We start from the raw sequence: 57,671 nt of genomic DNA, 5'->3' as shown, positions 1-57,671 counted from the left end.
GAAATAATTGAACATCCATATAAGCAAGGGCGGTATCTAACGACTTCTGCTCAATTTCGCCCATTAGTTCAAAAAACCTTACAACTTGCGCTTGTTTAAATCGCTTTACCTCACTGCTTGTTAAAAAACCGTCGTATAACATTTGGGTAAGGGTGATTTGAGCAGTATGGCCCATGTATTCGCGGTCCAAACCGTAATTTCTATCAGTGTATGCGCTCGACGCCAATACATCGACCTGTGGGCGAAAACCGCCTCTCGCGATGTCAACATCTGACATCGCCACTTGAAGTTGACGCCAGCTGGCTTGTACTTCCGGATTTTCGTTTACTACCTTGCGAACATAATCTTCTAAACTAACTGACGAGTTGTTTACACCATTACTTTGAGCAATAGCAGCATGAGCAAGCACAGCGCCAGTTGCTCCAATAACAACCTTGGAAAGCACTGAATTAATCAACTTCATATATGCGTCTCACTATATAAAAACTAGGTGACATTTGTGTCGTTTCTTACATTTAAAAAGTAGACGCTATAAGCATTTCTGCAAACCTAGATTTCGATTAATAGACTAAATATTAATAAATTAGGGGTAACTACCTAGTCCTTATACCAAAGAACAAAGGCTCTCCGTACCACGGTCCGGTAACCGATTTAAAAACCTCTGCTACGCTTTTTTGTATAGCGTGATATTTATTGATTGAGAGGGAAATATGGCTGAAGTAATCATTGCAGAAGTAAATGGTGAGGCTTCTATTGTTCGTGGTGACACAGGTGAACAAGTTACTGCTACTGTCGGAATGACTGTTTATGAGGGTGATGTATTGGATGTCTCACCTGATGGTTTCGTCACCGTTAGTGTTGATGGCGAACTTCGCACACTTCCAGCTGGGCAAAGTGTCACTTTCCCGCTCCAATTAGATTTTACAGAAAACAATTCTGACGATGAATTTGCTGTCTTTGATGAGAGTGTCGATGAGTTTGCCGCATTACTTGACGGCGTTGATGGCGCGGAGAGTATCGAAGGTGAGAACCAAGCAGGCGATGCTGATTTTCTTGACGCGCTTGCTGGTGACGGCGACATCTTAGAGTCATTGGAAGCTACCGCTGCCGGTCTTGATGGCGGTGCTGGAACAGGCGGAGGGAGTAATTTTGTTCGCGTTGACCGCATAAATGAAGATGTTGACCCAGCCGGATTCCAGTTCGATCAAAATGCAAACGATAATGACGATGTTGCGCCCGTTGAATTTTCTGAAACAGGTGAACAAGCGCAAGACATTTCTCTTACTCTTGACGCAATCGGTTTAACAAGCGACACCACGCCCACCTTATCCGGTATTACTTCAGCTATTCCGGGTAGTACAGTCACACTAACTGTTACCGACAGTGCTGGAAATATCCAAACTGTTACCGCTATCGTACAAGGCGATGGCACATTTAACGTAGACGTACCAAACGCATTGGCCGATGGTGAATTTACTGTAGACGCCACCGTGCTAGAACCTACCGGCAACACAGCTGATAGCTCTACCACCGGCGAAATTGATGCTACTGCCCCAACAATCACCATTAATGCGCCCGGCTCTGACAACGACACCACGCCTACCCTTTCAGGTACCACTGATGCTGCGCCTGGCAGCACGGTTACGTTAACCATTACCGACAGCGCAGGTAACACACAAACTGTAACCGCCATTGTGCAGGCTGACGGCACCTATAGTGCGGACGTACCGGCTGAATTAGCCGAAGGTGAATTTACGGTTAACGCGAGCGTTAGTGATGAAGCTGGCAATACGGCAACCGCGGATACCACAGGGGAAATTGATACCACAGCGCCATCAATTACTATTGACGCGATAGCTACTGACAACGACACCACGCCTACCCTTTCAGGTACCACTGATGCTGCGCCTGGCAGCACAGTTACGTTAACCATTACCGACAGCGCAGGTAACACGCAAACCGTGACTGCCATTGTACAGGCTGACGGCACCTATAGTGCGGACGTACCGGCTGAATTAGCCGAAGGCGAATTTACGGTTAACGCCAGCGTTAGTGATGAAGCAGGCAATACGGCAACCGCTGATACTACAGGTGAAATTGATACTACTGCTCCGTCAATTACTATTGATGCTATAGCTACTGATAACGACACCACGCCTACTCTTTCAGGTACCACGGATGCCGCGCCTGGCAGCACGGTTACGTTGACCATTACCGATAGCGCGGGCAACACACAAACTGTAACCGCCATTGTGCAAGCGGACGGCACCTATAGCGCAGATGTACCTGCCGAATTAGCCGAAGGCGAATTTACGGTTAACGCCAGCGTGACCGACGAGGCTGGCAATACGGCAAGTGCTGACACCACGGGCGTGATTGATACTACAGCACCGTCGATCACTATCGATACGATAGCGACAGGTAACGACACTACGCCGACCCTTTCAGGTACTACTGATGCTGCGCCTGGCAGCACAGTTACGTTAACCATTACCGACAGCGCGGGTAACACACAAACTGTAACCGCCATTGTGCAGGCTGACGGCACCTATAGTGCGGACGTACCAGCTGAATTAGCCGAAGGCGAATTTACGGTTAACGCAAGCGTTACCGATGAAGCAGGCAATACCGCAACCACAGACACTACCGGCGAAATTGATACCACAGCGCCGTCGATCACTATCGACACCATAGCTACTGACAACGACACCACGCCTACCCTTTCAGGTACCACTGATGCAGCCCCAGGCAGCACGGTTACGTTAACCATTACCGATAGCGCGGGCAACACACAAACTGTAACCGCCATTGTGCAGGCTGACGGCACCTATAGCGCAGATGTACCTGCCGAATTAGCCGAAGGTGAATTTACGATTAACGCAAGCGTTACCGATGAAGCGGGTAATACGGCAACCACAGACACTACCGGCGAAATTGATACCACAGCGCCATCAATTACTATTGACGCTATAGCTACAGGTAACGACACTACGCCTACCCTGTCAGGCACCACTGATGCCGCGCCTGGCAGCACAGTTACGTTGACCATTACCGATAGCGCGGGCAACACCCAAACTGTCACTGCCATTGTGGAGGCTGACGGCACGTATAGCGCAGATGTACCTGCCGAATTAGCCGAAGGCGAATTTACGGTTAACGCAAGCGTGACCGATGAAGCAGGCAATACGGCAACCGCTGATACTACCGGCGAAATTGATACCACTTCTCCGTCGATTACTATTGACGCTATAGCTACAGGTAACGACACTACGCCTACCCTTTCAGGTACCACTGATGCTGCGCCTGGCAGCACAGTTACGTTGACCATTACAGATAGCGCGGGCAACACCCAAACTGTCACTGCCATTGTGCAAGCGGACGGCACCTATAGTGCGGACGTACCTGCCGAATTAGCCGAAGGCGAATTTACCGTTAATGCCAGCGTTACCGATGGAGCGGGCAATACGGCCAATGCTGACGCTCAGGGTGCTATCGACGTGACGGCGCCTACCATCGCATTAAACGACCCTGGTATAAATGGTGATGCTACACCCACACTTTCTGGTTTAACGGATGCCGTGCCCGGAAGCACCATAACGCTTACGGTTACCGATAGTGCAGGCGTTACTCAAACCTTTACCACCACTGTACTTGCCGATGGTACCTTTACCGTTGAAGTCCCAAATGCTGTGGCAGAGGGCACGTACAACGTAACGGCAGAAGTGACTGATGGCGCTGGTAATACAACGCAAGCTACAGCAAGCGGCGATTACGATTCTACAAGTCCTTCGACGACGGTAAACCAACCTGCGCCAACGAACGATACTACGCCAAACGTTTCTGGTGAAACCGATGCCCCTCCTGGCAGTGAAGTCGTGATTGTTGTTACAGATAGCGAGGGTAACGAACAAACAATCGTCACTACAGTAGGCGGAGACGGCACGTTCAACGAAGATGTGCCAGCAGAGCTTAGCGAAGGTGAGTACACGGTAGATGTCACTGTTACAACACCAGCGGGCAACAGTTCTACCACCACAGTGACTGGCGAAATTGACACCACGGCGCCAATAATCAACCTTGATCCTATTGGCTCAACCAATGATGACACGCCGGTGATAAATGGCGACACCGACGCAGAACCAGGTGCGGTGGTAACGCTAGATATCGTACATACAGATGGCACTACGCAAACCATTACTGCGACAGTGCAAGAAGACGGTAGCTTCAGTGCTGAAGTGCCGCAAGCACTCGCAAACGGCGACTTCACGGTAACCGCTACTGTGTCTGATGTGGCGGGCAATACCGCTTCAACGTCTATCGATGCGGTTATTAATACCCAAGGCCCTAATGTTGTTATTGAAACCGGTTCGCCTACCAACGGTAGTGAAGGCATAGGGGGGTCGTCAGACGCCCCTAACTCAGAGGTTGTGGTTGTTATCACCGATAGCGACGGCAACAGCCAGACAATAACGGGGACAACCGATGAGAATGGTAACTTCAACGTATCATTCCCTCCTGGCTCTGAAGAGGGTGAATATGACATTGAAGTGACGGTGACAGACGAAAATGGCAATAGCTCTACCGCCACGGCCACTACCGTACTTGATACTACTCCGCCGGTTGTAAATATCGATCCACAAACGGATACTAACGACACAACACCTACCATTTCAGGTAATACGGATTTGCCCGCAGGCAGCGAGGTTGATATTACCGTCACCGATAGTCAGGGTAATACGCAGACTGTTACCGCCCTTGTAGATGAAAACGGAAATTTCAGCGCCGATGTGGGTGAAGCTCTGGCACAAGGAAGTTACGAAGTTTCTGTCGAAGCAACTGATGCAGCGGGTAATACAACTACCGCTGTCGACAACAGTGGCAACATAGACATTACCGCTCCAACGCTTTCTTTAGACCCGCAAACTGACGGTAGCGACACCACGCCAACGATTTCAGGCTCTACCGATTTACCACCTGGTTCAACAGTAACCATTGCGGTGACCGACAGCGCGGGCAACACACAAACTATCGATGCCATCGTTGATGAGAACGGTGATTTTAGCGTCGACGCGCAAACGCCGCTTACTGAGGGAGAATATACCGTAGAGGCCAGTGCTACAGACGATGCAGGCAATACAACGACTGTCACCGAAAATGGCGGCAACATTGATACGCAAGCTCCCACCATTTCACTAGAGCCACTTGGTACAGGGAATGACACGACACCTTCAATTAGCGGCTCTACAAACTTGGAAGCGGGCAGCACGGTTACACTTACCGTTACCGATAGTGCTGGAAACAGCCAAACCTTTACTGCCACAGTAGACGCGAACGGCGAATTTAGCGCAGACGTGCCTGCTGAACTCGCTGATGGTGATTACACTGTTGAAGCAACAGCCACCGATGCTGCGGGAAATAGTGCTTCAACGTCACAAACTGGAACAGTGGACAGCAATGCGCCAAGCTTAACCCTTGACCCACTGGGTGACGATAACGACACCACGCCTACTATCTCAGGCACTACCGATTTACCCGCTGGCAGCACTGTTACACTGTCTGTTACCGATGCGCTTGGCAATACGCAAACATTTACGGCAACGGTAAATGGTTCAGGTAATTTCAGTGTCGATGTGCCCAATCCTTTAGCAGAAGGTGAATATAGCGTAACGGCTACAGCGACCGATGCGAACGGCAATACTGCAACAGCAACGGAAACTGGCGGTAATATCGATATTACATCGCCGCTGGTTAACTTGGATGCTCAAGGCAGTACTAATGATACTACGCCAACCATCTCAGGTAACACAGACCAGGCACCGGGTAGCAGTGTCGCAATCACAGTTACTGACAGTGCAGGCAATACACAAACCTTTGACGCTCTTGTCCAAAATGACGGTACTTTCTCTGTTGACGTGCCGGCAGAGCTTGCCGACGGTGACTTTACCGTTACCGCCACAGTCACTGACGATGCGGGTAACCAGGATTCTGCATCAACACAGGGCAATATTGATACCGCAGCACCAACGCTATCGCTTGACCCACAAGACATTGGCAACGACACCACACCACTTATTAGTGGCACGACAGATTTGCCACAAGGAAGCACGGTAACACTGGTCGTCACCGATAGCTTAGGTAATCAGCAAACTATTGAAGCCGTTGTTGGTGAAAACGGAAACTTTAGCGCTGAAGTACCTAGCGCATTAGCAGAAGGTAACTACTCCGTTACAGCAACCGCCGTCGATGAGAATGGAAATTCTGCAAGTGTAACTGAAAATGGTGGCAGCATTGATACGACGGCGCCATCGCTTTCCCTTGACGCCGCGGGTTCTGGCAACGATACCACACCAACTTTATCGGGCAGTACAGACCTGCCTGAAGGAAGTGTTGTCTCGCTAACAGTCGTTGATAGCGCTGGTAACACCCAAACTATCAATACCCTAGTTGATGCTAACGGCAACTTCTCTGTCGACGTACCGCAAGAACTTGCTGATGGAAACTTTACAGCTACTGCCACGGCAGAAGACGCTGCAGGCAATGAAGCGACTGACAGCACAACAGGTAACATCAATACGAATGCACCAACGTTAGTGCTAGATGGACAAAACGAAACTAACGACAACACGCCAACAATCTCGGGTTCAACTAGTTTACCTCAAGGCAGTGAAGTAACGTTAACCGTAACGGATAGCGCAGGTAACACCCAAACTATTACTGCGACAGTAGGAGCAGACGGAAGCTTCACTACAGATGTTGCGTCACCATTACCTGATGGTCCTTACACAGTAACCGCCAATGCGACCGACGGTGATGGCAATACGACAACGGTAACCGATAATGGCGGCACTATTGACACTACCGCGCCATCGCTAACCCTTGAAAACCCTGGCAGCACCGGTGATACCACACCCACCCTTTCAGGTACTACTGACCTTCCTGAAGGAAGCACGGTTACGCTTGTCGTAACAGATAGCGCTGGAAACACGCAAACTATCAATGCGTTAGTCGATGTAAATGGTAGCTTCAGTGTAGATGTGCCAAACGCACTAGTTGACGGCGACTTTACTGTTACTGCCACTGCAACCGACAGTGCAGGCAATACCGCGAATGCCAATACAACAGGTAATGTAGATAGCGAAGCGCCGCTGTTAACCCTTGATACACAAGGCGCTACCAGCGATGTTACCCCAACTATCACAGGTACTTCCGACGTGGCACCTGGCACACTGGTTACCATTACTGTGGTAGATGCCAATGGTAACTCGCAAAGTTTCCAAGCAGCCGTGCAAGCAGACGGCACATTCAGCGCCGATGTGCCTAACGCAATGGCCGAGGGCGACTTCACCGTTACGGCAACAGTAAGCGACGCACAAGGCAACACCGCGACGGCAAACGAAGCAAATGGAAGTATTGATACACAAGCACCTATTGTTACCGTTAACCCGTTAGATTCAGGTAATGACACTACGCCGGTTATTTCAGGTAATACAGATTTACCAGAGGGCGCTGTTGTTGCGATCACCGTGACTGACAGCAATGGCGACACGCAAACCATTAACGCATTGGTTGATGCTGACGGCAACTTTGCCACAGAGGTATTGTCTCCACTGCCTGAAGGCGACTACAGCGTCGAAGTTACAGCAACAGATGATGCAGGTAATTCAACAACCGCAACTGAGGACGGTGGCAATATTGACACTACCGCACCTGTTCTTACCCTGAATCCGCAAGGTACTGGTAACGATGAAACGCCAAACATATCGGGCAGCACTGATTTAGCACCGGGAAGCACGGTAACGTTAACCGTCACAGATAGCGCAGGCAATACACAAACCTTTGATGCTACAGTGAATGCAAACGGTGACTTCAGCGCGGATGTTCCAAACGCTATACCAGACGGCAGCTACACGGTAACAGCAAGTGCCTCAGACGATGCAGGTAATACAACTACCACCTCTGATACCGGTACGCTAGATACCAGCGCCCCTGCGTTGACACTAGATGCGCAAGTTACGGTTAGCGATACTACACCAAACATTTCGGGTACGACTGACCTACCTGCGGGTTCAACCGTGACGCTTTTTGTCACTGACAGTGCAGGCAACACACAAACCTTTACTGCACTTGTTGATGCAAGCGGTAACTTTAGTGCTGATGTCCCCGCACCTCTTGCCGAAGGTGATTACTCAGTAACCGCTACCGCTACAGACAGCAACGGAAATAGCGCCTCTGTCACCGACAATAACGGTATCGTCGATACTGTCGCCCCCGTTATTTCACTAGATGCGCTGGGTTCAAATAACGATACTACGCCGACCATGTCAGGCACTACGGACTTAGCAGCAGGTGAGAGCGTAACGCTGTCGATCACCGACAACGCTGGCAATAACCAAACTGTCACCGCAACGGTTGATGCAAACGGCAACTTTACTGTTGATGTACCAGCTGCGCTGGCCGAAGGTGACTATACGGTTACCGCTACGGCCACCGACGATGCTGGCAACAGTGCGTCAGCCAATGCAACAGGCACCATAGATACCACAGCGCCTACCCTAACCTTAGAGCCTCAAGGATTAGGCAATGATACAACGCCAACCATTTCAGGAAGTACAGATCTAGCCGAAGGTAGCGTGGTCTCCTTGGTTATCACAGATAGTGCTGGCAACATTCAAACAGTTACAGCCGCGGTCGATGCTGCCGGCAACTTTACGGTTGATGTGCTCGCGGCCCTTGCTGAAGGCTCTTACAGTGTTGAAGCTACTGCCACTGATGAAGCAGGCAACAGCACGTCGGTTCTCGATAATTCAGGCGTTATCGATATCACGCCACCTGAGCTAAATCTTGAAGAATTAGCGCCAGAGAATAACCTAACGCCAACCATTTCAGGCACCACAAACCTTCCTGCGGGCGCTATTGTTACATTAACGGTTGTCGACAGTGCGGGTAACACGCAAACCTTTGCCGCAACGGTACAAACCGACGGCAGTTTTGCCGCCAACGTACCTTCACCGCTAGCTGAAGGTGACTATACGGTTACCGCAACCGCTCAAGACGCGGCAGGTAACCAAGGCTCTGACTCTGAAACGGGTGGTAGCGTTGATACTACCGCGCCAGTGATTACCTTAGATCCATTTGGTACAGGAAACGATAACACACCAACTATTAGCGGTAGCACAGATTTGGATGCAGGCAGCACGGTGACTATTACAGTGACTGATAGCGCTGGCACTGAGCAGACGTTTACTGCAACTGTTGATACTAATGGCGACTTTAGTGCGGATGTGCCTAATCCTATGGCTGACGGAAACTTCGACGTTACTGCAACGGCCACTGATGCTGCAGGCAATACTGCTACAGATACAGTGAGCGGCGACATAAACTCTGCCGCGCCTACCCTATCCCTTGATCCTCTTGGTTCGGGCAACGACACCACGCCGACCATTTCAGGTGATACCGACTTAGCGCCAGGTAGCACTGTAACGCTAACTGTGACTGACAGTGCTGGAAACACGCAAACATTCAGCGCTATAGTGCAAGGTGACGGAAGCTTTACAGCTGATGTTCCTGTAAGCCTACCTGAAGGTGACTATTCTGTTACGGCAACCGCCACAGACGGCGCTGGCAACAGTGCATCAGTCACCGAAAATGGAGGTAACATCGATACCATAGCCCCATCGATAACCATCGATACACAAGAGCTTGGTAATGATGCAACGCCGTCTATCTCTGGCACTACCGACCTCAATGCTGGCGACACAGTTAGCATAAGCGTGACAGACAACGCTGGAAATACCCAAACGTTCACTGCAATCGTTCAAAACGATGGCACTTACAGTGCTGATGTTCCTGCCGATTTAGCTGAAGGCAGTTTCAGCGTGACCGTCACTGCGACTGACGAGGCGGGTAATTCAGCAACGGCAATAGATAATAACGGCATCATAGATACAGCAGCCCCCACCGTAACGTTAGACGCACAAAGCCTAACTAACGACGCTACACCGACTATATCGGGAACCACCGACTTGGCTGCGGGCAATACAGTAAGCATTAGCGTGACTGACAGCCAGGGTAATACGCAAACTTTCACTGCCACCGTTCAAGCGAACGGTAGCTTTAGCGCTGATGTGCCCTTTGACCTTGCAGAAGGCGATTACACAGTAGAAGTGACGGCGACTGATGATGCAGGTAATCAAAACACAGCGGTTGATAACAACGGCACAGTTGACACCACTCCACCTGTTATCAACTTAGATCCAGTGGCCAGCGGCAATGACGCAACGCCAGTATTAAGCGGTACCACCGACTTACCAGAGGGAGCAACCATTACACTGGTCGTCACCGATGCAGGCGGTAACGTACAAAATCTTACCGCTACGGTAAATGCGGATGGCACTTTCTCAGTTGAAGTACCCAGCACGCTTGTTGATGGCGATTACGATGTAACAGCCAGTGCGAGCGATGCTGCGGGGAATAGCACGACAGTGTCAGATAGCGGCAATATTAACACGAGCGCCCCGGACATTACGCTAGATGCCCTCGGCCAGACAAACGACACTACGCCTCTTATTTCTGGCACTACTAACGCGCCAGTTGGTGCCACTGTCACTTTAACAGTGACAGATAGTGCTGGAGCAGTTCAAACCTTCACTACAACTGTACAAGGGGATGGCACCTTCAGCGCTAGCGTACCGTCAAACTTGGCCGAAGGTAGCTACACAGTTGTCGCAGAGGTAACTGACGGCGCCGGTAATTCGGGCTCTGACTCTGAAACTGGCGGCGTGGTAGATACCACATCACCGGCTATTGATGTGGCAGAACCGGGTGTTGGCAATGATGCAACACCAACCATTAGCGGAACGACAGACCAGCCAGCGGGTAGCACGGTTTCCATTACCGTCACCGATAACGCTGGCAATATACAAAACTTATCAGCAACCGTGCAGAACGACGGCTCCTTTAGTGTAGAGATACCTGCCACTTTGGCTGAGGGTAACTACACGGTTGAGGCTACGGTTGTAGACGAAGCTGGCAATACAGCATCAGACGCTGAAAGCGGCGTCATTGACACAATTTCACCTGTTATTACGCTGGACGACCCAGGCACAATTAGCGACTCGACACCAACCATTAGCGGCACTGTAGATTTACCACAAGGTTCTACAGTGCAGATAACCGTTGTTGATAGTGCGGGTAATACCCAGGTGTTCTCTGCGTTGGTTGCCGCGGGCGGCGTATTCTCTGCTGACGTACCAGCAGCGATGGCTGAAGGAAGCTTCACCGTATCTGCAACCGCCACTGATACAGCAGGTAACAGTACAACCGATAACGAGGCAGGCGTAGTTGATACTCTAGTGCCTACACTTACTATAGATGTTGCCGATACCACTAACGACGCGACGCCACTCATTACCGGTACAACCGATGAACCTGCAGGCTCTGTGGTCACTATTTTGGTAACGGATAGCGCTGGTGCAACCCAGACATTAAGTGCAGTAGTACAGGGAGATGGGACTTTCTCTATATCCCCGGGTACCGATTTAGCTGAAGGCGACTTCACGATAAGTGCTAACATCAGTGATGAAGCAGGTAACACTGCAACAGCAGGTGATACAGGAAACGTAGATACTACAGCGCCATCTCTAACCTTAACACCACTTGAGGAAGGCAATGACACAACCCCTACTCTGTCTGGTGGCACTAATCTAGAGCAAGGCAGTGAAGTTACTCTTGTGGTAACTGACAGCGCAGGAAATGTTCAAACCATCACAGCTACAGTTGATGTAAATGGAAACTTTACAGTGGATGTGCCTGCGCCTTTAGCGGAAGGTGTATACAGTGTTGAAGCCACGGCGAGTGATGAAGCGGGTAATAGCACTACCGTCGTAGACAATACAGGCGTTATTGATACGACAGCCCCTACCCTATCGTTAGATACACTAGCCCCAGACAGTGACACAACGCCTACAATATCAGGGAATACTGACCTGCCTGCAGGCGCGACAGTAACGATTACGGTTACGGATAACGCAGGTGTAAGCCAAACCTTCGATGCAACCGTTCAGGGAGACGGCAGTTTCTCGGCCGATGTGCCTAACCCAATGGCTGAAGGTGGCTATACCGTCACAGCAGTTGCCCAAGACCCAGCAGGCAATGAGACTACCGCCACTGAAACAAACGGTAGCGTAGACACTACCGCGCCGACTATCAACTTAGATGCACAAGGCACAGGTAACGATACCACGCCAACAATTACTGGCAGCACCGACTTAAGCCCAGGTAGTTCAGTGACCATAACCGTCACCGACAGCGCGGGAGCAGAACAGACATTTACGGCTATTGTCGATAGTAACGGTGATTTCAGCGCCGACGTGCCCAATGCAATGGCAGACGGAAACTTCGATGTTACTGCTACCGCTACTGATGCTGCTGGAAACTCGGCCTCTGATACTACCAGCGGAAATATCAATACAGCCGTGCCAACCCTAACCTTGGACTCGCTTGGTACAGGAAACGACACAACACCGACCATTTCCGGTACTACAGATATTGCGCCAGGCAGCATTGTATCCATCAGCGTTACTGATAATGCTGGTGTTACACAAACCTTTGACGCCATTGTTCAAGCTAATGGCACCTTCTCTGTAGATGTGCCAGCGGCCTTATCTGAAGGTAATTATTCTGTCACTGCAACTGCCACTGATGCCTCGGGCAATACGGCAACCGCAAACGAAAATGGCGGTGTTATTGATACTACTGCGCCAGCTGCACCTACTGTTGATGCAGGCAACGGTACCGAAATTACCGGCACAGCCGAAGCAGGCGCTGTCGTAAACGTAGACGTTGACGGAGACGGCACTCCTGATTTCACCGTCACAGCAGATGGCGACGGCAATTGGACAGTCACGCCAGATACACCGCTAGCTGATGGCGTTGTGGTAACAGCAACAGCTACCGATGAAGCTGGCAATACGAGTAGCCCAGCGTCAGATACAGTAGACGCTGTAGCACCAATTGTTGACTTTAACGATCTAACGACTAACGACACCACGCCTGCACTTACCGGTTCGGTGGACGACCCAACCGCCATCGTGGTCGTTACCATTAACGGTACAGACTATACCGCTACAAACAATGGTGATGGCAGCTGGACACTGGCTGATGATATCGTTGCCGCGCTGGCTGAAGGTAGCTATACCGCTACGGTTACTGCTACTGATGCCGATGGTAACACCGGAACTAACTCTGGCACTGTGGTGATTGATATCACTGCACCAGCAGCGCCTACCGTCGATGCAGGTAACGGCAGTGAAATTACAGGTACTGCGGAAGCAGGGGCAACCGTAAATGTGGACGTGGATGGCGACGGCACGCCTGATTTCACCGTCATCGCTGATGGCGACGGTAATTGGTCAGTAACACCCACTACACCGCTGGCCGATGGCGTGGTTGTTACGGCAACAGCGGTTGATGAAGCTGGCAATGTCAGTGCACCAGCGTCAGATACAGTAGACGCGGTTGCACCAGTCGTTACGATCAACGACTTAACCACTAATGACGCTACACCAGAGCTAACCGGTACAGTTGACGATTCAAACGCTATCGTAGTAGTGACCATTGATGGTGTGGACTACACCGCAACCAACAATGGTGATGGAAGCTGGACGCTGGCTGACGATGCAGTGGCTTCACTTGCAGATGGTAGCTATGCCGCTACCGTTACTGCCACGGATGCCGATGGCAATGTGGGTTCAAATTCAGGAACGGTAGTGATTGATACTACACCACCTGCCATACCTACTGTGGATGCAGGCAACGGCACCGAAATTACCGGTACCGCTGAAGCAGGCGCAACCGTAAATGTGGACGTGGATGGCGACGGCACGCCTGATTTCACCGTCATCGCTGATGGCGACGGTAATTGGAGCATTACGCCTGATACACCGCTTGCCGATGGCGTAATTGTGACCGTAACGGCAACTGACGCAGCGGGTAACATTAGCAACCCAGCCTCAGACACGGTTGACGCGGCTGCACCAATTGTTGACTTCAACGACTTAACAACTAACGACACAACCCCTGAACTTAGTGGTTCGATTGACGACCCAACAGCCACGGTGGTTGTTACCATCAATGGAGCCGACTATACCGCCACCAATAACGGTGATGGCACGTGGACATTGGCTGACGATGCGGTGGCGGCACTTGCTGAAGGTAGCTATACCGCAACGGTTACTGCAACCGACCCAGAAGGTAATGTGGGTACGAATACTGGTACAGTGGTTATCGATACCACAGCACCAGCAGCGCCTACCGTTGAAGCGGGCAACGGCACTGAAATTACCGGCACAGCTGAAGCGGGCGCAACGGTAAATGTGGATGTAAACGGAGACGGCACGCCAGATTTCACCGTCATCGCTGATGGCGACGGCAATTGGAGCGTAACGCCAGATACACCATTAGCAGATGGAGTTGTAGTAACGGCAACGGCTACTGATGAAGCGGGCAACACAAGTGGGCCTGCATCTGACACGGTAGACGCCGTGGCACCTATTGTAACCATCAATGATGTAACGACCAACGACACTACGCCTGCACTAACGGGTACGGTTGATGACCCAACGGCTACTGTAGTAGTTACCATTGACGGCGTTGACTATACCGCTACCAATAACGGTGACGGTACGTGGACGCTGGCCGATGACGTAGTCGCTACACTCGCTGAAGGTAGTTACCCAACATCTGTTACTGCAACTGACGATGCGGGTAATACCGATACCGACACAGGTACTGTAGTAATTGATACCACCGCGCCTACGGTTGCAATAAACGATCTTACTACCAATGACACAACGCCTGAGCTTACCGGTACGGTGAACGACACCAACGCGGTTGTGGTGGTGACCATTGATGGCAGCGACTATACCGCCACCAATAACGGAGACGGCACATGGACACTGACTGATGACGTAGTCGCTACACTCGCTGAAGGCAGTTACCCAACATCTGTTACTGCAACAGACGCCGCGGGCAACACGGTAACCAACACTGGTACTGTGGTAATTGATACTACCGCACCTACCGTTGCGATTAACGATCTAACCACCAACGACAGCACGCCAGAACTTAACGGTGCGGTGAACGACCCGAATGCGGTTGTGGTGGTGACCATTGACGGCAACGATTACACCGCTACCAACAATGGTGATGGCACCTGGACGTTAGCTGATAACGTAGTCGCCACACTCGCTGAAGGTAGCTACCCGACTTCGGTAAGTGCAACAGACGCCGCGGGCAACACGGTAACCAATACCGGCACGGTAATAATTGATACCACCGCGCCTACCGTTGCGATTAACGATCTCACCACCAACGACACCACGCCTGAGCTAACTGGTACGGTGAACGACCCCAATGCGGTTGTGGTGGTGACCATTGACGGCAACGATTATACCGCTACCAACAATGGTGACGGCACGTGGACATTGGCTGATAACGTAGTCGCCACACTCGCTGAAGGCAGCTACCCAACTTCGGTAAGCGCGACAGACGCCGCGGGCAATACTGTCACCAACACAGGTACGGTAACAATTGATGTCACCGCGCCTACCGTTGCGATTAACGATCTAACCACCAACGACACCACGCCTGAGCTAACTGGTGCGGTGAACGACCCCAATGCGGTTGTGGTGGTAACGATTGACGGTAATGATTATACCGCTACCAACAACGGCAACGGCACGTGGACACTAGCCGATGACGTAGTCGCCACACTCGCTGAAGGCAGCTACCCAACATCTGTTACTGCAACTGACGCCGCGGGCAATACGGTGACCAATACAGGTACTGTGGTAATTGATACCACCGCGCCTACCGTTGCGATTAACGATCTCACCACCAACGACACCACGCCTGAGCTAACTGGTACGGTGAACGACCCCAATGCGGTTGTGGTGGTGACCATTGACGGCGTTGACTATACCGCTACCAATAACGGTGACGGTACATGGACACTGGCTGATAATATCGTCGCCCTGCTTGCTGAAGGCAATTACACGGCTGTGGTTACCGCCACAGATGCTGTAGGCAATGTTGCAACTGACACAAGTGCAGTTGTTATCGATACCACTATTGACGGAAACAATAACGGGCAGACGGTAACGTTCGACAGTATCTCAAACGACTCTGGGGTGGCTGGAGACTTTATTACTAGCGATAGCACGCTTATTTTCAATGGAACGGTTGACCTTGGTGACAATACTACCCTAACCGTTACCGTTGATGGCACGTCCTATACCTTTGGCACTGACCCTGAACTTACCATTGATGGCAGCGGTAATTGGAGCCTTGATTTAACAGGCACAACGCTACCAGCAGGTACCTACGCGGTGGTGGCAACAGTTACAGACGAAGCAGGTAACTCGGCGAGCACAGCAAGCCAAAATGTTGTTGTACAGGCTCTTGATGCTATAAACGACGGCAACACCGTCGATATGGGCGAACCTGTGGTCACGGTCAACCCACCAGAAACTACTAGCAACGTAGATGTTATCGGCTTAACCGAGGCTACAGGCGGTGTTGATGCGAGTGCATCCTTTACCGTTTCTCCTAACCATGTAGGTGAAGTGTTAGTAGAGGTTGACCAAATAGCACTGGTGGCTGTTGCGGATGCCTACATTGTTGAAGTGTATGACCAGAGCGGTCAACTTGTTTACAAAGGAGTAAGCGCAAACTCACAACTGGCCGATGTCGGTGGCCTAGACATTTTTGATGTTACCGGCGACGAGACCATTTCGTTCACGTTGGCAGGCCTTGATGCTGGCAACTATAGTGTGGTGGTCCGCAATGATGAGAACTTACTTGAAGACTTGTTAGACAACGACAATAGTAACGATGTTAACCTTCAAGAACTTGGTTCAGCTGGCGTTGTACTTGGGCCAGATAATCAAGCTGTCGTTCTTGATACTATTGAAACAACGTTAAATACCGGCGTTTTAGGTATTCCAATTGGTACGGTTGGCACTCAAGTAAGGGGCGTATTAGAAGTACTTCTAGATACGACCACAGTAATTGGCGCTGGACAGCTTGTTAATTTACTTACCGCGCCTCTTGATGCAATTGGTTTAACTGGCTTCCTTGATGACATTCTAAGTGTCATTGCCGATGCATTGCTCAGCAATACATTAACCCTATTGCAAGACACTGATATCACCACCACATTAACCGAATACACTTATACGGGTGATTTAGTAGCTCAAGGCAACCTAATCGACGGTGATATTATTGGCGTAGGCGCCGACACTATCTTAAACGGTGCCCAAGTAACGCTTGTTACCAACGCCTCTGGTGATAGTGTGGCGGTTCCTGCTACCGGCACCGTTACTATTCAAGGTAACTATGGCGTACTGGAAATTGCTGCAGACGGCACTTACACCTATACCGCCGATGGCGATCGTAGTGCAATTGGCCAGGACGAAGTGTTTAACTACACCCTATCAGATGGTGAAACTTCTGATATTGCGGCGCTTACCATCAACATATCTGGCAGCGACTTCCCGCCAGTAGTAGCTCAAACCGATAACAATGACATGGAGTTGGGCGCACAAACGGCCATTGTGAATGCACCCGTTAGCGACAGTGACTTCCAAGTGCTTGGCTTAACCGAAGGCTCACCAGCAGCGGGCTCGCCGGAGGCTAGCACAACGCTTACCGTTGATGCTGGTTTCTTTGGCGAAGTGGTTGTAGAAGTTAGCCAAACAGCGTTAGTCGCCGTCGCTGATGCGTATCGTGTTGATATCATAGATGCCGATGGCAACGTGGTCGCCTCAGCTATGACGCCGGACAATCCGTTAATAGGTGATGTAGCTGGCGTAAACCTAATCGGAGTAACCGGTGACGATACGCTGGTTGCAAAATTCTCTGGGCTACCTGCCGGAGATTACACCGTGGTTGTGCGCAATGATGAAAGTGCCCTTGAGACACTATTCGATCAAAATAGCGACGGCTCGATTACGCTGACAGAATTAGGTGATGGCGGCGTAGTGCTTGGTGAAGAAAATCAAGAAGTAGTGCTAACTGCTGTTGAGGCCGCCCTAAACGGCACTAACGCCAGCGTATTTAATGGGCTTGGTTTAGGTACAGTTGTACGCAACTTCATTTTGGAACCAGCTTTAGGTACAGCAGATAGCATAGGCGCTGGCGACTTAGTCAGCACTATAACTAATGGTCTTAACGCTCTTGGATTGGGCCTTTTAGCAGATAGTGTATTGGATGCGGTTGCAGCAGCATTGCTAAGTAATACACTTACCTTGCTTCAGTCTACCGATATTACTTCAACGCTAACGGAATATCAGTTTGAAGGTAGCACGACTACTTCTGGGAATGTTATCGATGCCGCTAACACAGGCGATGTTGCTGATAGTATTGCTGAGGGTGGCGTGGTAACGCAAGTTACCCATACCAATGGTGAGTCGGTGACGGTATTGGGCACTGGGCTATCGGGCATTACTATTGAAGGAGATTATGGCGACCTCACCATATTTGAAGACGGCAGCTACACCTACGTAGCTAACGGTGTGCGCGACGGCTTGGGTAGTACAGATAGCTTTAGCTACACCATTTCAGATGGCACGAATACCTCTACCGCAAACTTAAACTTTAATCTATCAGGACAAGGGGTGTCTGCGGACTCAGCACGGGCAGAGCTAATTTATGATTTTGCCACTGCGGCTGGAGTGTCTGAGCCAGATGCTCTTACCTATGAATGGACTCTAGGGGTTGATCTCTTGGGTCTGACTATTGTTATACCTTCTAATGTAGATACTGTAAGTAATAGCATTATCGTTGCCGAAAATACTATCCAAGATATCACGCTCACAGTAGATGGCGGTGATCTTCTCTCGCTGGGCTCAGGTCTCGATCTATTCATTGAACGAAATAACAACGGCACGTGGGAAGTTGTAGAGACATTTTCCAGCGATCAGTTAATAGGCCTATTAGGCCTCGACGGTAATGGTGTATTTACTTCTTATGGCCTATCGGAAGGTGAGTACCGAGTGACAATGGACGTAGACACAGGAGCAGTCAGTGCTCTAGGTGGCGTTAGTGTCGATTTAAGCTCAACAGTACACTTTTTAGATCAATTTGTTGTTGAAGAAATACAAACCGCCACGGGCAACCTGTTCGAAAACGATGTACTGTTTGGCCCAACATACGACGTGACGGTATCTACCGATGGAACTAACTTCCAGGATGCCACTGGTGGCATTACGTTAGTGGGAGATTACGGTACGCTGCAGATTGATGAAACTGGCGCGTACACTTATACCCCGGACAACACTCAAGCGGTGTTTGGTGGCACCTTAACGGATACCTTTACTTACCGTATCGAATATCCAGACGGTACTGTAGAACAGGCAGAGTTTAATGTGTTTGTGACGGCATCGGGTGAAGGTGTACCCGAAGTAGTGACGACCACTTCATCTGAGTCTGTAAGTGCGTCAGATAGCAGCGGCACCGTTGTTACTGACGAGCCTACAGCACCTGACGTGATTGACCTAACAGGGCAAACGCTTCAAACAGTAGACCTGAATGCTGAAACTCGATTGGTAACGCCAGAAAACGAGGCTACTGCGCCGCTATTGAGCACGGAGCCAGTAGAAAGCATTGCACCTGTAGAGAGTACACCTGAAATCATTACGCTACCTGAAGAGGAAGTGAGCACGCTTGGTACTAATGTGGGCGAGGGTTTTGGCGGTGGCGACACTATCGACTTGTCTGGCACTAAGCTTGATACGGTTGATATTGGCGGCCCTATACCCACCGCGCCGGACGAGGGTACAAGCCCGCTTTCGCCTGAAGCTTCAACGCCTGAAAGCACAGCGCCAGAACCTATCACCTCTGGAACATTACCAGAAGACACAATTACCCTTCCAGAAGAAGGCGATATTGTAACCGCTGGCCCAGTGACAGAGGTAACAGTTGATGTGGTAGATATAGATCTTCCACCAGAAGATTTAATTCTGCCTTCAACTGAGCCTACATCCACTGATTCGGGCAGCGAAAATACGTTGTCTGATACTGGTAGTGACTTAGTGGGCGATACGTCTAAAGAAGGTAGCGCTGATGTGACAACAGCTTCTCCGACAGAGTCTGAAGTGCTGAAGACAGCGATAGATAAACTTCCACCAACGGATATCTAGTCTGGTCACGAAGTCAGTCTTAAGCCCTCGTATTTAACGGGGGCTTTTTTATTGTGTGCTTAGTATCACAAGATATTTAGCAAGACATTTTAGCCGCATAAGCGCAGCGTGATAAAACACTACACCTTGTTGATTAATCAAAGGGTTTCGTATTTTCTGGAACTACGTATAATAGAGCTTCCTACGCATTAGGTCCCCATAGTTTAATGGATAAAACAAGGCCCTCCTAAGGCTTAGATGTTGGTTCGATTCCAGCTGGGGACGCCAGTTTAGCTGGCTTAAACCCAAAACAAAGTAAACCTTCCTATACATTTCACTCCCCTAACATTATGTTTATTTCTTCTACTTTGGTTGTAATTTAATCGAATTGCGTAATACTCTTCTAAACAGGAGAGCACAATGACTTTCGATTCGTCCCCCCAAGAAGAAACTGGCGATGATGTTGAAACACCGAGTGATTCAACATTTACCGAAGAGGAATGGTTTGCCATAGAGGCACTATCTGAGCCCGGTGCCATCTTCTAACCGATGAAATTTCAAAATTAATCCCCATTTTTATAACCGTTGCCTATTTTAAGTGTCGTCTTTCTGCGCCTTTAGCCTTCCAATAAGTGCACTTCGCATAGACCTTCAGGCAAAAAATAACGTATAAATATTATGTAGTAGTTAATACGGGGAATAGTATGAGCCATTTTGAAAACGACGATATCGATTCGTTTTTTGCTGAAATGCAAGATGTAAAACCAATCGCTTCAGATGATAAGGCTTTATTACACGATCCTGAAAAGGCGCTTGCCGAAAAGCAAAAACGGGCTGCGTTGAAAGTCAGTGTTCGCGACAAGCTTGCTAACCCGTTAAGCATGGAAGGTGTAAAGCCGGTGCCGCCCGATGATTTTATACATTATCAACAACCGGGGATCCAAGACGGCGTATTTAAAAAGCTCCGCCTTGGCAAATATCCGTTGGAAACCAATGTCACATTATCAGGAAAAACCCTAGAGCAAAGCCGCGACCTAATTTATAGCACCATTAAATCAAGCCACGAACGTGGGGTTCGTGCCCTGCTCATAAAACATGGAACGGGTGAAAATAGTAAGCCATTTCCTGCGCTGAAAAAAAGCTACGTAAATCATTGGCTACGTGAACTTGATGAGGTGATTGCCTATCATACAGCACAGCCTATGCACGGCGGATTTGGTGCCACCTATGTGTTGCTGAAAAAGCACCCTCAGCAAAAACTAATAAACAGAGAAAAAAATAAGAAAGGATAAAGTGAGAGACACATTTTGCGGGCTACGGCAGAGCATTGGGTTCGTCTCGTTTGAAGCTTTTTAATAGCCCCAATGATTAACGCCCGTATCAAGTAACTTGATACGGGCGTTAGAATTTTTCTTTCAGACTACTTAACTGAAGACTGCACACTTAGCGTTGTTGGAGCTTCGGCAGATTTCGCAGATGTGCTAAAAACAGCAGTTACGAACATCAGCACTACAGCTACAGCCACTCCGGTTAAGCCAAACCCTTTTGAAGAACGATTCATTGGTCGTCTCTTATTATTAAAACCAGTAAGCAATTGCTAAACACTGGTACAACCCTAACTCAACTCCTGTAACCTAATTGCAATCCTTGCTTGCACTACAATAGATCAGTGACAAACTGATGACAAGGGCAAAAATCAGATTTTTGACACTTTGCCAAAGCTTTGACACCTATTTAAGGTATGCACATTTATTAAACAGTATTTTTATAGAAAATAAACAGGGGTTTCCCCCTGCTTATCTAAGTTACACTGTTAAATTAACCAACAAACTTACGGGCGTTTCTAAAGATACGCATCCACGCACCGTCTTCTTGCCATTCGTCTGGGTACCATGAGTTTGCAACGGCTCTAAATACACGCTCAGGGTGAGGCATCATAATAGTACTGCGCCCATCGACAGACGTTAAACCAGTAATACCTTGCGGTGAACCGTTCGGGTTAGCCGGGTATTGCATAGTTGGCTTGCCATAGTTGTCTACATAACGCATGGCTACCTGACCGCTAACTTGCGATAGCGCGTTTTCATTTGCAAATTCAGCCTGACCTTCGCCGTGCGACACAGCAATCGGCATACGCGAGCCTGCCATACCATCTAGCAGCACAGACTTAGACTCCATCACTTCAACCATAGCAACGCGTGCTTCAAAGCGCGCTGACTGGTTAGTAACAAAGTGCGGCCAGTGCTCAGTGCCAGGAATCAATGATTTTAGGTTCGATAGCATCTGACAACCGTTACATACACCTAAACTGAAAGTGTCGTTGCGGTTAAAGAAGCCTTCGAACTGATCCCGCGCCATGCTGTTAAATAGAATAGACTTCGCCCAACCTTCACCTGCACCTAATACGTCGCCGTAAGAGAAACCGCCACAAGCAGCAAGACCCGCAAACTGTTCAAGAGTAATACGACCCGCCAGCACGTCACTCATGTGTACGTCGATAGCGTCAAAACCCGCACGAGTAAAGGCTGCTGCCATTTCTAGATGTGAATTAACACCCTGCTCTCTTAAAATCGCCACTTTTGGCTTAACGCCTTTGGCAATGTAAGGTGCGGCAACGTCTTCGTTGACATCGTAAGATAGTGCTACATGTAAACCAGGGTCGGCAGCATCTTGCTTCGCAGCGTGTTCTTGTTCAGCACACTCTGGGTTATCACGAAGCTTTTGCATTTCAAACGTAGTTTGCGCCCAAGTAGTACGCATTGATACACGGCTATCCGCAAGTACAGCTACACCGTCGCGGTTAAACTCAATCATATCTGTGCTATTTAATGTACCGATATCGTGAGTCAACTCAGTTAAATCAAACTTAGCCAGTACAGCGTTAACCGCATCTAGGTCGCTTTCAAGCACTTGAATAACACCGCCCAATTCTTCATTGAACAATACAGCGATATCGTTGCCCTTAAGGCTATCAAGGTTAACGCTCACACCCGTTTTGCCCGCAAAGGCCATTTCTGCCACTGTAGTAAATAAGCCGCCGTCTGAACGGTCGTGGTAAGCATGTACCAAACCTTTTTCGATAAGCGTTTGCATAGCGTCAAAGAAGCCTTTAAGGCGGGTAGCAGAAACCACATCTGCGGGGCTATCGCCAAGCTGTGTATAGACCTGCGCTAAACAGCTAGCGCCTAAGCGATTTTTACCTTCGCCCAAATCTAGTAGCAACAAGCGGCTTGCACCTTTATCAGTGCGTAGCTGAGGCGTAACTGTTTTACGAATATCTTTTACTGCACCAAACGCTGAAATAACCAGTGACAACGGAGAGGTTACTGCTTTATCTTCACCGTTTTCATTCCAAGCAGTTTTCATCGACATAGAGTCTTTACCTACAGGAATGGTCAAACCTAGCTCTGGGCACAGCTCTTCACCCACAGCTTTCACCGCTTCATAAAGACCTGCATCTTCACCTGGGTGTCCAGCTGCTGCCATCCAGTTAGCAGACAGTTTAATACGCTTAATATCACCAATGTTTGCTGCAGCAATATTGGTTAGCGCTTCACCTACCGCAAGACGCGCAGACGCACCGTGTGATAAAAGAGCCACCGGGGTGCGTTCACCCATTGTCATCGCTTCACCGTGATAAGTGTCAAATGCCGCAGCGGTTACTGCTACATCCGCCACTGGCACTTGCCATGGCCCAACCATTTGGTCGCGACTTACAAGACCAGTTACCGAGCGGTCGCCTATAGTGATAAGGAACGTTTTCTCTGCAACGGTAGGCAAAGATAAAATGCGATTCGCAGCATCACTTAAAGTAATGCCTGCGTCGTCTAATGCAGGTGAGCTTACCTTGGTTGAACTTACGTCTCGGTGCATCTTAGGCGGCTTACCTAAAAGTACATCTAGCGGCATATCAATAGGTTTGTTCTCAAACTGGCTGTCGTTCAGGTTTAAGTGCTGCTCGGCAGTGGCTTCACCAACCACAGCAAACGGCGCGCGTTCGCGGGCGCAAATTGCTTCAAATACCGGCATATTTTCCGGTGCCACAGACATAACATAACGTTCTTGCGATTCGTTACACCAAAGCTCTAGCGGCGTCATACCAGGCTCATCTGACAATACTTTTCTTAGCTCAAAGTTACCGCCACGACCACCGTCGTTAACTAGCTCAGGCAGTGCGTTTGAAAGGCCACCAGCACCCACATCGTGGATAAACTGAATAGGGTTGTCATCGCCAAGCTGCCAACATGCATCTATTACTTCTTGGCAGCGACGCTCCATCTCAGGGTTGTCACGCTGCACTGAAGCAAAGTCTAAATCTTCGTTTGACTGTCCAGAAGCCATTGACGATGCAGCACCACCACCAAGACCAATGTTCATTGCAGGGCCGCCAAGAACAATAAGCTTAGCGCCTACTGTGATTTCGCCTTTTTCAATATGCTCGCGACGAATATTACCTAAACCACCAGCTAACATAATCGGTTTGTGATAGCCGCGCACTTCAACACCGTTGAAGCTATTGACTTCTTGCTCATAAGTACGGAAATAACCAAGTAGCGCTGGGCGACCAAATTCATTATTAAAGGCTGCGCCACCTAGTGGGCCTTCAAGCATAATATCGAGAGCGCTCACAATGCGCTGTGGCTTACCATACTCAGCTTCCCACGGCTGCTCAGCGCCAGGAATACGTAAGTTAGATACGGTAAAACCAACTAAACCTGCCTTAGGTTTTGAACCACGACCTGTAGCACCTTCATCGCGAATTTCACCGCCAGAGCCGGTTGCGGCACCAGGGAACGGTGAAATTGCAGTTGGGTGGTTGTGGGTTTCTACCTTCATTAAAATATCGATATTTTCATGATGGTATTCGTATTGATGGGACTGAGGGTTCGGGAAGAAGCGCCCTGCTTCCCAGCCTTCCATTACTGCTGCGTTATCTTTGTAAGCTGAGTACACATGATCAGGTAATAACTCGTAAGTGTTTTTGATCATTTTGAACAGCGACTTTTCTTGATCTTCGCCGTCAATGGTCCAGCTTGCGTTAAAAATCTTATGCCGACAATGTTCAGAGTTTGCTTGCGCAAACATATAAAGTTCAACGTCAGTCGGGTTTCTGCCTAGCTTGGTAAAGCTATCAAACAGGTAGTCAATCTCATCATCAGCTAATGCCAGGCCCAATGCCACGTTTGCATTAACCAGCGCTTCTTTGCCCTCCCCTAATACGTCTACACTGGTGAAAGTATTAGCTTCGGTTTGTGCAAACAGTACCGCTGCATCGTCAGTTTTAGTAAATACTGACTCAGTCATTCTATCGTGTAAGAAGCTAGCGATAAGTGCAAAGTCATCGTCACTTAATGTATCTTCTGTTTCGATATAGAACGCGCATCCACGCTCTATGCGATTGATACTTTTTAAACTACAGTTGTGAGCGATGTCGGTGGCTTTAGAAGACCAGGGAGAGATAGTGCCGGGGCGAGGAGTAATAAGGAAGAGGGTTCCAGAAGGTGTTTGTGCTTGCCTCGCGGGGCCGTAAGTGAGCAGCTTCTCGAGTATTTCTATTTGCTGCTTAGACAAGTCACCTTGGGAATCGACTAGGTGAACATATTCGCTATATAGGTTTTTAACCCTAACGCCGGATTGACCCAGCTTTGCAATCAGTTTAGTTTGGTTAAACTCTGATAGTGCAGGAGCGCCTCGAAGGACCAACATATTGATTTACCTGGTTTGTTAGAAACAACGACCACCAATGCGACGCGTTGTCTCTTGGATTGATGAGTATTTCGGCGCGGATTATAGAGCAATTATGCACAGTAAGTAACCTCATAACGCGCTAACATGAACTTTTTTTTAAACTTAGCGAGTTTGATGACAACAAGTAAAGGTCTATGCAGTCACAAGACTATAAAAAACGATTAAAACTACAACTAATAATCATTTTATCCATTGCTGTTATGAGTTGTGGCGTGCCCTCGGTCCCCACGGCCCTTTCCTCATTATTAGAACGGGAAACCATCCGCGTCGGAACCGTATACGGCGCAGGAACCTTTTATAACGGTGCTGAAGGGCCCCAGGGGTTTGAGTACGAGTTGCTGGCAGGGTTTGCCGATTACCTTGGGGTCACTCTCGATTTGTACCCTTTTTACAGCTATGAAGTCATGCTTGAGCAATTAGAGGAAGGTAACTTAGACATTGTTGCTACGGGCGATGCGGTGACACCTTCACTGAAAAACCGCTTCACGTATGGCCCGGCTTATCAACATGTTAAACAGCAGCTTGTATTCCAAGCAGGCACATCCAGACCTAGAGATCTTTTAGATCTCGATGCCCCTATAATTGCAGTTGCAGAAAGCAGCCAAGCTCACTTACTTTCTGATCTTTTACGCGATTTAGGCGACCAAGCAACTGATAGTGAAAAAGTAGCGATAAAGACTGAGCTCGTTACCACCGAAGATTCAGATTCTGAAGAACTGCTGCAACAAGTGGCCAATGGTGATATCGCTTATACAGTAGCCGACAGCAACCGTTTAGCTTTACAGCGCAGACGTTATCCAAACTTGGCTGTAGCGAAAACCCTTGACGAAAATATGCCAATGGCTTGGGCGCTGCCATTACATCAGGACGATTCAGTGAAAGCTGCGCTTATTGAGTATTTTGGAACCGTACATCAATCTGGTTGGTTTACGGTGCTGGAGGATAAGTATTTCGGTCATATCCGACAGTTCGATTACGTAGACAGCCGAGCTTTCAACTACGCAGCTGAAACTGCATTAGCCCAATATAAACCTCTATTTCAAAAATACGCAGGAGATCTAGACTGGCGACTGCTTGCGGCAATGAGCTATCAAGAAAGTCATTGGGATAGTAACGCTGTATCTAGAACTGGGGTTCGCGGTTTAATGATGCTGACGCTGGATACAGCAAGTGACTGGGATGTAGATGATAGAACCAACCCAGAGCAAAGTATTCGCGGCGGGTCTCGTTATTTTGCCAGTTTGCTAAGCCGCATACCCGCACGAATTAGCGAACCCGATAGAACCTGGATGGCTATGGCATCGTATAATATTGGAATGGGGCACTTGGAAGATGCGAGGGTTCTTACCGAGCAACAAGGGGGTAACCCTGATTTGTGGGTAGATGTGAAACGCCGCTTGCCACAGCTTAGGCAAAAAAAGTATTACCGTAACACCCGCTATGGCTACGCGAGAGGTGATGAGGCATTGCAATATGTAGAAAACATTCGCCGCTACTACGACAGCCTAGTCTGGTTAGATGAACAAGGAAAAATTTAATCTCGTTCGTTTTGCTTCTCTCTTGAAAACTGTCATTTCGGTGTCATCTTTACTCTGTATCCTATGAACGAGTTAGTGATTAACTAACTCGCTTTCTCAAAACTTTTATTTTTCTAAATGATTATTAATCTCTAATAGAACAGTGACTCTCGAAAAATGAGAGCTTAGTTCAAACGACAGAGCATTTTTCTTAACGGGGAAATGTGGTCACTACGAGGAAAATAGCCTCAATGTGAGAAAGGAGAATAAATGAAAAAAAATCGCTTTATGAAAAAAGGAATAAAATTGAAAAACAACAACAGACGCAGACTTATGCTTAAGCGTTGCCACCAGAAAGTACTTCAACGCCGCAAGCTATTTGTTACAAGTGATATGTTCACTCAGTTGACCCGCAAACCTAGCTAAAATACATATAAGCTGGTTGCTTTTATTGATAGAAATCAATTAATTGTAAGCGCTCTTTTTTAACCTACCAGCGCAGCAAACCAAACTGGCGAATAACACTAAACAACATATCTTCAAGCCAACCGAGCAAGTATTAGCTTGAAGCATCCCCCTCTAGATGTTTTTTCGCCTTTTTGGCTGCCTTAATCTCTTTCCTGCGCTTTCGAAAAAAATCTGACAACTTGTTAGCACACTCGTCAGCTAGCAAGCCAGATACGACTTCAATTTGATGATTAAGAGCTGGGTGTTGCAGTAGATTCATGACCGAACCCGCAGCGCCTGTTTTCGCATCTTTAGCACCAAACACCACCCGCTTTACTCGCGCATGAACAAGCATACCGGCACACATAGAGCAGGGTTCTAAAGTGACATATAGGGTAGCGTCAATGAGTCGATAATTTTGCACCTTAGAAGCGGCCTCTTTGACAGCGCGCAACTCAGCATGAGCAGACGGGTCGTTATCTGTTATTGGCGTATTGTAACCTTCACCGATAAGCTCACCGTTTAATACTACGCAGGCACCTACCGGTACTTCCCCTATGGACTCAGCTTTGTCCGCAAGGGTTAATGCATGCTTCATCCACATCAGGTCTTCTTGAGTAACCGTTTCATTGATGGGATTTTCCTTGTTCATCTCCTCTTTAAACGGGTTCTCTTGGCGAGGGCTTTCTTTTGAAGCGCTTACTTTTGCAAGCGCCTCTTCAGCGGCGAGCACTTCAGGCTCTAATGCTTGCGCTGTGACATGCTCGGTGCTTTGCTCTTTAGACCGAGCTTTTCCAGTGTCGATACCTGGTGCCGAAAAGTTGCTATTTTGGTCACTCATTAGTCAATCTTGCTACTTTATTTAGTGAAATTAGTTAACAATAATTCTGCATAAATCTAGGTAAACATTCTAACTAACTAGAAAGTAATGACTTTTGTCACTTGGCAACCTACTTGCAATATTTCATTATAACACTGCTGGTGTTAAGGACTTAACCGGTTACACTTTTTGAAGAAAACTTAGTTTAATAACCGTTATAGTACTCCAAGCGCAGCAGTAATTTTACTAATAAGTATTTAGTCTCTGTTTATTAGAGATAAAAACTAAATACTAGGTGAATTAGGCAACTGACCACATTTTCACCTAAACTCTTTTAAAGCCATTTGTGAGGGATACCACCGTGGACATGACAGCGATTGCAATAGTAGCCATTTGTGCTTGGGCGTTAGTTACCATTGTCGAAAGTGCAAAAGACAAAAGCAAAAAGAAACTTAGCAATAAAGAAGCTGAAGCTTACAAGCAGGAAATTGCAGATTTGAAAGAGCGTGTATCTGTACTCGAAAAGATTGTTACTGATGAACGCTACGACTTAAAAAAGCAGTTTGCCGATTTAGAGAAAGACCACGTCGCTTAAGTTTAGTGAAATAAATTCCTCTGCCAGCGCAACCTACGCCTATCGTGTACCTGCGCTGGCAGTTAAACATCAATTCCCTTCTAAGAGTTTGCGTTCAGCCCGCTCAACTCGTCGGGGTTTACCTGCAATTACCAGTACATCATGAGCCTGTAAAATAGCGTCTTGGTCTGGGTCTTTCACTTCATTGCCGTTACGTCTTAAGCCTTTAATGGCCACACGCATTCGTGTGAAGTCGATATCTTTTATTGCTTTTCCAATGCAAGAGGCGCGTTCAGACAATACTACTGCATGAATAAACTCTAGTTTATCTTCCGTCCCATAAGTGATTTCTGTGGTTTCTCCAGGATAAAAGCCGTGCATATGATCATAACGGCCTTTTCGCTCGGCCCGCACCCGCTTTAAAATACGTGACATAGGTACACCGGCGTAATGCAACACTTGCGAGACCAGCATCAAACTGCCTTCTTGTAATTCAGGCACTACTTGGTTTGCTCCTGCGCTGTACAAACTTTCTAGTTGGTAGTCTCGTTTGGTACGAACCATAACATCTGTAGTGTTTGTTATACTTCGGGTCTGGGTAATGACTTGCTTGGCTTTATCGACCTGGTCAAAGGTAACAAGCACAAGCTTTGCATTTTCTACATTAGCATTGATCAGAATATCTTTTTGACTGGCATCGCCGAAGATCACGGGTTCGCCCGCATTGCGGCTTTCATGTACTCTGACAGGGTCCATATCTATAGCGACAAAATGAATACCTTCCATTTTTAACATGCGCGCTACCGACTGGCCCACCCGACCAAACCCACAAATAATGACATGGTTAGTCAACTGCCCGACATTGCCAAAGCTAGCATTATCATCAAAGGAGATATCATTATTAACAATGCGTTTAGCGATAGTCACACTGTTGTTCATAAGCCATGGGGTTAACGCCATACTTATCACACCCATACATACAATCAGTGATGACTGCTCTGACGTTAGCACACCGTGTGTCGTAGCAAGCGCCGCAATAACGAAGCTAAACTCCCCTATTTGGCAAAGTTTTACGCCTGCGGACCAGCCATCAATGGCGTCAGTTTTGACCAACATGGAGGCAACTCTGACTAAGATAACTTTAACTATCATCAGCGCGAAAACACCGAATACGATTTCAAATAAGCTGTTCCAGAGTACCGTAAGTTCCAACTGCATACCCACGGTCACAAAGAACAAGCCCATCAAAATGTCGCGAAACGGGCGGATGTCGGCTTCAAGTTGATATTTGTATTGGCTTTCTCCTAACATCATCCCAGCTAAAAAAGCGCCTAACGCCATCGACAAACCAAAATAATAGGTAAGTCCGCCGGCTAACAGCGCGATCAAAATAGTGGTCAATACAAACAGCTCATCGGTTCTGGTTCTCGCAATTTCCCGAAACACCCAGGGAAGTAACCACTTACCAACTGACATTAAAAACGCAATAACGAATACGCCTTTAAGAAGTGCTTCCCCTAAAGCAAGCGCAATACTCACCTCGCCTGTTTGCGCAAGCAGCGGAATTGCTATAAGAAATGGGACCACGGCTAAGTCTTGAAAGAGCAAGATACTGACGGCGAGTTGTGTACGCCTGTTATTGAGAATGCCCATTTCGGTTGCTTGCTTAATAACAATAGCGGTAGAACTTAGCGCCAACGTACCGCCAATAATGATAGATGCACTAATTGGGATCCCCAAAAAAAGTGGTACGCAGGTAAATATCGCTGTAGTAAACAACATTTGCCCTAACCCTACGCCAAACACCAAAGAGCGCATAGCCAACAACTTAGGAAGGGAGAATTCTAGCCCGAGGGAAAAGAGTAGAAAAACAATACCCACTTCGGCCAACAAGTGCATTTCTTCGGGGTGCGCAAAGACAGATAGCAGCTGTGGACCTGCGAGTACACCGGCAAAAAGATAAGCAAGAATAGGTGGAAGATGAATCCGTTTAAATAGGGCGACTGCGCATACCGATATAAACATCAATATCACAATATTTAAAAAACTCGTCCCCACATAACCTCCTAGAGCAACATCAACTTCCAGTTGTAAAATAAGCGCGATAACCACTTCGGCTTTACACTTAAACTAAAGACTAATACGACAGATATCTTGTTGGCATTCAGTTTGCAAAATTCCCTATGTAAATGCAGATCCGGCAAGTTTTGCCGCTGTGATCGTCATAATTTTCGCGAAAATGCGGTCATGACCACAGAAACGTCAGGGCTTTGACACTGGTTTCATTTCTGCGGCATATCAACGCTTTTTGTATAGGGGCACTACTGTGGATTTTTCAACGTCAGTCTACGATAGCACACAACACAACAATTTTTATCCTGCTGAGAGCACAGGTAAGTCACTTTCATTCAGTGAATTATCGGGCTTTGTAACACAGCTTCTGACTACGCTTGAACTTCAAGAGTTAGGAGGCGTGTATTTTCAGCAGCTTAATATACTGTTGCCTGTTGTTGGATTCAGTTTATCCGACTTCGACTCCCGCTGGGTCTACGGTAACGCTAAGATATCGTCAACACTGATTGATTTACCACTACAAGGCGCACGCTCTGTTAATGGCGAGCAAGCCCATGTCTATTATTACATTAGTTCACCCTTGTCATTATCGCAAAGGGAGAGTCTATTCCAACTGCATGATTTATTTGGAAAACAAGTTAAGCATGCGTTGTCTTTATTGCGTGTTCAACAAATGGCAACCAAAGATGTACTGACTAGCTTAGGCAACCGCGCGGGCTTTCAGCAGTCTATGACAAGACAACTGGGCTGGGCACAACGACATGATGAGCCATTTGCACTTTTAGTTATCGACCTAGACAACTTCAAATATGTGAACGATAACTTTGGACACGGTGAGGGCGACAAAGTACTGGTTCATGTGGCAACACATCTTGAAAATGTTCTGCGCGATGAAGACGAAGCATTTCGCTATGGCGGCGATGAATTCTGCTGTTTGTTAGACTGCCAAACGCAGCAGCAATTAGCATGTGCTGCTCAGCGAATCCAAATGAGTATTAATAGTTCTGCCTACTTATCACGATTAGGTGTATCGGCAAGTCTCGGTGGCGCAATCTATCGAGATGGCGACAGTGTTGATAGTTTATTCGATCGCGCTGATAACGCGCTGTATCGGGTGAAAAACTCTGGTAAAAACAGCTATGACGCTGCCTAGCTGGCAACTTTTACTTGTTTAAATAAAAGCGGCAATTCAATGCCGCTTTATCAGTATAATCTGCAGAAAAAACTTAAAAGATTAAAAGCCTTGCTGCTCTTCGCGAATACAATGAATTTGGCTCAGTAAACCTTATAAGTAATGTGGATATGGCTAATTAGCGCTTAGACAGGTTTAAAAGCTATATTAATACGCTCAACTTTAGGTTGTAGATAAACAACCTTGTCATCAACAATAATTGCCACAGGGGTTTCATTTAGAAAGATAGTGGGTACACCATCCCTTTTCCATCGGGGCACTCGCCATACTTTGAACCACTCTTTCAATAGCTTTGATACGCTGGCGCCTTCAGGTTTCACCCGCAGATTACGCGCATTAGTTTGCAAAGAGACGGTATCGTTAGTTTTGTCTTTTGTTACTGTTACCCTCACCTGCCCATGTAACCAAGGAAGAGGAATGTACTGGTCTAACACTAACTCAAGACACTCTGGTATCTCGCACGTATCATTAACTACCCAGTAAAGGTCATGGTCAAAACGTATAACCCGGCCCCACTTAAAATTTACTTCAGGGGTAGCATCATGTTTCGCCCCCAGCATAGCAAGTACTTGGTCTGTCTGCGCTTTTGAAGGTGCAAGCTGTCCCTGCGCTTTAAACCAAGCGCGAATTACCATAGCCTGCCAGGGGGTAGATAATGCAGCAAGCTTTTGTCCATCTAACCTGGCATCCGCACGTCTACAGTCTTTGAAGTATTGCTGTGCAGATTCGCTGACTAGCTCACTTTGCTCTGCACAAAGCTCAGCGCTTCGCCCCACTGTTTTAGTTAACTGGGGCCACCGCTCAAGTAAATGAGGTATTATCTCGTTTCTCAAGAAATTTCTGTCAAAGCTATTTTGCTGATTAGATTCATCCTCAACCCACTGCAACATTTCCTCTTCGGCATAAGCGATGATGTCACTTTTCTCTAGGGCTAGCATAGGTCGCATTATTAGCGTATCCCCCCGGTACTGCACTTCGCCCATACCCGCTAGTCCCTGTGGGCCTGCACCGCGTTTAAGCTGAAGTAATACGGTTTCAAGCTGATCTTCTGCATGCTGCCCCAAAAGCAGTACACCGCCAATTAGTTCGCACACTTCTAATAGTGCGTTGTATCGAACTTTACGCGCCTCTGCCTCTAAACTCTTTCTAGAGCTGGTATCAACAGCAACGCGATATTGATGAAATTCAACATCTTCAAGACGGCACTGGAGTTCACAGTGACGGGCCCAGTCGTCGGCATTCTCGCTTAAGCCATGATGTACATGTACAGCATGAATTGGGGTTTCATAACGCTCCCTATACGCGACGACGGCTTGAAGCAGTACCGTGGAGTCCACACCTCCGCTGTAAGCAACTACTAGAGGCGTTTGAAGTGGTCGCTTTACATCAGTCAGTGACGTGGCTATGCGGTTAACGATATGTTCAATAGTGGGGGATTGTAGAGGGGTCACAGACCAGTAATACCTTATTGTTTCAACTTTATGTTTTATTAGGGTTCAGCTTTGTATCTGCTAATTACTTACTTTCTAATAACGCAAAAGGGTTGTTACCAATGGTAAACAACCCCCTTGAACTAATCTAAATCGACATGAACTCAGCAAAGGCTTAATAGACTTTTACAACAAGCATTTTTGCTAATCTTACACCGCTTCGTCTAATCATACACTGCTTCGTATCGTGACGTGACTTTTCGCAGTTTTAGAACTCGTAGCCTTAACTAGAATTAGCAATACCCGAACGACATCAAACGCTCGTAACGCTCTTCCATTAGCTTTGTTTTATCAAGCTCTTTAAGCTGATTAAGTTGCTGCTTAATGACCGCTTTAAGATTGGCAGCCATACCATTGTGGTCGCGGTGAGCGCCACCTAATGGCTCTTCAACAATGCTGTTAATTAGACCCAGTTCTTTAATTTGTGGCGCACTTACACCCATAGCTTCAGCGGCTAATGGTGCTTTTTCTGCACTCTTCCACAAAATAGAGGCACAGCCCTCCGGTGAAATAACCGAGTACGTAGAATATTGCAGCATGTTCACGCGATCGCCAACACCAATTGCGAGTGCTCCACCTGAGCCACCTTCACCAATTACCGTACATACGATAGGAACAGTCAGCTCAGCCATTTCGAATAAGTTTTTCGCAATGGCTTCACTTTGACCACGCTCTTCAGCGCCCACACCTGGGTATGCCCCTGGCGTGTCGATGAAGGTAATAATAGGCATGTTGAAGCGCTCAGCCATCTTCATAAGACGCAAGGCTTTACGGTAGCCTTCAGGTTTAGGCATGCCGAAGTTACGCTTAATTTTTTCGTTAGTATCACGGCCTTTTTGATGACCTATAATCATCACAGGCTGATCATCTAGCATTGCTGGGCCGCCAACAATTGCCTTATCGTCTGCAAACGCACGGTCGCCAGCAAGTTCGTCGAATTCTGTAAAAATACGAGGAATGTAATCTAGCGTGTATGGACGCATTGGGTGACGTGCCAATTGAGAAACTTGCCATGCGCCAAGATCAGAAAAGATCTTCTTAGTTAGCTCCGCGCTTTTGCCGCGAAGCTTATTGATTTCTTCTTCAATACCAACGTCAAACTCGCCACCTTGATTCACCAACCTAAGCTCTTCAATTTTTGCTTCTAGTTCGGCTATCGGCTGTTCAAAGTCCAAAAACTGTATACTCATTTCATGTCCTATTCGTACTACGCTCGTCTATGCAAACGCGAGATGTCCAATCTATCGAACTCTTAACCCTAATGGTAGAGAATTGAAACGGCTTTGTCTCCCAAACATTGCTTGAGATCGTGTAAAAGTTGGTCTTCAGGGGTAACGTACCATCTTGCCCCACACGCCAAGGTTGCTTCAGCGTCTGGATGGGTTACCACTAACTGAACAGGACAACTCCCACCGTTAAATGCCTGCAGGATAGATTGCATCTGACTCATTTTCTTCGGTTCAAGCAACTGGGTATCAATATTAAGTGCCAGCGCTCTCGCGTTTTTCTCTCGTGCCTGAACAATGTCCATTACATCACGGGCGGTGATTGTATTGCCCCCAGAGAAATCATCAAAGCTGACCTGTCCCTTTATAAGCAATATTCTGTCAGTTTCTAACACACTTTCGAACTGTTCGTACATATCAGGGAAGAAACGTACGTCTATTCTGGCACTCTTATCATCCAGTGTCACTATAGCCCAGCGGCGCCCACGCTTATTCGTCATAACACGCACGCCAAGCACCAACCCTACAGCACTGGCCATTTGATCTTTGTTCGTTGGTTTTAAGTCAACTAAACGCCCGTCGGTGTAGTAACGCAGCTCTTCAGCGTACTGATTGATAGGGTGACCTGTTAAATACAAGCCTAGGGTATCTTTTTCACCTTCTAGCCACACTTTCTCAGGCCATTCAGGCACGTCAGCAAATGCTTGCTTCACATCTTCAGGCTCGGTAGTTAGCAGCCCAAACATGTCTGACTGACCAAATGACTCAGCTTTTGCGTGCTGTCCGGCGGCAGCAAGGGCCTCTGGTAAGCTCGCCATAAGACTAGCGCGATGAGGGCCTAAGTTATCCATTGCACCCGCTAACACTAGCTTTTCTAGCACTCGCTTGTTTACCCGTTTAATGTCTATCTTGGCGCAGAAATCAAATAGATCCTTAAATGCCCCTTGGGTCTCCCGCGCTTCAATAATCGCTTCAATTGGGCCTTCACCTACCCCTTTAATCGCACCGATACCATAAACAATGCGGCCTTCGCTATCGACGGTAAATTTGTACTTACCTGCATTTAAATCTGGCGGCAGTATTTCGATGCCCATGCGCTCACATTCATCGACAAGCGTCACGATTTTATCGGTGTTGTCCATATCCGCCGACATTACCGCAGCCATGAATTCCGCTGGGTAATGCACTTTCAGCCATAAAGTCTGATAAGACACCAAGGCATAAGCGGCAGAGTGAGATTTGTTGAACCCGTAACCTGCAAATTTTTCCACCAAATCGAAGATTTTCATCGCCAGGTCTGGGTCGATATTATTGCCCTTCGCACCTTCAGCAAAGGTACCGCGCTGCTTCGCCATTTCTTCAGGCTTTTTCTTACCCATTGCACGACGTAGTAAGTCAGCGCCGCCTAGCGAGTAACCTGCCATTTCCTGAGCAATCTGCATTACCTGTTCCTGATACAAGATAATGCCGTAGGTAGGCTCTAGTATTTCTTTCAAACACTCGTGCTGATACTCAGCATCGGGATAGGAAATTTCCTCACGCCCGTGCTTACGGTCGATAAAGTTATCTACCATGCCTGACTGCAATGGACCCGGACGGAACAGGGCCACCAGTGCGATAATATCTTCGAAGCAGTCAGGTTTAAGGCGCTTAATTAGCTCTTTCATACCGCGAGATTCCAGCTGGAATACCGCAGTTGTCTCTGCGTTTTGTAACGTTCTAAAGCTCTTTGGATCTTCAAGCGGAATAGCGCTGATATCGACGTCAACATTCTTCCCTTCCTTGATCATATCTATCGCCCACTGAATGATCGTCAGCGTACGAAGACCTAGGAAGTCAAATTTTACAAGCCCAGCGGTTTCAACGTCGTTTTTGTCAAACTGTGTTACCGGGTTATTACCTTCGTCATCACAATACAGCGGCGAGAAATCAGTAATAGTGGTTGGCGCAATAACAACACCACCGGCGTGTTTACCCGCGTTTCGGGTGACCCCTTCAAGAATACGCGCCATATCGATAAGGTCTTTCACTTCCTCATCGCTTTCATAAACTTCTGGCAGCTGAGGTTCGGCTTTAAACGCCTTTTCTAACGTCATGCCAGGGTCAGGTGGTATTAGCTTTGAAATTCTGTCTACAAAACCGTAGGGGTGACCAAGTACTCGACCCACGTCACGCACTACCGCTTTTGCTGCCATAGTTCCGAAGGTAATGATCTGAGATACCGCTTGTCGTCCGTAGAGCTCTGCAACGTGATCAATTACCTCATCTCGTCTATCCATACAGAAGTCGACGTCAAAGTCGGGCATTGATACACGTTCTGGGTTCAGGAAACGTTCGAATAGCAAGTCGAATTCAAGCGGGTCTAGGTCGGTAATTTTTAAGGCATAGGCCACCAGTGAGCCCGCACCTGAACCACGCCCTGGCCCTACCGGAATTCCGTTATCCTTACTCCACTGGATAAACTCCATAACGATAAGGAAATAGCCCGGGAACCCCATTTGGTTGATAACTTCAAGCTCAATGCGAAGTCGATCATCGTACTCTGGGCGTTTGGCTTTGCGCACTTCCTCATCGGGGAATAGAAATTCTAGACGTTCTTCCAAGCCTTCCTCAGACACCTTAACCAAGAAGTCTTCGGTGGTCATACCGCCGGTTGGAAACTGTGGCAAGAAATATTCATTTAGCCGGACAGTAACGTTACAGCGCTTGGCAATTTCAACCGTATTTTCTATGGCTTCTGGAATATCGCTAAATAGCTCAACCATTTCCTCTGCTGTGCGCAGATATTGCTGGTCGCTGTAGCGCTTAGGGCGACGGTTATCATCTAACGTATAGCCATCGTGAATACACACACGAATTTCGTGCGCATCGAAACCCTCTTGGTCAATAAAGCATACTTCATTAGTGGCAACCACGGGTAAACCGCGCTGCTCAGCAAGCTCTACCGCATGGTGTAAATAATCTTCTTCGCCTTGCCTACCGGTTCTAATAAGCTCTAAATAAAAACGGTCGGGAAAATGGGTTTGATAAAACTCAAGCGCATCTTCAAGAAGCTTGGCGTTATTTTTCATTAAACCTACGCCGATATCGCCGTGCTGTGCGCCCGATAAAACAATAACGCCTTCGCTATGCTCTGCTAACCATGCTTGATCGATAACCGCACGGTGTGCCAAATGTCCACGAAGGTAGGCCTTGGAGATAAGAATAGTAATATTCTTATACCCTTCGTTGTTCATCGCAATGAGGGTAAGTCTGAAAGGTTCATCGCCAAAAGCTTCATTAGTCACCCAAAAATCGGTGCCAATTATGGGCTTGATACCTAAATTATGTGCCTCGGAATAGAATTTTACCAAGCCACACATATTCATTTGGTCGGTGATCGCCACGGCAGGCATGCCAAGCGCGGCCACTTTACCTAAAATAGGCTTAACCTTATTCAGGCCGTCCATCATCGAAAAGTCGCTGTGAACACGTAAATGAATAAATGGCGATGACATGATGTTATTTCTCTTCGAGTAGCGCTTTTACGGGTTTAAAACTTTTGCGATAGCAATCTAAGATGCCATATTCGGCGATAGCTTCAAAATGTGCTTTTGTAGGGTAACCTTTGTGCCCCGCAAAGTTATATTGTGGGTAGGCCTCATGCAACGAAATCATATCGTTATCTCGCTCTACTTTGGCAATGATTGATGCTGCTGAAATTTCAGCGTGTAGGCTGTCACCTTTCACTACCGCTTCAGAGTCAAAATTCCAAGCTGGGACGCGGTTGCCGTCTACACGCACAAAGTCAGGTTTTACAGGTAAACCTTCCACTGCGCGGATCATAGCGAGCATGGTAGCGTGCAGTATATTAAGCTTGTCTATTTCTTCAGGGCTTGCTCTACCGATATTCCAGTAAAGCGCCTTCTCACGAATCTCTTGAGCAAGGGCTACTCGTTTCTTTTCACTCAATTTTTTAGAGTCGGTTAGCCCTTCAATGGTTTTTTTTGGGTCTAGTATAACCGCAGCAGTAACCACATCTCCAACTAAAGGACCACGACCTACTTCATCAACACCGGCAATTAACTTATGCAAACAATTCCTCCACGACAGCTTTTGCTGCTGTTTTATCAGCATTGCATTTTAGCGTATGGTGGAGGCTGGTGAAACGGGAAATAAGCGCTGAATTATCACTTTCGAAGAAGTTAAGTAACTGATTGCTCATATTCTCTGCGTTTACCTCTTCTTGAAGTAACTCAGGAATAATTGCCTCGTTAGCCAAGAGGTTTGGCAACGTAAAGTAAGGCGCTTTGTACAGGCGCTGCATGATTTTGTAGGTGAGCGGCGCAAGTAAATAAGCGGCTACCATTGGGCGCTTACACAACATAGCTTCTAACGTCGCTGTCCCGGATGCAAGTAAGATAACATCGCTCGCTATCATGGCATCACGAGAAGTGCCTTGGGTTACCTGAATGGGTAAGCGTGCTTCAGCATTATCAGCTTCAAGCAAGAGTGCTTTAATTTGCGAAAGACGATGCTCGTTTGCCGCAGGGATAAGAAATTGAATGTCACTGCGTTTAGCATGAATAGCTTCGATGGTTTTTAGAAACACGGGAAGTAACGTATCCACTTCCCCCCTTCGTGAACCGGGTAGTACAGCCAATACATTAGCTTGACTATCTACGCCTAATGCCTGTCTTGCCGCATTTTGGTCGGGCTCAATGGCTATAGCGTCAGCCATAGTATGCCCCACAAAGGTATAGGGTACGTTATATTTGTCGTATACCTGTTGTTCGAAAGGGAACAACCCCAGTACGCGATTAGCCGCTTTTGCTATCTTGTGAATGCGCTTCTCACGCCATGCCCACACGGTAGGGCTTACATAGTGCATGGTTTTGATGCCGCGGGCTTTCAGGGCTTTTTCTACTCTCAAGTTAAAATCAGGCGCGTCAATACCTACGAAAATATCTGGCGGATTTTGCTCAAAGTGAGCAAGAAGCTGCTTTTTAACTTTTAAGATGGCTGGAAGGTGAGATAGGACTTCAACAAGTCCCATAACCGACAAGGTTTCCATATCGAATAGACTATGGAAACCCGCCTCTATCATATTTGAACCGCCAATACCTTCAATAATAGCATCTGGGTATTGGCGTTTTAACTCGGCAACCATTCCTGCGGCAAGGATGTCACCAGAGGGCTCTCCGGCAACCATGCCGATACGAATTGGTTTAGACATAATTAGCGAATAATGCCTCGCTTCGAGTCTTGTAAGAATTGAACCATTAGCGCCACACCATCAAACTTTTGTGCTGGTTCAGCAAGCTTGTCCACGGCTTCGTCAATAGTATTTCCTTCACGATAAATCGCTTTATATGCACGCTTTATCTCAAGCACTTCTTCTTTTGAGAAACCGCGGCGTTTTAAGCCTTCAGAGTTGATCCCCTGAGGAATATTCTTCTGACCACTAACCATAACAAAAGGCGGGACGTCGCGCAGAATAATACCGCCTGCCCCTAAAAATGCATGAGCGCCGATTTTACAGAACTGATGGATGCCTGTAGCGCCGCCAATAATAACGAAATCATCAATATGAACATGGCCGGCCACAGCTACATTGTTGGCAATTATGATGTCATCGCCAAGAACGCAGTCGTGGGCAACGTGTGCATTAGCCATAAATAGACCACGAGAGCCGATAATCGTTATGCCGTTGTCTTGGACTGTGCCACGGTGAACGGTTACTCCTTCTCTAAACTCATTATCGTCACCAATAACGAGTTCGGTAGGCTCACCCGCATATTTTTTATCTTGGCAGTCTTCACCAATTGAAGAAAACTGATAAAACTTGTTGTTTTTACCGATACGCGTCGGGCCGCGTACCACCACATGTGATTTCAGAATACAGCCGTCGCCTATGGTGACGTTGTCGTCTACCACACAAAATGGACCTATGGTGACATTTTCACCAATCGTTGCACTTTCTGAAATTACCGCAGTAGGATGGATCACGTTACGCTATCTCTCTCATCGCACACATAAACTCTGCACTACAAGCAATATCGCCATCGACACTTGCAGTACCTTTAAATTTCCAAATCCCTCTGCGCTCTTTTACCAGAGCAACATCAAACTCAAGCTTATCACCCGGAACAACGGGACGTTTAAAGCGAGCGTTATCAATCCCTGCATACAAGTATAACTTATCATTGTTGCCCATGGTCTTAAAACCTAGAACACCGGCTGCTTGCGCCATGGCCTCTAGAATTAAAACGCCCGGAAAAATTGGCTGTCCAGGGAAATGCCCCATGAAACATGGCTCGTTAATCGTAATATTTTTGTAAGCCTTTACAGACTCACCCAGAACATAATCAGTAACACGATCAACAAGTAGGAAAGGATATCTGTGTGGTAGCAGTTCCAATATTTCCTGGATTTCGATGGTATTAAGTGAATTGGCCAAAAACTTTCTCCTGTATACAAGCATGACCTTTAGCTATTTTATACCAATACAGATGATACATTGGTATTTGGGTCAAACTCGCCGTAAAAACTAAAAACGGCGGCAACCATACGCTGTAAAGCGCGAAAAACAAATCAGACCAACACCTTTAAAGGAGTTGGCCTGACAAATTTTATAACTAACCAGCGATTGCTGAACTTTGACTTACAGCCAAGAGCAACCAGTGTTAAGTTAATTAGTTAGTCTTGCTTACTTGCTGAAGTACCTGCTCAGATAAGTCGTGCTCTTCTTTAGCAAAAGCAACTGCGCCTGCATTAAGTACTAGGTCGTAACCTTGCTTAGATGCAACAGAGTCGATAGCTTGCTTAATAAGACCAAGAAGCTTGTTACGCTCTTCGTTGCTACGACGTTGAATGTTTTGTTGTAGAGGCTGACCTTTTTTAGATAGCTCTTCACGTACTGACAAGATTTTTTGTTCTAGTTCTTTCTTCTCGGCATCGCTCATTGTTGCTGCATCACGCTGAAGACGCTCTGCGTAGAACTGACCGTCACGCTGTAGCTGATTCACTTCTTCAAGCTGGTCTTTAAACTCAGCTTGAATAGCATTTTGAATCTCAGCCGCTTGAGGCATCGCTTGAAAAATACCTTGCACATCAACAACAGCCACTTTCTGTTCTGCCATTACAGATGTACTTACTAAAGCGCTACCCAACATTGCTCCTGCAACGATATGTTTAACCAACTGTTTCAAAGGGAACTCCTTTTGTGAATCTTATTATAGAGCGCGCTTAAAACGCGCTCGTTTTAATGTCTTAGAAAGTTTGACCAATATTGAAAGTGAAGAATCTAGCATCATCACCATCACGTTGCTGTATCGCTTTCGAGAAACTAAATACCATCGGTCCCATTGGTGAAATCCACTGAACCGATATACCTGCCGAGCTACGATACAGACTCCAGTCAGAATAGTCCAATAGCTCACCGTTTTGAGTGGATGCTATGTCGAACTGACGATAATAGTCATAGTCGAACTCAGTATCCCACACGTTACCCACATCCACAAACAAACTTGTGCGAACAGAGTTATCCATTTCTTCTTCAACAAACGGCGTAGGCACGATTAGCTCGATACCACCGAGTGCCATTGCGTTACCACCAAGGCTTCGCGACGACCAAGAAAGTGCAGCGTCTGCTGGGTCCGCCGGGAATAATTCCCCATCAGGACCAGAAATGGTGCCTGTGTTACCGAGGAAAATACCTCGAGGGCCAACCGTATTATTCTCGAATCCGCGCAGTGAATCTGAACCACCTGCAGTAAAGTTCTCAGTGAACGGTAGAATTTGCTCATTGCCGTTTATATCACCATAACCATTACCATACCCGAGACGGATGCGAGTTAAGAATGACCAGCGCTGATTACGTGATAATGGAAAGTACCACTTACCATCGAATACGGTTTTAAAATAGTTAACGTCTGAGTTTGGCGTGGTAATGCTAAACGATGCACGTTGAGACGAACCCGCCGTTGGGAATAGACCACGGTTTAGCGTGCTTCTACTCCAGCTTACGCTCGCAAGATAGCTATCGTATTTAATAGCCGCATCCGGGTCTTCGCCATTGGTAAACTGGTTATAGAACTGCTCAGTTTGCTCGTAGTAACCACGGTTAAATAGCTCTACATTGCTGTAGGTTAAGCCAAAGTTGATACGATTAAACTCGTTGATTGGATAACCGATGTTCGCACCAATTGACCAACGTTTTGAGTTGTACTGGATTACGTTAAAGTCAGAGCCGTCGAACTCGCTATAACCAATGCTTCCACCTAAGCTGATACCGTCAATGGTGAAGTAAGGGTCATTATAGGTGATTTGCGCACTGCGCTGATACGAAACCGTACTTAAGTTAAGGCCAACACGTTTACCTGTCCCTAGGAAGTTATCCTGCTGGATACCCGCCTGTAAACTCAACTTGGTTCTGTCACCGTAACCGATACCTGCGTTAAACGAGCCGGAAGGCTGCTCTTTAACATTATAGTTAACATCAACCTTATCTTCAGAGCCTGGAATACGTACTGTTTCAAACTCTACTTCTTCCATATAGGTAAGACGAGAAAGCTGATTTTTTGAAGACTCTAGCAAATTATTAGATAACCAAGTGCCTTCCATCTGACTTACGTTTTGACGAAGAACACTGTCGGCGGTGACCACGTTACCGTTAAACTTAATACGGTTAACGTAGATACGCTTGCCCGGGTCTACAGATAGCGTCAACTTAACCGTTTTGTCTTCGTCGTTAATCTCAGGCACGGTGGTTACCGTCGGATATGCATAACCAAAGCGACCAAGATATTTACTGATAAACTCTTCTGTGTAAGTGACTTCCGCTTGGTTGTATAGCTCGCCTTCTGTTAACGGCAGTACGCGCTCGATGTATTCTTCATGACCAAGCACATCACCCACGAGTTCTACTTCAGATATGGTGTATTGCTCACCTTCTGTCACGTTCATGGCTATGTAGATGCCCGACTTTTCAGGGGTCATCGACACTTGAGTAGAGTCAACGTTAAATCGCAGGTAACCACGGTTTAAATAGTGGTTACGCAAGGTTTCCATATCCCCTTGCAACGTTTGTTGCTGATAGCGAGTCTCTGATAGAAAGTCCCACCAAGGCGTATCGTATTGTAGCTCAAACGCTTCCATCAGCTCTTCATCTGAGAAGATTTCGTTACCTACAATATTAATTTGCTCGATTTCAGCGGCATCGCCTTCTTCGAAAAGCAGTTTCAAATCGACACGGTTACGCGGTAATGGCGTAATAATAGCCGTTACGTCAGCATTGTACTTACCTATGCTGTAAAAGAAGTCTTTAAGGCCATTCTCAATAGAGGTTAGTACGGTCTTATCAAGTGGCTCACCGATGCGGACACCATTACCGTCCAAGCTTTCTTGAAGCTGCTCATCTTTAATATCATCATTGCCGTCAAAAATAATATTACTGATGGTTGGACGCTCCGCCACACGAACCACAAGGGTATTGCCGTCGCGAAGGATTTCTACATTTTCAAAGTGAGTTGAAGAGTAAAGCGAGCGAATAAGCTGCGTTACCCTGAATGTATTAAGCTCGTCGCCAACCTGAACGGGCAAGTAGGTTAAGGCTGCACCAAGTGCAACTCGTTGCAAACCCTCTACGCGAATGTCTTCAACAACAAATTCACTGTCTTGCGCCGCAGCGTTGGCAAAGCTAGCACTGGAAAGAATGGCTCCGGCTGCTACTAACTGTTTTAACTTCATCTATTTTTCTTTTCCTGGCCGCGTTTTGTATTAGCTGTTTTGTACTTCCTGATTTGTATCAGGTTATGCGAGCGATATCGTTAAAAATTGCGATACCCATGATCATAAACAGAAGCACGCCACCTATTCTGTAACCCCATTCCTGCACCGCTTCAGGCACAGGCTTACCAGTGATCCACTCCACAATAAAAAACATGAGGTGACCACCGTCAAGCATGGGCAAGGGTAATAAATTTATTATGCCTAAATTTACGCTTATTAAGGCAAGAAAACTCAAAAAGTACGCAAGTCCATACCCAGCACTTGTTCCCGCACCTTGAGCAATTGAGATAGGACCGCTCAAATTCTTCACCGATACATCGCCGGTGATAAGCTTTCCTATCATTTCGACACTCAGTGTCATTAGACGCCACGTTTTGTCTAGCGCCTTCCCAATAGCCTCTATAATGCCATATTGATGAGTAAACACATACCCTTCAGGCCAAGGCTCGAATGTTGGGCTCACACCTAAATAACCACTTTGCCCTTGTGGTGTATCGCGGCGCGCTATCGTGGCATTTAACGTTAGTTGCTGTCCATCCCTTTGTATATCAAGAGAGATACTTTCACCGGGGCTTTCAACTATAACGTCAACCAAACCTTCCCACGACGTCAATTTAGCGCCATTTAGTGCGACAAGTTCATCACCGGGTTTCAACCCAGCTTCCTGCGCCGCACTTCCCTCACCAACAAAACCAACAGTTAACGTTGCATCCGGTCGATATGGGGTTAGGCCTAAGCTGCTTAATGGAGACTCACTATCTGGGTCAAAGTTCCAAGAACCCAGTGTAAATGTCAGTTCTTTTTCGACATTTGATGAATTTTTAACCGTAACTGTGGTTTTTTCTGACCCTATGTTGGAGACAACTTCTAAATTAACCGCTTCCCAGTCCGGTGTAATTCTGTCACCGACCTTAATGATTTCATCACCAGGTTGAACGCCTGCTACAGCAGCAATACTTTGAGGCTCGACAGCTTTAACAACGGGTTTAACGGTTTCTAAACCGACAAGGTACATTAGCCAAAGAGCAAAAAAGGCAAATATGAAGTTCACGCCAGGGCCCGCTGCAATTACCGCCATGCGCTGCAATACAGGTTTTTTATTGAAGGCTTTATCTTCTTCTAACTCAGGCGGTACGTCATCAATACGTCCATCAAGCATGCGAACGTAACCACCAAGGGGGATCATAGCGATAACATATTCTGTACCGGACTTACTTAACTTGCGCCAAATTGGCTTGCCAAATCCAATTGAAAATCGCTCTACCTGTACACCGCATTTGCGAGCAACATAAAAGTGCCCCCATTCGTGTACAGCAACCAAAATACCTAAGGCGACAATGAATGCCCCAAGGCTCCATAAAAATGCTAGCACTGAAATTTACCTCGAATAATCTCGTTAGCTTTTGTTCTTGCTAGTGAGTCTTGTTCTAATATTTGTTGAATAGAACTTACCGATACGTGCGGCATAGCATTGAGCGTAGCGTCGTTTACTTTAGCAATATCACAAAACTGAATTTTGCCCTCTAAAAAAGCGTCTACAGCCACTTCATTTGACGCATTGACTCTTGTCGTTGCGCATAGCCCTTCCTTACATGCATCAATAGCCAACTTCAAATTAGGATAACGCTCAAAACAAGGGGTCTGGAAACTGAAATTAGCCATATCTGAAAAGTCGAGGGGCTTCACACCTGCTTCAATACGCTCCGGGTGAGCCAAACCATATGCAATAGGGGTACGCATATCTGGGTTACCCATTTGCGCAATTACAGAGCCATCAATGTACTGCACCATAGAATGGATTATGCTTTGTGGGTGGATAACAACATCAATATCTTCAGCGCCGGCACCAAATAACCAACAGGCTTCTATGAACTCCAACCCCTTGTTCATCATAGTTGCCGAATCGATTGTTATTTTTCGGCCCATTGACCAGTTAGGGTGAGTACTGGCCTCATCAATGGTAATTGACGAAAAGCTATTAAGTGGCCTTTCTCTGAAGGGGCCACCAGAACCCGTTAATAAGATTTTGCGAATACCTGATGCAGTAAAGTTACCATATTCGTAATCGTGCGGGAGACACTGAAATATGGCATTGTGCTCGCTGTCGATTGGAAGGATTTCAGCGCCGCTTTGGTTTGCAGCCTCGATAAATAAAGCGCCAGACATGACCAAGGCTTCTTTATTAGCAAGTAAAACGCGTTTTCCTGCCTTTACCGCCGCCATTGTAGGCAAAAGACCTGCTGCCCCAACAATTGCTGCCATGACAGCGTCAACTTCAGGCGCGCTTGATACCTCTTCCAATGCTTTTGTGCCTGAAAGAATTTCGGCATCTACTCCGTATTGAGAAGCTAGCTCACAGGCGGCTTTATAGTGAGCATCGTTGGCGATCACTACATAACGGGGCGCGCATTTTTGCGCCTGCTCCATAAGAAGTTCAAGCTGAGAGTTACCAGTAATAGCAAAAACGCGGTATTTGTCGGGATGGCGAGTTATTACGTCGAGTGTATTACAACCAATGGAGCCTGTGGCCCCTAACACTGTTACTGTTTGCATTACGCCATCCAAGTTACATAGCAGAAGGCAAATACTGGAAATGCTGCAGTTAGACTATCAATTCTATCTAGCACACCACCATGGCCAGGTAGTATCTTGCCACTGTCTTTAATGCCAGCGCAGCGCTTCAGCATGCTCTCGTTCAAATCACCAAGTGCAGAAACAGCAACGGTTATACCGCCAATTGCAAGGTGTAGCCAAATGCGAGAAGGCTCTACCTGATAGTGCAGTGCCGCAAAAGCGATAATGGCGAATGAAGCCGCGATACCACCCAGTAAGCCTTCTAAGCTTTTACCAGGCGATACGTTAGGGCGTAACTTGTGTCGACCAAATTTGACGCCAACGAAGAACGCGCCTATATCAGCCGCCCAAACGATACCCAATACATAAAAGATCAGCGATGCGCCATAAAACGGATCAACATCATGCAGGCTAGTGCGAAGTGCAACTACGGCTACCCATGTTGGTATAAGCGTAAGTGCGCCAAATACGGTTCTTACACTGCGACTGTCTTTCCAGAATCTTGAGTATTTCGGATAGGCAAGCACCATAAATAAAGAGGCTATCCACCACAACACAGCGATGGTTAAAATTGCGCGATACAGGCCATGCAATTGGCCCTGATACCAAATGGTACTGGCATCAACAGTGAGCGATAGAGCAATACATATTGCAAAGGCTCCAGCCATGTAGATAAGCTTTTTAGGACGCTCGCACACGCCTGACATATTCGCCCACTCATAGGCACCAATGCCGACAACACCGGCTATGGCTATTTCAAACCAAAAAATAGGAAGAAAAAGAATAGCGTAGAGCGCCAGCGGCGCGAGAATTAATGCAGTTATTATCCGTTGTTTTAGCATAATTTGCCCTTGGCTTTGGTTACCAGGGCTAGCCTGATAATTGCCTGCATGGTATTAACCATCGGCTGTGACTACCTGTTCACCGGTTAGACCGAATCTTCTTTGACGAACATTGAAATCGTCTACGGCTAATTGAAACACGTCTTCATTGAAGTCGGGCCATAGTACATCGGTGAAGTACAATTCGGCATAAGCACACTGCCATAGCAAGAAATTACTAATTCGGTGCTCGCCACCAGTGCGAATAAGAAGATCTAACTCTGGAAGGTTAGCTGTAGAAATGTGCGATCCGAGAGCTTCTTCACTGATGTTATCTACATCAAGCTCGCCGCTTTTAACCTGCGATGCGAGTTGCTTGGCCGCATTTACGATGTCCCATCTACCGCCATAGTTTGCTGCGATATTTAAGACCAAATCTTTGTTGTCTTTGGTCATGTCTTCGGCTTTGCGAATTTTTTCGACTAGCTTGGCGTCGAAAGCCTCAACATCACCAATAACCTGCAAGCGTACACCATTTTTGTGTAAGCGTTTTGCTTCACTATTGAGGACGAGATTAAACAACTCCATAAGGACGCTGACTTCTTCCTCGGGACGTTTCCAGTTTTCACTTGAAAACGCGAATAGCGTTAGTGATTCGATACCGTTTTGACGTGCAAAGCGCACAACAGAACGTACAGACTCTACCCCGGCTTTGTGACCAAAGGTACGAATTTTCCCTTTCTTTTGCGCCCATCGACCATTGCCATCCATAATGATTGCAACATGCTTCGGGCCAGCAGACTCTGCTGGCACCTCGGCTTTTGACGATTTGGCTGCGCTTAAACGCTTTCCAATCATAATACTTACTTATACTTCCATCAGTTCTTTTTCTTTGTCAGCAAGCATGCTGTCAACTTTCTTAATGAAATCGTTAGTAATAGATTGAATGTTCTCTTCCGCTGCGCGGCTCTCATCTTCACTGATTTCTTTTTCTTTTAGAAGATCTTTGATGTCACCGTTAGCGTCACGACGAATATTGCGGATAGCAACACGACCACCTTCCGCTTCGTTGCGTACAACGCGGATAAGGTCTTTACGACGCTCTTCTGTAAGCGGCGGAAGAGGAATGCGAATTGAACCGCCTGCACTCATTGGGTTTAACCCCAGATCAGACTGCATAATTGCTTTTTCAACCGCTTGGATAGCGCTTTTATCGAAAACAGTTAACGCTAGAGTACGGCTGTCTTCCGCAACTACGTTAGCGACTTGCTTTAGCGGCGTGTCTACACCGTAATAAGGTACCATGATGCCATCTAAAAGGCTTGGATGCGCACGACCAGTGCGAATTTTGCTGAATTGGCCTTTTAGAGAAACTAGGCTTTTTTCCATGCGCTCTTGCGCATCTAATTCAATTTCATCAATCACGTTTTGTATCCTATTGTTCTTAATTAATCGTTGTCAGCGTGGCAAATGACGGTACCTTCTTTTTCACCCATCACCACACGCTTAAGGCAACCCGGCTTATTCATGTTGAATACGCGAATTGGTAAGCTGTGATCTCGTGCTAGAGTGAAAGCTGACAAGTCCATTACTTTTAATTCTTTTTCCAATACTTCCTGGTAAGACAATTGATCATACAATGTCGCTTCAGGATTTTTTACTGGGTCATCGCTGTATACGCCGTCTACTTTTGTGGCTTTAAGTACCGCATCGGCTTCAATTTCGATACCGCGTAAACAAGCCGCTGAGTCAGTAGTGAAGAAAGGGTTGCCAGTACCGGCAGAAAAGATAACAACACGGCCTGACTTAAGAAGGCTAATAGCTTCTGCCCAGTTGTAAGCATCGCACACGCCGTTTAATGGGATAGCAGACATCATACGCGCGTTTACAAATGCACGATGAAGCGCGTCGCGCATAGCTAGGCCGTTCATTACCGTAGCTAACATGCCCATGTGGTCGCCAACAACACGGTTCATTCCCGCTTTTGCTAGGCCTTCGCCACGGAACAAGTTACCACCACCAATAACAAGACCAACTTGAACACCAAGTTCAACCAGCTCTTTTATTTCTTGTGCCATTCTATCTAGCACTTTAGGGTCTATGCCAAAGCCTTCTTCGCCCATTAGGGCTTCACCACTAAGCTTTAACAGAATGCGTCGATATGCTGATTTTGGTGTGATACTCATAGTTTGAATTGTCCTCGTAAACCCGTTTTGTCCTATGTCTTTCAATAAAGCATTGACGTAAAAAACATAGGACAAAGCGCTTTCGTTTGTTTGGCAGGCGCACGCTTGTAACTCGCCTAGCTTCACACTTGCGCACTGCATTAGCAATACTAAAGATATGCAGCTATAAAAAAGCACCTCCTAAGAGGTGCTTTGTAGTTTATCTAACTATTGCGTAATGCAAAAGATAAACGCTCAATTATTTCTTAGCAGCTTCCATTTGAGCAGCTACTTCAGCAGCGAAGTCTTCAGTCTTCTTCTCGATACCTTCACCAACTTCGAAACGTACGAAGTTGATTACGTCTGCGCTGTTGTTCTTAAGAAGCTCAGCTACAGAGATTGAAGGATCTTTAACGAAAGGCTGACCAGTCAAGCTCACTTCGCCAGTGAACTTCTTCATGCGGCCTGCAACCATTTTCTCAGCAATTTCAGCTGGCTTACCAGACTGAATAGCGATTTCGATTTGGATTTCTTTCTCTTTCTCTACAACTTCAGCCGGAACATTCTCTGGCTTAACAAACTGCGGGCTAGCAGCTGCAACGTGCATTGCGATATCTTTCGCTAGCTCTTCGTCGCCGCCAGTAAGGATAGAGATAACACCAATACGGCCGCCGTGTACGTATGCACCTAGCGTATCACCTTCAACGTTGATAACGCGACGAGGAGAGATGTTTTCACCGATTTTAGCAACAAGTGCGTCACGAACTTCGCTTACTTTAGAACCGTTAAGTTCTGCATCGTTAAGCGCGTCGATGTCGTTGATGTTGTTAGCCGCTGCTACTTCTAGAAGCTCGTTACCAAACTTAAGGAAACCTTCGTCACGTGCTACGAAGTCAGTTTCACAGTTTAGTTCAAGCATGGTCGCTCGACCACCTTCAACTTTAGTAAGGATAACACCTTCAGCTGCGATACGGCCTGCTTTTTTAGCCGCTTTCGCTTGACCTGATTTACGCATGTTTTCAATGGCTAACTCAATGTCACCATCCGTTTCAACCAGGGCTTTTTTACAATCCAGCATACCTGCGCCAGTACGTTCGCGCAGTTCTTTAACTAGTGCTGCAGTCACTGCCATTTTTCAATTCCTCAGCATTAAATATAAATTCGTTAGGTAAAAGGGGCGATATCGCCCCTCTCAATACGTTTCGTATTGTAGTACCGCCATATTATCTAGATATGACAGTAAGCAATCAGAATTACTCTGCCGCTTCTACGAAGTCGTCTTGCTCAGCTTGTACTTCAAGGTTGCTTTCGCGACCTGAGTTGATAGCGTTTGCAGCAGCATCCAAGTAAAGTTGGATAGCGCGGATAGCATCGTCGTTACCAGGGATGATGTAATCAACACCGTCTGGGTTAGAGTTAGTATCAACAACACCAACAACAGGAATACCTAGGTTACGAGCTTCTGTTACAGCAATGTGCTCGTGATCTGCGTCGATAACAAAGATTGCGTCTGGAAGACCGCCCATGTCTTTGATACCGCCAAGGCTGTTTTCAAGCTTGTCCATTTCGCGCTGAAGCATAAGTGCTTCTTTCTTAGTTAGCTTATCAAACGTACCGTCTTGAGCTTGTTGCTCTAGATCTTTAAGACGCTTGATTGACTGACGTACTGTTTTCCAGTTAGTCAGCATACCACCTAACCAACGCTTGTTTACGTAGTACTGGTCGCACTTAAGAGCAGCGTCTTTTACTGCTTCGCCAGCGGCGCGCTTAGTACCAACGAAAAGGATTTTACCTTTCTTAGACGCAACACCTGAAAGGTAGTTAAGTGCGTTGTTGAAAAGTGGAACCGTTTTTTCAAGGTTGATGATATGAACTTTATTACGAGCACCGAAGATGAAAGGCTTCATCTTTGGGTTCCAGTAACGAGTTTGGTGACCGAAATGCACACCTGCTTTCAGCATGTCACGCATAGAAACATTAGCCATTTTATTTTCCTCTTGGGGTTAGGCCTCCATATACCCCTTGTATCGATTCAGGCCAACCTGCGTTGAACTGAACACCCCGATACGAAGTGTCGGTATATGTGTGTTTTAATAAAATAAATTTACCCTCTAAAACGGTGCTTAATGCACATAGCAAAATGAGCTTTCCGTCAGGGCGCGCGCTTTATATCACAATACCACCACAGCCTCAAGTTTTAACGTTAAAAAGCCCGGCTTTTAAGTATTTTTGCTAACCTTTTTTAAAACTACCCACCCCATTGCTATCAGCCTTAAGAATCATTAATTAAATGCCTTTAATATCAGCACCTTACTAAGAATGACCTGAATAGTGTTATACTGCGTAAGTAATTTAAATTCTTCACCAAACTAGTTTCAAACGATTTGAGAGGCGCTGTGACAGCTATTATCAAAACCCCAGAAGAAATCGAAAAGATGCGCGTAGCCGGTAAACTGGCTGCCGAAGTACTTACTATGATCGGGCCTTATGTGAAAAAAGGCGTAACCACCGATGAACTGAATACTATTTGTCACGACTATATAGTAAACGAGCAAAAGGCAGTGCCCGCTCCACTAAACTATGGACACCCACCATTTCCAAAGTCTATCTGTACGTCGGTGAACCATTGTATATGTCACGGCATTCCTTCTGACAAGAAGCTAAAAGACGGTGACATTATCAACATCGACGTAACTGTTATAAAAGACGGTTATCACGGTGATACTTCGAAGATGTTCGTTGTGGGTAAGCCATCTATTCTTGCCGAGCGCCTTATTCGCGTTACTCAAGAGTGCCTATATAAAGCAATTGAACAAGTGAAGCCGGGCATGCGTCTCGGCGACATTGGTCATATTTGTCAAACCCATGCTGAAGCGCATAACTATTCAATAGTACGCGAATACTGCGGTCACGGTATTGGTGCAAGCTTCCACGAGGAGCCGCAAATTGTTCACTATGGAAAGCCTGGTACAGGTGACGTTTTAGAGCCTGGGATGTGCTTCACCATCGAACCTATGGTTAACGCAGGCAAACGTTACTCAAAAGTTTTGCCAGATCAATGGACTGTTGTAACCAAAGATAGAAGTTTAAGTGCTCAGTGGGAACACACTCTTTTAGTTACCGAGACCGGTGTTGAAATTTTGACGCTGCGTGAGGAAGAAAGCCTAGAGCGTGTTATTTCACACGGATAACTTTTACATTGCGGCTGTTAAGCAAACAGCCGCTTTGCTTGCCCCTTTACCTCATTTAAAACCGCATACTAAATCTTTATTTTTCACCCTCATACAAAGACCCTATTTAACGGGCTACACACCTATAACAAAAAACCATAAATATTCACAATTCAACCTAACTTATGCATAAATTTGCTACTGCGAACTACTATCAATTCATGCTATTGTTCTTAGCGTTTTAATAGAAGTCTATTTCAAAGGTGCATTTTGACGCTGCAATCACTGATAAAGAATATCGACACAATTAACTCTGTTGATGAAATTCCCGTCATTAAATCATGCGTGGAAGCCAGTTACACTTGGATAACAGAGTCTTTCGACGCTACGCCAGTTAATCAGCTCGTAACCGGTCGTGCGCAGTTTGTCGACGCATTGCTTTGTCACCTTTGGCAACTTTACGGCTTAGATACCGTGGACGAGCTTTCCCTTTGCGCGGTGGGCGGATACGGTCGCGGCCATTTACAACCTCACTCAGACATCGATTTACTTATTGTCAGCAAGAAGAAGCTAAAGCCTGAAGTGCAAGAAAAAATTGGCATGTTCATCACCCTTTTATGGGATATCAAGTTAGATGTTGGACAGTCGGTACGCACAATTAAAGAAACGGTTAAACTGGCAAAAGACGACATTACGATTGCGACAAATCTCGTTGAAAGCCGTCTGCTTTGTGGAAGTGAAACTACATTCGACAAACTGTGGGATGAGGTAAACGGTCGCAATTCTTGGTCGAGTAAATCTTTCTTCTCGGCTAAATATGACGAGCAAAAAAAGCGCCACGCCAAGTTTAACGGCACCGCTTACAACCTTGAACCGAACATTAAAGAAAACCCGGGATGCTTGCGAGACATTCAATCTATCGGTTGGGTGGCGAAAAAGCACTTTAAAGAGTATGACGGATGGAATTTGGTGGGTCACGGTTACTTCACCGAGCAAGAACACAGTGAGTTAATCGCCTGTCGTATGCACCTGTGGAAAATGCGTTGTGCGCTTCACTTGGTTGCTGGCAGAAGCGAAAACCGACTGCTTTTCGACTATCAACCCGATGTTGCACAAATGATGGGATACGGTGAAGAAGGTAAAGCGTCTGTAGAAAAAATGATGCGCGACTTTTTCCGCACTGTAGCGCGCGTCTCTGAACTGAATCAAATGCTGCTACAGCGCTTCAAGTACGACATGCTTAACCAAAGCGTGCAAAAAAGCGTAATCATAAACGAAGATTTTGAACTGCTCGACAATATGATTTCGCCACGTCACGAAACCGTATTTTCATCACCGGAAGCCATTTTAGACTTTTTACATTTGGTGGCAAACACGCCAGAAGTGAAAGGCTTAAGCACTATTTGTATTCGACAATTGCGTAACGCTCACCGGGCCTTTGAGGCCGAATATTACGTAGAGCGTCCTCTTTGCCGCGAAAAATTTATGCGATTAATGAAGCAACCTGAATTTTTTGATTTCGGTTGGGACATTATGCACCAGTACGGTATTTTACAAGCCTACCTTCCAGAGTGGGATACCATTGTAGGTATGATGCAGTTTGACTTGTTTCATGCCTATACGGTGGACGAACACACTCACCGATTAGTAAAACATGTAAACTACTTTTTCTCGAAAGAGAACAAAGATTTTCCAAGGTGCGGCCGAATTTGCCGGAACCTAGACAAACCTGAAATACTCTACATTGCTGCAATTTTCCACGACATCGCGAAAGGTCGTAATGGCGACCACTCCACTCTAGGCGCGCAAGATGTTGCTAAGTTCTGTGCACAGCACGACGTACCAAGTAAAGATGCAGAACTGATTGCATGGCTAGTAGAAAACCACCTGCTTATGTCAGTGGTTGCCCAACGCCGCGACATTTACGATCCTGATGTAATTAGTGAGTTTGCTGGTGCGGTAAGAAGCCATAACCACCTTAATTTACTTTATACACTGACCCTTGCCGACATTCGCGCCACCAACGATAACCTCTGGAATGATTGGAAAGCGTCTTTGCTTCGCGAACTGTATTTAATGACGCAAAAAGCGTTAGATAATGGGCTACAGTGTCAGGTTACACTCAACGAGCGAGTAACCACGCACAAACATCAAGCTCGACAAATACTGCAAGAGCGCGCTATCGATACTAATGCAATAGATGCACTGTGGGCTCGTTTTGATGACGACTATTTTGTTCGCTTCAAGCCGACTCAAATTGCGTGGCATACAGATGAAATTATTAAAGCACAAGGTGAATGGCTGACACCTGAACACAACGGCCTATTGGTAAAAGCGAACGACAACAGTTCCAAAGGCGGCACTGAAGTTTTTGTGTATGGCAAAGATAGAAAGGCCTTGTTCGCTCAAGTCGCATCTGTACTAGATAGTCGCAATTGCTCTATCCACGATGCTCACGTAACCGTGACCAGAGATGGCTATGTATTTGACAGTATGCTTATTCTTGAAAATGACGGCAGTCGTATAAGCTCAGAGTCGCGCATTGCTTCTATTGAGAATGCCATTTCTGCCCAATTAGAAAAGCCGGGACGCTCTCACGAAAACAAACGAAAGTTACCGCGCCAAATGAAACAGTTAGACGTGCCAACCAAGGTTCGTTTTTTCAATATCAACGATGAAGCCACGCTTATCGAGTTAGAAGCCCTAGACGCACCGGGCATTTTAGCTAAAATTGGTCATGCATTCGTTGATACTAATATGACACTTAAGCTTGCAAAAATTGCCACTATTGGCGAGCGAGCTGAAGATATTTTTATCGTCAGCAATGAGGCTGGCATCGCATTAACCCAAGAACAACAGGTAAACCTTAAAAAGCGTATCCTGTTTAAACTCGACCAACTTGAAGATATCACAATACCATGAATGAATTGAAAGCCATTATTGAAGACGCCTTCGAAAATCGCGACAGCATTAGCCCATCATCAGCACCTGATGAAGTAAGAGATGCGGTAGCGCAAGCTATCGACCTACTTAATAGTGGAAAAGGCCGCGTTGCAGAAAAAATTGCTGGCGAATGGGTAGTACACCAGTGGCTGAAAAAAGCGGTTCTACTTTTCTTCCGTCTTCACAACAACGATGTTATTGAAGGCGGAGAGAGCAAGTTTTATGACAAAGTACCATTAAAGTACACTAACTACACGGCTGAGCAGTTCGCAGCGGATGGCGCTCGCATTGTTCCTCCAGCAGCGGTACGCACGGGTACTTTTGTGGGTAAAAACGCAGTGGTTATGCCTTCGTACGTAAACATTGGTGCATTTGTTGATGAAGGCACTATGGTTGATACGTGGGCTACTGTAGGCTCGTGTGCGCAGATTGGTAAAAATGTTCACCTTTCCGGTGGTGTAGGCATCGGTGGCGTATTAGAGCCACTTCAAGCAAACCCAACCATTATTGAAGACAACTGTTTTATCGGTGCGCGTTCTGAAATCGTAGAAGGTGTTATCGTTGAAGAAGGCTCAGTGATTTCAATGGGCGTTTATATCGGTCAGAGCACGCGTATCTATGATCGTGAGACCGGTGAAGTTCACTACGGCCGTGTACCAGCGGGCTCTGTGGTTGTTGCGGGTAACCTACCTAGCGCAGATGGCAAATACAGCCTATACGCAGCAATCATCGTGAAAAAAGTTGATGCGAAAACCCGCGCTAAAGTAGGTATTAACGCTCTACTTCGCGGTGTTGAATAAAAATTTATGCATCGTTAGGTAACTAACGACGTTCGCTGACTAGTCCTAGAATAAGTTGACACTTATTTTGTTTAGAACGCCCGATGTATCTCATCGGGCGTTTTGTATTTAAGGGCCAGATGCGGGCGTTTTTCATTATATATTGCCACTGACTCCGCTACCA

The 57,671-nt window shown here is 46.9% G+C and carries 31 protein-coding genes and 1 tRNA gene (1 of these 32 running past the window's edge); 10 read left to right on the top strand and 22 right to left on the bottom strand.

Going from position 1 to position 57,671, the window contains the following annotated elements; all coding sequences use genetic code 11:
- Positions 1-463, bottom strand: partial view of a TolC family outer membrane protein gene (locus IW644_RS00160; RefSeq protein ID WP_269915927.1) — the 5' portion only. Its footprint begins 1,484 nt before the window's first position; the window shows 463 of its 1,947 coding nt (coding positions 1-463); it begins with the start codon at positions 461-463; its stop codon lies beyond the left edge, outside the window.
- 247 nt (positions 464-710) lie between these two features.
- Between IW644_RS00160 and IW644_RS00155 the strand changes: the two genes are divergently transcribed.
- The 4 genes from IW644_RS00155 (at position 711) to smrA (ending at position 21,469) form a co-directional block, all read left to right on the top strand.
- Positions 711-20,198: a beta strand repeat-containing protein gene (locus tag IW644_RS00155; protein ID WP_269915926.1), complete on the top strand. Its 19,488-nt coding sequence runs from the start codon at positions 711-713 to the stop codon at positions 20,196-20,198.
- A gap of 192 nt (positions 20,199-20,390) precedes the next feature.
- A tRNA-Arg gene (locus IW644_RS00150) sits at positions 20,391-20,465 on the top strand.
- Positions 20,466-20,597: 132 nt separating this feature from the next.
- Positions 20,598-20,723 carry a hypothetical protein gene (locus IW644_RS00145; protein WP_269915925.1) on the top strand — a complete coding sequence of 42 codons (126 nt, stop codon included), beginning with the start codon at positions 20,598-20,600 and terminating at the stop codon, positions 20,721-20,723.
- A gap of 158 nt (positions 20,724-20,881) precedes the next feature.
- A complete protein-coding gene (gene smrA / locus IW644_RS00140) occupies positions 20,882-21,469 on the top strand; it encodes a DNA endonuclease SmrA (RefSeq protein ID WP_179982613.1) in 588 nt (195 codons plus the stop codon).
- A gap of 128 nt (positions 21,470-21,597) precedes the next feature.
- Here the strand turns inward: smrA and IW644_RS00135 are convergent, their stop codons facing one another.
- Together IW644_RS00135 and purL are read right to left on the bottom strand one after the other, a co-directional pair.
- Positions 21,598-21,738 carry a hypothetical protein gene (locus IW644_RS00135; RefSeq protein WP_162889815.1) on the bottom strand — a complete coding sequence of 47 codons (141 nt, stop codon included), beginning with the start codon at positions 21,736-21,738 and terminating at the stop codon, positions 21,598-21,600.
- Between the two features lie 257 nt (positions 21,739-21,995).
- On the bottom strand, positions 21,996-25,883 hold the full coding sequence (gene purL / locus IW644_RS00130; RefSeq protein ID WP_269915924.1) for a phosphoribosylformylglycinamidine synthase: 3,888 nt from the start codon (positions 25,881-25,883) through the stop codon (positions 21,996-21,998).
- 176 nt (positions 25,884-26,059) lie between these two features.
- Between purL and mltF the strand changes: the two genes are divergently transcribed.
- Positions 26,060-27,463 carry a membrane-bound lytic murein transglycosylase MltF gene (gene mltF / locus IW644_RS00125; protein WP_269915923.1) on the top strand — a complete coding sequence of 468 codons (1,404 nt, stop codon included), beginning with the start codon at positions 26,060-26,062 and terminating at the stop codon, positions 27,461-27,463.
- Positions 27,464-28,001: 538 nt separating this feature from the next.
- Here the strand turns inward: mltF and tadA are convergent.
- Positions 28,002-28,730 carry a tRNA adenosine(34) deaminase TadA gene (tadA, locus tag IW644_RS00120; RefSeq protein WP_442864408.1) on the bottom strand — a complete coding sequence of 243 codons (729 nt, stop codon included), beginning with the start codon at positions 28,728-28,730 and terminating at the stop codon, positions 28,002-28,004.
- A 346-nt stretch (positions 28,731-29,076) separates the two neighbouring features.
- On the opposite strand from tadA, the gene IW644_RS00115 reads away from it, so the two are divergent.
- Entirely contained in the window at positions 29,077-29,304 is a 228-nt protein-coding gene (locus tag IW644_RS00115) for a hypothetical protein (protein WP_269916560.1), read from the top strand.
- Between the two features lie 69 nt (positions 29,305-29,373).
- Here the strand turns inward: IW644_RS00115 and IW644_RS00110 are convergent, their stop codons facing one another.
- Complete coding sequence (locus tag IW644_RS00110; RefSeq protein WP_269915922.1) at positions 29,374-31,341, bottom strand: cation:proton antiporter domain-containing protein; 1,968 nt, start codon at positions 31,339-31,341, stop codon at positions 29,374-29,376.
- Positions 31,342-31,609: 268 nt separating this feature from the next.
- Here IW644_RS00110 and IW644_RS00105 point away from each other — a divergent pair, with 268 nt between their 5' ends.
- Positions 31,610-32,509, top strand: a complete 900-nt coding sequence (locus IW644_RS00105) for a GGDEF domain-containing protein (RefSeq protein ID WP_269915921.1) — start codon at positions 31,610-31,612, stop codon at positions 32,507-32,509.
- Between the two features lie 164 nt (positions 32,510-32,673).
- Here IW644_RS00105 and tilS read toward each other — a convergent pair whose 3' ends face one another.
- The 17 genes from tilS to rpsB all read right to left on the bottom strand — a co-directional run bounded on the left by tilS (position 32,674) and on the right by rpsB (position 52,580).
- Positions 32,674-33,999, bottom strand: coding sequence for a tRNA lysidine(34) synthetase TilS (tilS, locus tag IW644_RS00100; RefSeq protein WP_269915920.1), 1,326 nt, complete (start codon positions 33,997-33,999; stop codon positions 32,674-32,676).
- 272 nt (positions 34,000-34,271) lie between these two features.
- Complete coding sequence (gene accA / locus IW644_RS00095) at positions 34,272-35,228, bottom strand: acetyl-CoA carboxylase carboxyl transferase subunit alpha (protein WP_012517579.1); 957 nt, start codon at positions 35,226-35,228, stop codon at positions 34,272-34,274.
- A gap of 68 nt (positions 35,229-35,296) precedes the next feature.
- Positions 35,297-38,761, bottom strand: a complete 3,465-nt coding sequence (gene dnaE / locus IW644_RS00090) for a DNA polymerase III subunit alpha (RefSeq protein WP_269915919.1) — start codon at positions 38,759-38,761, stop codon at positions 35,297-35,299.
- Between the two features lie 4 nt (positions 38,762-38,765).
- Complete coding sequence (gene rnhB, locus IW644_RS00085; RefSeq protein ID WP_269915918.1) at positions 38,766-39,338, bottom strand: ribonuclease HII; 573 nt, start codon at positions 39,336-39,338, stop codon at positions 38,766-38,768.
- Entirely contained in the window at positions 39,331-40,479 is a 1,149-nt protein-coding gene (lpxB, locus tag IW644_RS00080; protein WP_269915917.1) for a lipid-A-disaccharide synthase, read from the bottom strand. The genes rnhB and lpxB overlap by 8 nt, the downstream gene beginning before the upstream one ends.
- 2 nt (positions 40,480-40,481) lie before the next feature.
- Positions 40,482-41,252 carry an acyl-ACP--UDP-N-acetylglucosamine O-acyltransferase gene (gene lpxA / locus IW644_RS00075; protein WP_269915916.1) on the bottom strand — a complete coding sequence of 257 codons (771 nt, stop codon included), beginning with the start codon at positions 41,250-41,252 and terminating at the stop codon, positions 40,482-40,484.
- A gap of 1 nt (position 41,253) precedes the next feature.
- Positions 41,254-41,703: a 3-hydroxyacyl-ACP dehydratase FabZ gene (gene fabZ / locus IW644_RS00070; RefSeq protein ID WP_118490056.1), complete on the bottom strand. Its 450-nt coding sequence runs from the start codon at positions 41,701-41,703 to the stop codon at positions 41,254-41,256.
- 235 nt (positions 41,704-41,938) lie between these two features.
- On the bottom strand, positions 41,939-42,454 hold the full coding sequence (locus IW644_RS00065) for an OmpH family outer membrane protein (RefSeq protein ID WP_179982604.1): 516 nt from the start codon (positions 42,452-42,454) through the stop codon (positions 41,939-41,941).
- Positions 42,455-42,515: 61 nt separating this feature from the next.
- Entirely contained in the window at positions 42,516-44,993 is a 2,478-nt protein-coding gene (bamA, locus tag IW644_RS00060; protein WP_179982603.1) for an outer membrane protein assembly factor BamA, read from the bottom strand.
- A 58-nt stretch (positions 44,994-45,051) separates the two neighbouring features.
- Positions 45,052-46,407, bottom strand: coding sequence for a sigma E protease regulator RseP (gene rseP, locus IW644_RS00055; protein WP_269915915.1), 1,356 nt, complete (start codon positions 46,405-46,407; stop codon positions 45,052-45,054).
- Positions 46,401-47,588 (bottom strand): 1-deoxy-D-xylulose-5-phosphate reductoisomerase, encoded by a 1,188-nt coding sequence (gene ispC / locus IW644_RS00050; RefSeq protein ID WP_269915914.1) that lies wholly within the window; start codon positions 47,586-47,588, stop codon positions 46,401-46,403. The genes rseP and ispC overlap by 7 nt, the downstream gene beginning before the upstream one ends.
- Positions 47,588-48,451, bottom strand: a complete 864-nt coding sequence (locus tag IW644_RS00045; RefSeq protein ID WP_179982600.1) for a phosphatidate cytidylyltransferase — start codon at positions 48,449-48,451, stop codon at positions 47,588-47,590. Before IW644_RS00045 ends, ispC begins: the two co-directional genes overlap by 1 nt.
- A 54-nt stretch (positions 48,452-48,505) precedes the next feature.
- Positions 48,506-49,288, bottom strand: coding sequence for a polyprenyl diphosphate synthase (gene uppS, locus IW644_RS00040; RefSeq protein ID WP_269915913.1), 783 nt, complete (start codon positions 49,286-49,288; stop codon positions 48,506-48,508).
- Between the two features lie 9 nt (positions 49,289-49,297).
- Entirely contained in the window at positions 49,298-49,855 is a 558-nt protein-coding gene (gene frr / locus IW644_RS00035; protein WP_014948555.1) for a ribosome recycling factor, read from the bottom strand.
- A 23-nt stretch (positions 49,856-49,878) separates the two neighbouring features.
- Positions 49,879-50,616 (bottom strand): UMP kinase, encoded by a 738-nt coding sequence (gene pyrH, locus IW644_RS00030; protein WP_069943865.1) that lies wholly within the window; start codon positions 50,614-50,616, stop codon positions 49,879-49,881.
- A gap of 238 nt (positions 50,617-50,854) precedes the next feature.
- Positions 50,855-51,727 (bottom strand): translation elongation factor Ts, encoded by an 873-nt coding sequence (gene tsf, locus IW644_RS00025; RefSeq protein WP_071958698.1) that lies wholly within the window; start codon positions 51,725-51,727, stop codon positions 50,855-50,857.
- Positions 51,728-51,848: 121 nt separating this feature from the next.
- On the bottom strand, positions 51,849-52,580 hold the full coding sequence (gene rpsB, locus IW644_RS00020) for a 30S ribosomal protein S2 (RefSeq protein WP_269915912.1): 732 nt from the start codon (positions 52,578-52,580) through the stop codon (positions 51,849-51,851).
- 411 nt (positions 52,581-52,991) lie between these two features.
- Here rpsB and map point away from each other — a divergent pair, with 411 nt between their 5' ends.
- The 3 genes from map (at position 52,992) to dapD (ending at position 57,508) form a co-directional block, all read left to right on the top strand.
- Entirely contained in the window at positions 52,992-53,786 is a 795-nt protein-coding gene (map, locus tag IW644_RS00015) for a type I methionyl aminopeptidase (RefSeq protein WP_179982597.1), read from the top strand.
- Positions 53,787-54,035: 249 nt separating this feature from the next.
- Positions 54,036-56,687, top strand: coding sequence for a [protein-PII] uridylyltransferase (gene glnD, locus IW644_RS00010; protein WP_179982596.1), 2,652 nt, complete (start codon positions 54,036-54,038; stop codon positions 56,685-56,687).
- The gene (gene dapD, locus IW644_RS00005) at positions 56,684-57,508 is read left to right on the top strand and encodes a 2,3,4,5-tetrahydropyridine-2,6-dicarboxylate N-succinyltransferase (RefSeq protein WP_269915911.1); all 825 of its coding nucleotides are present in this window, start codon (positions 56,684-56,686) and stop codon (positions 57,506-57,508) included. Before glnD ends, dapD begins: the two co-directional genes overlap by 4 nt.
- The last annotated feature ends 163 nt before the right edge of the window (positions 57,509-57,671 follow it).

Source organism: Alteromonas sp. PRIM-21 (assembly GCF_027563165.1).
Taxonomy (GTDB): domain Bacteria; phylum Pseudomonadota; class Gammaproteobacteria; order Enterobacterales; family Alteromonadaceae; genus Alteromonas; species Alteromonas macleodii_A.
Note: the sequence above shows the minus strand (reverse complement) of the source record. Positions and strands in the feature narration are given on the sequence as shown.

Bases quoted from the DNA above. Each gene is read 5' to 3' on its own strand.
- IW644_RS00155 (WP_269915926.1), top strand. From the start codon at position 711: ATGGCTGAAGTAATCATTGCAGAAGTAAATGGTGAGGCTTCTATTGTT.
- IW644_RS00145 (WP_269915925.1), top strand. From the start codon at position 20,598: ATGACTTTCGATTCGTCCCCCCAAGAAGAAACTGGCGATGATGTTGAA.
- smrA (WP_179982613.1), top strand. From the start codon at position 20,882: ATGAGCCATTTTGAAAACGACGATATCGATTCGTTTTTTGCTGAAATG.
- IW644_RS00135 (WP_162889815.1), bottom strand. From the start codon at position 21,738: ATGAATCGTTCTTCAAAAGGGTTTGGCTTAACCGGAGTGGCTGTAGCT.
- purL (WP_269915924.1), bottom strand. From the start codon at position 25,883: ATGTTGGTCCTTCGAGGCGCTCCTGCACTATCAGAGTTTAACCAAACT.
- mltF (WP_269915923.1), top strand. From the start codon at position 26,060: ATGCAGTCACAAGACTATAAAAAACGATTAAAACTACAACTAATAATC.
- tadA (WP_442864408.1), bottom strand. From the start codon at position 28,730: ATGAGTGACCAAAATAGCAACTTTTCGGCACCAGGTATCGACACTGGA.
- IW644_RS00115 (WP_269916560.1), top strand. From the start codon at position 29,077: ATGACAGCGATTGCAATAGTAGCCATTTGTGCTTGGGCGTTAGTTACC.
- accA (WP_012517579.1), bottom strand. From the start codon at position 35,228: ATGAGTATACAGTTTTTGGACTTTGAACAGCCGATAGCCGAACTAGAA.
- dnaE (WP_269915919.1), bottom strand. From the start codon at position 38,761: ATGTCATCGCCATTTATTCATTTACGTGTTCACAGCGACTTTTCGATG.
- lpxB (WP_269915917.1), bottom strand. From the start codon at position 40,479: ATGTCTAAACCAATTCGTATCGGCATGGTTGCCGGAGAGCCCTCTGGT.
- bamA (WP_179982603.1), bottom strand. From the start codon at position 44,993: ATGAAGTTAAAACAGTTAGTAGCAGCCGGAGCCATTCTTTCCAGTGCT.
- ispC (WP_269915914.1), bottom strand. From the start codon at position 47,588: ATGCAAACAGTAACAGTGTTAGGGGCCACAGGCTCCATTGGTTGTAAT.
- IW644_RS00045 (WP_179982600.1), bottom strand. From the start codon at position 48,451: ATGCTAAAACAACGGATAATAACTGCATTAATTCTCGCGCCGCTGGCG.
- uppS (WP_269915913.1), bottom strand. From the start codon at position 49,288: ATGATTGGAAAGCGTTTAAGCGCAGCCAAATCGTCAAAAGCCGAGGTG.
- pyrH (WP_069943865.1), bottom strand. From the start codon at position 50,616: ATGAGTATCACACCAAAATCAGCATATCGACGCATTCTGTTAAAGCTT.
- tsf (WP_071958698.1), bottom strand. From the start codon at position 51,727: ATGGCAGTGACTGCAGCACTAGTTAAAGAACTGCGCGAACGTACTGGC.
- rpsB (WP_269915912.1), bottom strand. From the start codon at position 52,580: ATGGCTAATGTTTCTATGCGTGACATGCTGAAAGCAGGTGTGCATTTC.
- dapD (WP_269915911.1), top strand. From the start codon at position 56,684: ATGAATGAATTGAAAGCCATTATTGAAGACGCCTTCGAAAATCGCGAC.